Here is a 53,147-nt window from a genome sequence, read left to right as displayed (position 1 = left end):
GTTCATCCGTGAGCATTTGTCGGGGCATGGCAGGCTTGCAGTTTGTTGGCGTAGGAACCTTTATTCTGCGAGCTTGCCCCTATCCTGCCAATACCCCTGCCATGAAACGTCAACAGACCCTAGCCTTGGGGGTAGCGCACGCCTTCTTCTTTCTCGCTGTGCCTGAGCTCGCTGCCGATTGAGAAGGCGCGCGTATAGACGGCGATCTGCCCCAGCCCGTGGGGAGCCTCCTTCACCAGCTTGCCTGTCAGCTGCTCGCCTTTATCGCCAATGCGCCGGCGTACCGCCACAGGCTGCACGCTGGCCTCCGACAGCTGAACGCGCACGCGGTAGTCGCCGTCCGGCACGCCGCTGCCAAACCCTAAAGGCCCGGCCTGAAACTGCCCGCCTTGCACCTGAGCACGCTCCTGCCAGCGCGCCCCGCTGGCCGCCCGCTTGATCGCGATCAGCAGCTGGGCGTCGTCGGGCAGGTTGGTGCTCCCGGTCACTTCCAGCCGCCGGTCCGAACGCATGGCCACGTCGGCGCTCATCGTCACTTTCAGCGGCTCAGCGTCCTCGGGCGACGAGGCCGGCTGATCCGCCGTCTCGGCACCGGAGGCCGTCTCGGATGTGCTCCGGGGAGTGGCGTCTTCGCTGCCGCCGCAGCTTGCAAGCGCCAGTACGGCGGCGAGCATCAGCGAATATCCGGTAAGCGCACGCCGTCTGTGCATGGCTGCCTCCGTTTACGCGTCATCGCGCGAGTCGGTTTCATCCCGTTGGGTTTCCAGCGACTGCTGCCAGTCGCGAAACGCATTGTACCAGCGATGCGGCTGTGCCTGAGTCTCAATCGCTGCCTCCGGCAGCGGCGCCAGCGCCGTGGGCTGCCAGTCGCTTGCGGCAAGCACCGCTTCCAGGCGCGTGTAGTCCAGCACCCGCTCCTGGGCGCCAGGCGTTTCGTCGAGCGCGCGGAACACCGCGTCCATGCCCGCCTCCTGCTCGTCAAGCGGGTAGGCCTGCAGGTAAAGACGCTCGCCGTCGCGGCCGATCTTCACCGGCATATCGATGATGTTGACCCGCTCGTCGACGCCCACCCGGGAGAACAGCTGGCGGATGGTGTCCGGGCGCATGCGGATACAGCCGTGGCTTACGCGCATGCCGACGCCGTCAGGGCGGTTGGTGCCGTGAATCAGGTAGCCGGGCAGGTCCAGCAAAATCGCCCGCTCGCCCAGCGGGTTGTCCGGCCCCGCCGGCACCACCGACGGCAGCGAATCGCCCTTCTCCGCCGCTTCCTGGCGGATGGAATCGGGCGGGTACCAGGCCGGATTTTCGAGCTTCATGGTGGTTTTGGTAACGCCCAGCGGCGTGTCGTAGCCGTCTCGGCCAATCCCGATCGGGTAGGTCTCGACGGTCGGCGTCTCGCCTTTTGGCGTATCGGGGAAATAATACAGCCGCAGCTCGGCCAGGTTGATGACCAACCCCTGCCGACGTACCGGCGGCAGAATATAGCGCGCCGGAATGGTCACCTCGGTGCCGGGTTCCGGCGCCCACAGGCTGGTATCCGGATTGGCGTGGCGGATTTCTTCATAGCCCACCTGCTGCTCAGAAGCGATATCGAGCAGGGTATCGCCCTCCTCGACCGTGATGCGATAGACCTCGCCCACCATGTTGCCACTTTCCGGCAGATCATAGTGGCCCGCGGGCGACGCTTCCGCCAACGCCGCGACCGGCACGAAAAACAGCGCCGCGCCAAGCACCCGCACACAAAAGCGCCGCCTGGCGCCCGAGGAAAAAAGAAAAAGCATGGTTGGTATCATCTTGCCGTGAGGAATGGAACCTGACGGCCAAAAGGCTTCCGCCGTCAGGTCGAGTCCGGAAATGCCGGCTATCAGTATATCAGGGCAGCGGGCAGCCCGTCGGGAGAGTGGGCCATGTGCTATCGGCGTCAGGCATCCGGCGCGGTACGCTTGAGCGCGTGGCGCAGCGTCGCCCGGGAAAGCTCGCCCAGGTGGGTGTCTACCAGCTTGCCGTTGGCGTTATAAAACAGCGTGGTCGGCAGCGCGGCCGAACCGGCTTCCTGACCAATGGCGCCCTTGAGATCCAGCAGCACGTTATCCAGCGCCAGCGACTCGTGGTCGAGAAAGTCGTCAATGGTGGGCGCCGTTTCGCCCTGGTTGGCGAACACGAACAGCACGTCGGTGCGCTCCTGCTGGGCTTTTTCCAGCATCGGCATCTCTTTACGGCACGGCGGGCACCAGGTCGCCCAGAGATTGACCACCATCGGCTTGCCGCCGGCTTCCTGCTGCAGGCTGGCAAGGTCCACCGAGGCGTTATCCAGCGTTTGAAGCGCGGCCTGCGGCGGCCGGCTTGCCTGATTTTCGATCAGGCTGATGGCGCCGCCGGTCAGCCCCCAGGTCAGAAGCCCGGCAAACGCCGCCATGAACAGCGGCCGGCGCAGCACGCCGCGCCGCCAGCCCAGGTAAACGCCGTACGCCACCATGGCCAGCACGCCGGCTACGGGGTCAAACCCGCCGTCACGAATATCGATCCACGCCAGCGGATCGGGCCCGTAGCTTGCAAAGTAGCGCCCGACAAAAACAAGGCGCGCGGCGACCATGCCCACCAGCGCCAGGTTGATAATCGTATCGCTGATGGCAACGTCCCGCCGCCCGGCGGATATTTTGCCGGCAATCAGCGCCACCAGAAACGCGAGCACAATCAGCGCCTGCCCCACAGAGATGGCCAGCGGCCCCAACGTCAGAGATAACACCCGTTGCTCCTTTCGCTTGTAAAATTGCGGCTATCGTAATGACGCCCATGCTAACCACACCCCATTAAGCGCCGGTTAGCATAGCCATGCCCCTGGCGACTGCCCCACCCCACCAATAAAAACGCCCCGCACAAAAGCGGGGCGTGGCATAACCGGCGTATTGCGACGGTTCAGGACACCTTGGCATGCAGTGAGAAACCCAACGCTTTGGTTACCTTCATGATGGTGGCAAAGCTGGGGTTGCCGTCTGCCGAGAGCGCCTTGTAAAGCCCCTCCCGGGTCAGGCCGGTATCTCGAGCCAGCTGAGACATGCCTCTGGCACGAGCAATGTCCCCCAGCGCCGCCGCCACCAGAGCGGCATCGCTTTCTTCCATGCAGGCTTCAAGGTACAGCGCCATATCTTCTTCGCTGTTCAAGTGGTCTACCACATCCCATTGGCGCAGTGTGCTCATGGTGCCTCCTTCAACTCCCGTGCCAGCTGTTTGGCCGCCGCAATATCGCGTGACTGGCTCGACTTGTCCCCGCCCGCCAGCAGTATCACCAGCTCAAGGCCCCGCTGGGCAAAATACACCCGGTATCCCGGGCCGTAATGAATTCTCAACTCCGACACGCCTTCGCCCACCGGGGCGTAGTCGCCAAAGTTACCCAGCTCGGCGCGGCGTACTCGAGCCAGTATTTTGGCTCTGGCCCGCGCATCTTTCAGCCCGGAGAACCAGCCCGCATAGGTAGCGGTTTCGCGAATGAGCTTCATTGCGCTAAATGTAAACCATAGTTCACAATGGCGCAAGGCTGCCGCCAAATGCAGCTGAAGCGATGTACTCGAATGCTCAAAAGGCAGTGGCCAAAAAATTTGACCATTACACGACAAGGTGCGCCAATTTTGTCGGGCCTGCCGGTTATTGCGTAGAATACCCGCCATTCGTTTCTGAACGCCCATCCGCTATCGCTCGTGAAAATGCCCATGAACATGACCACCGCTCACCCGGCCAATGCCGCGCGCCGCTTTTCTGTGGCGCCGATGATGGACTGGACTACCCGGGACTACCGGGCGTTTGCGCGGACGCTGACCCGGCGTGCGCTTTTGTACACCGAAATGGTGACCACCGGAGCGATTCTGTACGGCTCGCCCCGGGAGCGTTTTCTGGGCTACGACGCGGTGGAACATCCGTTGGCGCTGCAGCTTGGCGGAAGCGACGCCGGTGAGCTTGCCGAATGCGCGGCGATTGCCGAGGCCTGGGGCTACGACGAGGTCAACCTGAACGTGGGCTGCCCCAGCGACCGGGTGCAGAACAACCTGATCGGCGCCTGCCTCATGGCGCACCCGGAAAAGGTCGCCGCGGCGGTAAAGGCCATGCAGGCGGTAACGACAATCCCCATCACGGTGAAGTGCCGCATCGGCATTGACGACCAGGACGAGGACGAGGATCTGGAGCGCTTCATCATCACCGTGGCGGATGCCGGCGGCGAGATATTCAAGGTGCATGCGCGCAAGGCCTGGCTTGCGGGGCTCTCCCCCAAACAGAATCGCGACGTGCCGCCGCTCAACTACGCCCGGGTGCACCGGCTCAAGATGCGCCATCCAACGCTGCACATCGGCCTCAACGGCGGGCTGAAAACCCTCGACGCCTGCGCCGGCGAGCTTGAGCGGGTGGATAGCGTGATGGTGGGCCGGGAAGCCTACCAGAACCCCTGGCTGCTCGCCGACGTGGACCGCCGCCTGTACGGCGAAGCCAATCCGGCGGCCGAGCGCATGGAGGCGGCGCTGGCGTTTCGCCCCTATATCGCCAAGCGCCTGGCCGAGGGTGCCAAGCTCAACCACGTTACGCGACACACCCTGGGGCTTTTTCAGGGCTGCCCGGGCGGGCGCCAGTTCCGCCGCCACCTGGCCGAAAACGCCCACCGCGACGGCGCCGGGCTAAACGTTTACGACGATGCGCTGGGCCGCGTTAAAGCGCCGGCGGCAGCGTGAGCAGCGACTGAAACGACTCGACCGCGGTTTCGGCCTCGTCGATGGCGTCGAAGCGGGCAATGTGAAACAGCGCTTCGCCCTCGTTGACCAGCGGCAGGCGGGTCATGCCGATGACGATGCCGTCGGCCACCGCCTTCACCTCACCTGGGTTATTGCCAAACGGGCCGGCTACCCACCCCAGCAGATCGCCCTTGGCCACCCGCGCGCCGAGGCGCACCCCGGGGCGCAGAATGCCGTCAATCGGGGCCCGGGCCCAGCTCGAACCGTTGGCCACCTCAGCCGACGCGGGCCGGCGGCGCTGCGCGGCGGTAAGCATGCCCAGCCGGCGCATCACCCGCAGGACGCCGCTGACGCCCGGGGCGATGGCCCATTCGTCAAAGCGTAGCGCCTCCCCTGCCTCGTAGGTCAGCACCGGCGTGGCGTGATCGACGACCTGCTCGCAAAACAGCGCCGCAATGCGCCCGCCAAGCGAGCCGCTTTCGCTCCCGGGAAAGCAGCGGTTGAGGTCGCGCCTGTCGGGTAGGTAGCGGATTTGCTGCAAAAAGCCAAAGACGTTAACCACCGGCACGGCAATCAGCGTGCCGCGCAGGGCGGCAATGGCCTTGACGTGCAGCAGCCGGCGAACAATCTCCACGCCGTTGATTTCATCGCCGTGAATACCGCCGCATACCAGCAGTACCGGGCCTTCCCGGCGCCCGTGCACTACCTCTACCGGAACATTCAGCGGCGTATGGGTATAAAGCCGCGCCACCGGCACGTCGATCTGTCGGCGCGTGCCCGGGGCCACGCTTTCCCGGCCCAGCTGAAAAGGCGCGCGCGCCGGCGAAGGTGTGCTTGTCATGGTTGGCGTTATCCATACACTTTTGAATGTAAAAATTCCGGCGGTGGGGTAAACTGGGGTGGCCGTACTCACTCTTCAGGTTGCTCGACCATGGCCCGAAAAACCAAAGCCGAAGCTGCTGCCACGCGGGAAACGCTGCTGGACGCGGCCGAAGATATGTTCATTGCGCACGGGGTTGCCCGCACGTCGCTTGACCAGATTGCCCGCCACGCCGGCATGACCCGGGGCGCCGTGTACTGGCACTTCAAGAACAAGGCGGACCTGTTTCAGGCCATGCTCCAGCGCGTGCGCCTGCCTTTTGAAGACCTGGTCAAAGAGCTCGACGATACCACCCTTGACCAGAAACCGCTGGAAGCGGTGCGGCTGGCTTGCATCAACGGTTTTGCGCACCTGGAGCAGCCGCGCTACCGGCGCGTGCATTCCATCCTGCTTCACCACTGCGAGACCTTTGGCGACATCGACCCGCTGGCCATGCAAAACGAAATGTCGTCAGAAACCTGCGGCGCGCTGCTGAAATATTTCAACATGGCCGGCAAGCTCGGCCAGCTGCGCCCCTGCCTGGCGCCGGACGTGGCCGCGCAGATCATGCAGGCCATGCTTGCCGGGCTATTTCACGACTGGCTGCGCAACCACGAAAGCTACTCTATTCGTCGCGAAGGGGCACAGCTGCTCGACACCCAGCTGGCCCTGATGCAGCGTACCCCTCCCCCGCTGACTTATAGATGATGCGGTGACGTCTTGCGCTGCAGGGTTAGGCGCCGGGCGTGGGCGCGAGCATCGCGGTAGGCATCTTCGGTGACGCTGCGGTAGGCATTTTCCTCGGCGATAAACTTGACCAACACCCGGTGCTCCCCGGCCTTGGGTATCCTTCCGCTTTGCCGCTTGCCGTGCAGGCGTACGTAACAGCTACGGTCGCTCAGCAGGACGGCATCGGCCCAACCGTCGGCATCCGCCTCATGGGTGACTTCCACCATCTCGCCGAGCAGCGTACGGCGCTGACCGTGGAACCAGCGGTGGGTTTTATGGCACAGGCGCGCTGCCAGCGGTGACGCCAGCGCAAACGCTGCCCACAGCACGGCCACGCCCAGCGGCACGCGAAACAGCCCCAAGGGCAGCCGGCTGAGCACGAAAAACTCAACGGCCAGGGTGAACAGCCCGGCTAAAACGATCAGCACGCTCAGCGCAAAAGTCGCCGGCACGCCGGCAAAGCCAAGCGACACCAGCGTGCTTGCGGTGTGTTCGTGCCTGAGGCTATCGCGCTCAAAAAGCTCGACCGGCACCAGCCGCACGGTGGCGAGCAGCCAATAAAGCACTACCAGCGGCACCAGCAGGCTGAACACGATCATCGGAAAGCTGATAAAAAGCGCGTTGACATTTTCCATATCTTGCCCCCTTCCATTCATCTCTTGCCGTTTCCAGTATAGCCCACAAGTCGCTTATATACTTTAAGGCTTGGCTTTGCCGGCATGCCGACATAAAAAAGCACCGACCCAGTGGCCGGTGCTCAGTCTTTCATATAAGCCTGTTATAGGGGCCTACGCGTCCGGCGCAGGCGCTTTTCAGGGCTTATGCCGAGGTACTATTGCTGTCTTCTTCAGCGCTTTGGTCGTCGCCAGCGCCGCGCTTGCGGTTGGCCCAGTCGGCCACGCCGGCAATCATGGCGTAGTAGCTGGGAACGAAGCAGCTCGAAATAATCGCTACCGTCGCCATGCCAACGGACACCGTGGTGCCGATGTGGTGGCTGCTGGTATCGCTCGCCCCGGTGGCAAGCGCTAGCGGCATCGTGCCCAGGATAAAGGCCAGGGACGTCATCACGATGGGCCTGAAGCGCAGCTCGGCGGCGATAATCGCAGCCTCGCGGATGCTCTTGCCGAGCTCCTTGCGCTGCAGCTCGGCAAACTCCACGATCAGGATGGCGTTTTTCGCCGCCAGCCCCACGACCACCAGCATGCCGATCTCGACGTACACGCTGCTGTCAAGCCCGCGCAGGGCCACCCCGCCGATGCCGCCAAACAGGGCGAAAGGCGTAGCGGTGAGCACCGCCAGCGGCAGCGACCAGCTTTCGTACTGGGCCGCCAGGATCAAAAACACCATCAGCAGGCCAAAGACGATGGCAAGCGTCGCCGCGCCCCCCTGAGTGGATTCCTGATAGGCGGTGCCAGTCCAACCCATGCCCCATTCATCGCCCAGGGTTTCCTGAACGATCTCTTCCATGGTGTCGATGGCCTGGGTGGAGCTGTAGCCTTCCGCCGGCTCGCCCTGGAACTGCGCGCCCAGGTACACCCCGAAGCGCGATACCACCGAGGGCTTGGTCTGGCGCTCGAGCGTGACGAATTCGGAAAGCGGAATACGCTCGCCGTTGCTGCCGCGCACATAGACGTTGCCGATATCGTCCGGCGTCTTGCGGAACTCGTCCTCGTTCTGCAGATAGACCTGGAAGTTGCGGTTCTGATAGCTGAAGTAGTTAACGAAGCCGTTACCGAAGGTGTTGGACAGCGTCGAATAAAGATCCGTCAGCGATACGCCATAGCCCAGCACCTTCTGCTGGTCGATCTCGGCCCGGTAGCCCGGCACGTTGACGTTGAAGGTGGAAAACACCTGGTTGAGTCCCGGGTGCTCGTTGGCCGCCTGCATGACCTTGAGCGAGGCCTCGTAGAGCTCCTGGGAAGAGGCACCGCCAAACGACTGCAGATAGCCGGTAAAGCCGCCGGTGGTGGACAGCCCGATGATCGGCGGCACGTTGAACGCCATCGCTTCACCGCCGTCGGTCTCGGCGCCCAGCTGCATGATCTTGCCTACCAGCTGTTCCGCCGTCAGGTCGCGCTCGGACCAGTCATCCATGTTGATGAACATGATGCCCCGTGCGGTATTCACCGCGCTTGACAGCATGTCGTAACCGGCTACCGCCGAGGAATACTCCACGCCGGGAATCTCCTCGATACGCTCGGAAAGCCGCGACATGTAGTCCCGGGTGCGCGTCAGCGACGCCGAGTCCGGAAGCGAAACGGTAGCCAGCACGATACCCTGGTCCGTCTCCGGCACCAGCGTGGCCGGCGTGGTCTCATAAAGCCACCAGGTCGCCCCGCCCACCAGGGCGGTAAGCAGCAGGGCCACCCCCCAGAAGCGCACCAGCACCTTCACCGCGGCCATATAGGCGGCGGTGATGCCGGCAAAAATACGGTCAAACAGGCGCAGCGGCGTATGCAGCGCGCGCATCACCTTCGTCTCTTCGGTGTCTTTCTTGTTCTTGATGAAAATCGCCGACAGCGCCGGGGTAAACGTCAGCGCCATCAGCGCCGAGAACGCCACCGAAATCGCCACGGTCAGGGCGAACTGCTGGTAAATCTGCCCGGTAAAGCCGCCGAGGAAGGCCACGGGCACAAACACCGCCGCCATGATCAGCGACGTTGCGATAATCGGCCCGCCGACTTCCTGCATCGCGCGCACGGTGGCCTGACGCACGGTCAGGTCCTCCTCGCCGAGCACCCTTTCAACGTTTTCCACCACCAGAATGGCGTCGTCCACCACGATGCCTATCGACAGCACCAGCGCAAACAGCGTCAGCAGGTTGATGGAAAAGCCAAACATGTAGAAACCGGCGAAGGTGGCCAGCACCGAGACCGGCACCACCGACATGGCGATCACGGTAAAGCGCCAGTTCTGCAGGAAGATGAACAGAATCACGCCGACGATCAGGAAGGCTTCGATGAAGGTGTGCAGCACGGTTTCTACCGAGGCGTCGATAAACAGCGTGGTGTCGTAGGGCACCACGTAGTCGAGCCCTTCGGGGAAGCGCTGCTCGAGCTCCTGCATGGTGTCCTTGACCGCCTTGGCGGTTTCAAGGGCGTTGGCACCGGGCTGCTGGTTGATGACGATCGGCGCCATGGTGCCGCCGTTCAGCCGCGCCTCGACGCCGTAGAACGACGCACCCAGCTCGACGCGGGCGACGTCCTCCAAGGTCAGTGAGGAGCCATCGGGGTTGGTGCGAAGCTCGATGTTGCGGAAATCATCGACGTTGTTCAGCCGCCCGCCGGCGGTGATGGTATAGGTAAACGCCCGGGGCTCGCTCTGGGGCGTGGCCGCCAGGCTGCCCGCCGGCACCTCGGTGTTCTGCGAGCGAATCGCCGTGGCCACTTCCGCCGGCGTCAGGTCATACTGGGACAGCTTGTTGGGGTCCATCCAGATGCGCATGGCGAACTCGCCGCCACCCAGCACTTCTGCCTCGCCGACCCCTGGCACCTGGCGCAGCTCGTCAAGGATGTTGAGCGTGGCGTAGTTCTGCAGGTAGACGCGGTCGTAGTCTTCCTGGGGCGAGGTCATCGCGATCATCATCAGAATCGAGCTTGACCTGAGCTCGACCTGTACGCCCTGATCCTGGACCGCCTCGGGCAGCTGGGACAGCGCCCCCTGCACTCGGTTGTTGACGTTGATGGTGTTGATGTCGCCGTCGGTGCCGATGTCAAAGGCGATCGACAGGCTCATCGAGCCGTTGTCGGCACTGGTCGAGGTCATGTAGAGCATGTCCTCGACGCCGTTGATCGACTCGGCAAGCGGCGCCGCTACGGTTTGCGCCACGGTCTCGGCGTCAGCCCCCGGGAACTGGGCGCTGACCGATACCGTGGGCGGCACGATGCTTGGGTACTGCTCGATGGGCAGCACGCGCATGCTCATGACCCCGATCACGGTCAGGATAATGGCAATGACCGTGGCAAAGATCGGCCGTTTGATGAAGAAGTTGGAGAAATTCATTACGACGCGTCCTCGTCATCCGACGCGGCCTGGGACTGTTCGGTATCCGCTGACGACTCGGCGTCTTCATCCGGCGCTTGCTGCTGCTCCTGCTGTGCCTCCTGGGCTTCCTGTTTCTCCTGCTGCTCTTCGGCCTGCTTTTCTTCCTTGGCCTCTTCCATCAGCGCGCCCGCATCGCCGTCAAAGGATTCCGGCTTGATCGGCGTGCCGGGCTTGAGTCCGGCCGGATCGCCCACGACCACGCGGTCGCCGGCTTCTACGCCGTCGCGCAGAATCTGCCAGGGGCCGGCCAGGTCGCCAAGATCCACGGTTTTCGCGCGGGCGGTGTCTTCCTCGTCAACGACAAAGACCTGGGGCCCCATCAGCCCCTGGGTCAGGGCAATTTCCGGCACCGCCAGCACGTCGTAACGCTTGAGGCCTTCCAGATGCACGCGCACGTACTGGCCGGGCAGCACCTGGCCGTCGGGGTTGGCAAAGTTGGCGTTGGCCTGAACGGTGCTGGTGGCTTCGTCGACCCGCGCGCCGAGAAAATCGAGATGGCCGCTAAGCCCGGTGTCGCTGCCCGGCAGCTCAAGCCGGGCGCCAATGTCTTTGATATCGGCGCCGGCTTTCAGCTGGTGGCGCAGCTCGTAGGCATCTTTCTGGGGCAGCTGAAAGCGCACTTCCAGCGGGTCTAGCGGAGTAATGGTAGCAAGCTTGGTGCCCGAATCGACCAGATTGCCGACGTTGACCATGCTCAGGCTGATCATTCCCGATACCGGCGCCGTCACGCCGGCGTAGTCGAGATCGATATTGGCGCTTTCCAGCGCCGCCGAGGCCTGGGCCACGCTTGCCTGGGCCACCCGCCGGTCGGCCAGCGCCTGGTCGTACTGCTGGCGGCTCACCGAGTTCTGGCTGAGCAGGCGCTCGAAGCGCTCGGCGTCGCGCTGGGCGCGCGACAGCTTGGCGCGGGCGCTTTCCAGATCGGCCTTGCGCTGGTTAACCGCGGTCTGGTAGCGGTCGGGCTCGATGCGGTAGAGCGTGTCGCCCTTCTCGACCATTTGGCCCGGCTCGAACAGCCTTTTTTCCAGCGTGCCGGTCACCCGCGCCACCAGCGTGACTTCGTCATCGCTGCGCAGCAGGGCCGGATAGGATTTCTCCAGCGCGACGTCCTGGCGCTCAAGCGTGGTGACCTCGACGGATCGGGGCTTGCCCTGCTGCTCTTCGCCGCCCTGCTGGCCCTGCTGGTCCGCGGACTCTTCACCGCCGCAGGCAGCCAGCAATACGCTGGCTCCCACGGCGGCGGCCGCGCGGCCAACTCTACTCAACGTCGTTTTCATGATGTCCTTGTATCCGTTAACGCCCTGACAGAATGTGCAAAGCCTACAACCATACACACATGAATGTAAACATGAACGCCACCCCGTCAGGTCTGCGGCAGCGAACCGGTATTTAGCGAACTGATGCTTCAGGAGTCGCGCGTCGGCCGCTCGCCGATGCGGGTCACGCTATCCGCGTTTTCTTCGGGGAGGGTGAAACTGACGCTGTCTGCGCTCAGCCAGCCGTTGACCTCTTCCAGCGCATCGACGTCCAGCACGCCGGCCTGCTGGCGAAGCGTGAGCAGGTTGATCACGTAGTCGTAGCGGGCGCTGGCGTAGTCGGCCATGGCGGTGTAGAGGTTCTGTTCGGCGTCGAGCACGTCGACGATGTTGCGCGTGCCTACCTCATAGCCGGCCCGGGTGGCGTCCAGCGCGCTCTGGTTGGAGACGATCGCCTGGCGGCGAGCATCCACCGTGGAGACGTTGTTGCTTACCTGGGTGTAGCGCGAGCGCACCTGCTGCACGGCTTCGCGGCGCTGGTCTTCAAAATCGTACTGGCTGGACTCCAGCAGGAAGGTGTTCTGGCGAATCGTCGAGGTGGTGGCACCGCCGGTATAGAGCGGCAGGCTGAACTGCACGCCGACCTGGCCTTCGGAGTTATAGCCGTCCACGCCGTCGGCGTCGTTGTCGTCGTAGTTGTAGCTGGCAAAGGCGCTGACCGTAGGCAGGCGGTTGGCCCGGGCAATATCGACGTTGCTTTGGCTGACCTCGACGCCGGCCTGGCTAGCCAGCACCTGGGGGTTATTTTCCACCGCCAGATCGACCCAGTGCTGACGGTCATCCGGGGTCGGCACCTGAATGGGCATGTCGTCGCCCAGCGCTTCCACGTCTGAGTAGCGCTTGCCGGTCAGGCGCTCGAGTGCCTCAAAGCTGACCTGAAGATCGCTTTGCCCGGCGATGCGCTCGGCCCGGGACTGGTCGAAGCGCGCCTGGGCTTCTTCCACCTCGGTGATTGCGATCAGGCCGACGTCGAACTGCTCCTTGGCCTGCTCGAGCTGACGGCCGATGGCGCGCTCCTGGGCGCGACGGGCCTCGAGGATCTCGTGGGCGCGGAGGATCTCGAAGTAGGCCGATGCCACGTTGATCAGCACCTCCTGCTCGGTAGCGGCCAGCTGGTAAAGCTGCTGATCAATCTGGCGCTCGGCTTTTGTCACCTCGCGGCTGTTGAGGGCATCGAACAGCGCCTGGGTGGCTTCAAGGGTGAGGCTTGTGCTGTTGACGCTGTCGTCCTGAGCGCCCGCCCCCGGCATGCCTGCGGCTCCCTGGCGGCTTTGGCGCTCGAACTGCTCGCTGTGGGCGACGTTGCCCTGGGCGTTTATCTGCGGCAGCAAATTGCCCTGCTCGGCGTCTCGGGCGGCCCTGGTGCTTTCCGTCACCGCTTCGGCGGAACCCAGCGCGGCGTTGTTGTCCAGCGCGTCCCGGGTGATGGTCAAAAGATCCGCCGACAGGGCCGGCGTCGCCCAGGCCGCCGCGATGAGCGAAGGCAGCAGCGCGCGACGCGCCGTGGTCAGGGCAGAAGTGAGGGGCTGTCGCAGCATGGCGTCTTCCTCGTTACATGATGGTCGGTTTCGGGTTGGCCGGGCGGGCCAAAATTTACATACATTATCGCATGTCAGTCGCGTAATCACACCGCTTTTACGCCCATTCAGCGTTTGCGCGCAGGCTAGGCATGCTCCAGCCGAGAAAGCGCCCGGCGAACGCCGCCCAGATAGCCGGTGCCGAACAGCAGCAGATGGTTGAGCAGCGGATAAAGCTGAAACAGCGCTTCCCGCCGCGGCCAGTCCGCCGGCGCGGCGCCGTCCCAGTAGGCATCCCAAAACGCCCCGCCCGGGGCACCGAACAGCGTCAGCATGGCCAGATCCACCTCCGGATAGTGGGCGTATACCGCCGGATCGATCAACGCCGGGCCGCGCGGAGTATAGAGCACGTTGCCGGCCCACAGGTCGCCGTGAACCAGCCGGGGCGCGGCCGGCGCCAGCCAGTCTTCCAGAGTGTCAGCCTGACGGCGGATGCGCCGCTGGGTCTCGGCGTCCAGCAGGTCGTGCCGGGCGCAGGCCTCGACCAGCGGCAGCAGCCGCCTTTCCCGCTGAAAGGCGCGGCCGTCGGCCATGGGCGCATTGGGCTGGGGCGTTTGCCCGCAGGCGTTGTCGCGGTGCCAGCCGTGCTCCTTGAGAGACGTCTGATGAAGCCGGCGAAGCCCCTCTCCCAACGCGGCCTCATCGCCCCCGGCGGCGGCTTTTAGCGCCTCGGTCAGCAGCCAGCCGTGGCCGCAGCCCATGACGTCGGGCACGACCAGCCCGCTGTTGGCCCGGGCAAGCGCGATGAGCCCTTCGGCCTCGCCCTCCAGCTGCTCGGGCGCGTCGCTCTTGGCGATAAGCTCGCCCTCGGCGGTTGCCAGCCGGTACACGGCGTTGTTCCCCCCTGCGCTGATCAGGCGGGGCGTATCGGTGGCTTTCACTCCCTGCTCTTCCAGCAGGGCGCGCAGTCCGGCCTCCATGGGCAGTCTCCTTTGTGTCAGGCCCGGCGGGCGTCGCTTTTTACCCCGCATCTTTGGCAAGATAGCTGCTATCCCCCAACCATGCCGGGAGGCAATATGTACAAGCTGGCTTTTTACGTGCCGCTCGACGCGGCAGAGAGCGTCAAGGAAGCGGTATTCGAGACCGGCGCCGGGCGCCAGGGCAACTATGAAGCGTGCTGCTTTCAAACCCGGGGGACCGGGCAGTTCCGCCCGCTGGCCGGCGCCGAGCCGCACATCGGCGAGGTCGACTCGCTGACCCGGGTCGACGAGCTTAAGGTAGAGCTTGCCTGCGACGACGACATCATTCACGCCGCCGTTGCCGCCCTCAGGCTCGCTCATCCCTACGAAGAGCCGGCCTTTGATGTCTGGCAGCTGGCCGAGATATGAGCGCCGCGAGAGATAGCCGCCCATGCTAGACACCCTGCGCCAGCGCCTGCAAGCGTACCGCCCGCCAACGCTTGACCACCTGGGCCTGCCCCAGGCCGCCGTGCTGCTGCCCGTTGTCGACCGCGCCGCGCCCACGCTGCTGTTTACCCGGCGGGCCCTGCACCTGACCACGCACCGCGGGCAGGTCGCGTTTCCCGGCGGCAAGCGCGACCCCGGCGACCGCGATCTCTACGCCACGGCGCTGCGCGAGTCCGAAGAGGAAATCGCGCTGGCGCCGAGCCAGGTCACCTCGCTTGGGCGGCTGTCGGATCTGGTGTCGCTGCACGGTCTCCAGGTCACCCCCTGGGTCGGCGTGATTCCCCCGGACCTGCCGCTAAAAGCCGAGCCGGGCGAGCTCGACGCCATTTTTGAAGTGCCGCTGGACTACTTTCTCGACGACCGGCGCACCCATACCGACGTCATCACCGCCGAGGGGCGCCGCTACTACGTGCCCAGCTACCGGGTCGGCGGCTACGTGATCTGGGGCCTGTCGGCGATGATGCTGGTGGAGCTGCTCGTCCGGGGCTACGACATGGATATCGACATGACCCGGCGCCCTCCGGGCGAGCTGCGCACCTATCCGCCCCGCCGGCGCCGGGCAGGCCCCCTGCCGAGCACAAAAAAGCCCTGACGGCCGTCAGGGCTTTATGCTTTTCTCTTCCCGCCGACGGGCGGCAAGTCATCCCGGCGCCTAGGCGTTTTTCAGCGTGGCGCTCATGGTGATCTTGGCGTTGAGCAGCTTGGAAATCGGGCAGCCTTCCTTCGCACCTTCGGCCGCCTTCTGGAACGCCGCGTCGTCGGCGCCCGGCACGGTTGCCGTCACGTCCAGGTGGACCGTCGGGATTTCAAAGCCGCCGTCGCCTTCCTGAATGGTGACCTTCGCCTGGGTATCAACGGCGTCCGGCGTGTAGCCGGCTTCGCCCAGCACCATCGACAGCGCCATGGAAAAGCAGCTGGCGTGCGCCGCCGCGACCAGCTCTTCGGGGTTGGTGCCTTTTTCATCCTCAAACCGCTGGCCGAAGTTGTACGGGCGCGCGTCGAGGACACCGCTCTCGCTTGAGACCGTACCCTTGCCGTCTTTCAGTCCGCCTTCCCAGTGTGCGCTTGCATGACGATCCATAGCGATACTCCTTAGCGTAACGTTATTTTAGCTTAGCTTTATTCGTAGCCAGATTGGCGGCCGCTTCCTGCCGCTGTGCGCAACGACAGGTCACGGCGTGGGAGTCCCATCGTGCAGCGAAGCCGGGGCTTTATCAAGACGGCAGACGCCTGTCACCCTCCGGCGGAGGCTCGCAGAGCCGCTCGCCCACGCGCAGCCATTCGCCGTCGCCTCGGGTAAGGGTAGCGTTCTGGCCGAAGTGTGCGCCCTTCAAGTGCGGCTGGGAATCGAGTTCGAGCAGCGTTTTCAGCGGCTCGCCCGGCGCGGGGATCTCTGCGGTGGTCTGGTCAACGGTGGTGACCTTGCAGCGCTGGCTGGGTTTGCGCAGCGTCCAGCCAAGCCTGCCGTCCCGGGTTTCCAAGTGCTGCCAGCCGTCTTCCGCCCAGGCATCCTCGGTCCGCACGACGATATTGGGACGAAAGCGGCTCATCGGCACCGGCAAGCGCCCGCGAGCCTCAAGCGCGTCGTTGAGCCGGTTGAGGGAGCCGGTGGCCGTGACCAAAAACGGGTAGCCGTCGGCGAAATGCGTATGCGCCGTTTCGCCGCCCAGAAAGTCCGGCTCGACCGCGCGGGGAAACTCCGGCGCAAAGCGCACTAAAGAAAGCCCCTGCCCCGCCTCGCCAAGCGCGGCCTGTAGCCAGCGCGACACCGCTTCGCTTTCCGGGTACGCCTTGCACTGATCCTGCCAGACGCTGACCACGCGCAGCTTGCGCCCCGGCGGCATCTCAAGCGGCACCGACAGCGGCTCGCAGCGAGGGTGCGAAAGCACCAGCGCCTCGTCCGTCAGCGCCACACCGACGGTCGCAAGCGCCGGCCGCTGGCGCTGGGTGACAAAGCGCTGCTGGGCGTCCACCAGCATCCAGCGCCGGTCCATGGCAAGCCCGCACGCGGTGACGCAGGCCTTACTCAAGGCCATGCCCTGCAGCGACTTCACCGGATAGCAATACAGCTGCTCAACGCGCATCGCCTCTCCTTTTTTGCGGCTTTGGCAGGCATATGTTATGCCTCTAATGCTGCCCGGCGCTACGCCGGTTTTTTGCCGAAACCGCAGTGCACGGGTTACGGCGCCAGCGTTTGAATCCTCGACCCCCGTTGCTATCACAGGAGATCACCATGAGCGATACGTCCTATACCCTGCCCCGTGTCTGGCAGTGGGAAGCCGGTAACGGCGGCAAGTTCGCCGGCACCAACCGCCCCACCGCCGGCGCCACCCACGACCGCAAGCTGTCCGTGGGCAAGCATCGCTTTCAGCTTTATTCCCTGGCCACGCCCAACGGCGTCAAGGCCACCATCATGTTCGAGGAGCTTTTGGCTCTTGGCCACGACGCCGAATACGACGCCTGGCTCATTGATATCGGCGAGGGTGACCAGTTCGGCAGCGGCTTTGTTGAGGCCAACCCCAACTCCAAGATCCCCGCGCTGGTTGACCACGGCCAGGACAGCCCCCAGCGGGTGTTTGAGTCCGGCGCCATCCTTTTATACCTCGCCGAGCAGTTTGACGCGCTGCTGCCCAAGGCTCCGGCGGCGCGCACCGAAACGCTGAGCTGGCTGTTCTGGCAGATGGGCAGCGCGCCCTTCGTCGGCGGCGGCTTCGGGCACTTCTTCGCCTACGCGCCGGAAGCGCTGAAGTACCCCATCGACCGCTATACCATGGAGACCAAGCGCCTGCTCGACGTGCTCAACCAGCGCCTGGCGGAAACCCGCTACCTCAACGGCGACGCCTACAGCATCGCCGACATCGCCAACTGGGCGTGGTTCGGCCAGCTGGCGCTGGGCCGGGTGTACGACGCCACCGAGTTCCTCCAGACCCACGAATACCAGCACGTCATGCGCTGGGCCCGGGACATCGCCGAACGCCCCGAGGTCAAGCGCGGCTGCATGGTCAACCGCTCCTTCGGCGAATCCCACGAGCAGCTTTTAGAGCGCCACGACGCCAGCGACTTCGAGCACCGGACCCAGGACAAGATCGGCTAGCCGCTCGGTCTAGAAGCGCTTGCCCAGCGTCAGCGCGGCGAACTTGTCGGGGTCATCCTGGCCGCGAAACTCCCGGCTGCGCTGCACGGCGGCGAAGCACATCTGCCAATCGTTCCACCCTAGGGCCAGGCCGGCCGAGACGTCGCCCACCCATTCGCGCCGGCTGACCGAGTGGCTGCTGGAGAAGGTGTTGCCGTCGAGCAGCAGGTTGTGCGCCACGTAGTAGCCCTCCGTGCCGGCAAACAGGTACCAGCGCCATCCGTCCTCGGCGCTGAAGCCCGCGCTGCTGGCCGGGTGCGGCGACAGATTGGGCACGCTTCTGGCCTCATCGCCAAAGCGCACGCTGTAGCCGACGCTGGCATAGGTGTTCAAGTTGCCAAGCGCAACGCCGGCAGCGGGCCCGTAGGCCAGCTGCTTGCCGGCAAGCGGTATTTCCTGCCACCACTGGCGCTGCACCGCCAGGTTGACGATGGCTTCGTCGCCCAGCTGATGCGACCACCCCTCGGGGCGGTTGTTGCCAAGCCGGCGGTGCACCTCCTGCTGGATGCTGTCGGCAAGCGACGACGGCCCGACCATGCCCACGTCCAAATGCAGATCCGTCGCCACGCGCCCCCGGGCCGTTGCCTCGGTGCCGAACAGCGAGACGCCGCCGTACACCAGCCCGGCGTAGGGGCGGTCATCCTCGATCAGCGTCGAGGTCTTGATATTGTCCGGCGTATAGATCTGGTGCACCAGCCGGTATTCGGCCCGCTCGGCGCGCCGAATTAGCCCGTCGGGCAGCGCCCGAGACAGGCGCTGGGTCCAGTGGCCGGCGTCGGGAGCAAAGCTGTATCCAAACGCCACGCCGCTGGTGTAGTGGCCGTCGTCGTCGCTGATCATGCCGTCGTTGGCAACCTTGAGGCTGAAGGCTCTGTTATCGCTTGCCACCGCCGGTGAAGCGACGGCGGCAAGGCTGGCCGCCATGACCAGAAAAAGCGCTCGGCGGTTCGACATCATGCCTTGCTCCTTGAAGAGAAATGAAAGCGCATCAGTAAAGCATGATTTGCCGTAAAATTCCCTAGCCGAGATAAAAGCCGGCTCAAAACCGGGCCGGGCGTTTTTCCACAAAAGCCGCCATGCCTTCGGCCTGCTCGTCACCGGCAAAGCACAGCGCGAAAAGGCTCGTCTCCAGCGCCAGCGCGCTGTCCAGCGGCTGCTCCATGCCGTCGTGTACCGCACGCTTGGCGGTGCCCACGGCTCTGGGCGCGTTGGCGCTTAAGTTTCCGGCGAGCGTCTCGGCATAGGTGTCAAGCGCCGCCTGGGGCATCACCTGGTTAACGAGCCCCATGCGCAGCGCCTCATCGGCGTCGACCTTGCGCCCGGTGGTGATCAGATCCAGCGCCATGGCCGGCCCCACCCGGCGCGGCAGGCGCTGGGTGCCGCCAAAGCCGGGGATAATGCCCAGCTGGACTTCCGGCTGGCCGAACACGGCGTTGTCGCTTGCCACCGCCCAGTCGCAGGCCAGCGCCAGCTCGCAGCCGCCGCCCAGACAAAAGCCGTTGACCAGCGCCACCACCGGTACCGGCAGGCGCTCAAGGCGCTTGAGGACCGCCTGCGCCCGGCTGGCAAAGGCGTGAGCCTGAGGGGCAGTCTGCTCGCGCATGCGGGTAATGTCGGCGCCGGCCACAAAGGCCTTCTCGCCGGCGCCGGTGATCAGCACGCCGCGCAGCTCAGCGTCGCTCTCCAGGGCGTCAAGGGCAGCACTCAGGGCCTCGATCACCTCCTCGTTCAAGGCGTTCAGGGCCTTGGGCCGATTGACGGTCAGCCGCACCACGCCCTCATGCCGGTGCCACTCAACGACGCTATCCGCCGCGCCTTTGTGATCGGTCGTCTCTGTCTTTGCGTTCATGTTTTCAGCATCTCCATCATCAATCCGTTGCCAAAAGGTTATCAAAAGTGTTGCCTGTCGTTATTTCCCGCCACGCCCGGCGAGGCGAGGCTTTTGCGTCGAAATGCCCCATCAGCGTATTCTTGACCCTATCCCTATTTTTATCCCTTTCGCTTTACGACTTTTGACGCAAGGAAAGTGCCATGCTTTCAGGACTGGATCATCTGGTCATCACGGTAACCGACATTACCCGCGCTGTGGATTTCTATTCCCGGGTGCTGGGGCTGGATGTGCGCTACCGCGACGCTCAGCGCGTGGACCTGATGCTTGGCGACACGGCCCTGCGCCTGCATCAGACCGATACCGACATCGCCCCCATTTCGGCCACGCCGACCCCGGGCAGCCTGGATTTGTGCCTACGCTGCCAGCTGCCGCTGGCCGAGTTCAAACAGCACCTGGACGCCCTGGGCATCGATATCGAGCTGGGGCCCGTCGACCGCCAGGGCGCCAACGGCCCCATTGAATCCGTTTACCTGCGCGATCCCGACGGCAACCTGCTGGAAATCGCCCGCCCGCTGCGCCAGCCGGAAAAAATTCCGCCGGAAGACGACGCCTACCGATGAACCCGGCGCCGCGCCGGGGTACCATGATTCCCGGGCGGCTGTCCGAACGGCGCCGGCGAAACAACAGAGGTAATGCATATGAACGAGGGTGCCACCCAGCAGGCTCCCGGAAAAGGCGAAGTGGTAAGCGAGACGCCCCGCTCGCCGGATACCACCATGGTCACCGTGGTTTACGCGCTCTACCTGGCGAGCTTCGTCGTCGGCTTCACGTCCGTCATCGGCGTGGTCATCGCCTATAGTTACGGCGGCAGCGGCCCGACCTGGCTCGACGAGCACTACCGCTACCAGATCCGCACCTTCTGGATCGGCCTGCTCTACGCAAGCGTCGCGACGCTTTTGACGCTGATCGTTATCGGCTTTCCGCTGCTGCTGGCGCTGGCGGTGTGGTTTATCGTGCGCTGCGTCAAAGGCTTCAAGGGCGTGCAGGAAAAGCGCGCGCCGCACCACGTCGATAGCTGGCTGCTGTAAGCGTATGACGGCTATGCCCCCTGCTCGCAGCCGCCGGGCCGGCGCCGTTGTCTGGCTGTGGCGTCGGCTTTCCGGCTGGCCACACGCCCGGCTGTGGCGCCTGGCGCGCCTGGCCGGTGCGCTGGTTTACCGGCTGAGCCAGCGCGAGCGCGAAGTGACCCGGCGCAACCTGGCGGCGGTCTACCCTGAGCTTGATGCCAAAAGCCGCCGCGCGCTGACCCGGCGCAGCCTGCATCATTCCACTGCCACCATGCTCGAGCTTGGCCACGCCTGGATGGCGCCCCCCGAGCGCGTAGCCGCCGGCATTGTCGCCGTGCACGGCCGCGACAAGCTCGACGGCGCCCGGCAGGACGGGCGCGGCGTGATCGTGCTCGCCCCGCACTTTGGCAACTGGGAAGTGCTCAACTTCTGGCTGTCCAGCCACTTTCCGTTCACCGCCATGTACGAGCCGCCCAAAATGGCCGCGCTCGACCCGGTGATTCGCCACGGCCGCGAGCGCCAGGGCGCCGCCCTGGTGCCCACCAACGCCCGGGGCGTGGCGGCGCTGCTCAAGGCGCTCAAGCGTCACGAAGCCATCGGCATCCTGCCCGACCAGGAGCCCGGCTGGGGCAGCGGCGTCTTTGCCCCGTTTTTCCACCGCGACGCCTATACCGCCACGCTGCTGTCCAAGCTGGTGGCTCGCACCCGAGCCCGGGTGGTGACCGGGGTCGCCCTGCGCGTGCCCGGCAAGGGCTTTGAGATCCACTTTCTCGACGCCGACGAGCAGGTCTACAGCGCCGACGAGGTGGCCTCGGCCACCGGCGTCAACGCCAGCGTCGAAGCCGCCATTGCCCTGGATCCGGCCCAGTACCAGTGGGAATACAAGCGCTACCGCAAGGTCGTGCAAGAACAGCAGGGACGGCCCGACTACCGCGACTTTCGGCTTTACTGACCCTGGCTCCATCCGCCCGCCACGAGATCGCACCATGACCCAACGCCACCCCTCCCGCGAGGAGGCGCGCACGCCGCAAATTGTCTACGCCCTGTTTCTGGGCGGCATCGTCACCGCCAATCTCACGCTGCTGATCGGCGTGATCGTGGCCTACGTTTATCGCAAGGACGCCGCGCCCTGGCTGCGGCCCCATTACCGCTACCTGATCCGCACCTTCTGGATCGGCGCGCTGTATTTCTGCGTCGTCTTCGCCTTGAGCGTTTTCGCCCTGGGTGCCATCCTGTGGCCGCTTCTGGCGGTGTGGCTGGCCGTGCGCTGCGTCACCGGGTTTATCAAGGTGCGCCGCGGCCTCCCGCCAGCCCGGCCGGGCAGCTGGCTCTGGTAAGGTAGCGCTGCCCCGCCACCGCCTTGCCGGCCCGCTGTCCGATACCGCTTTCATCAACCAGTGAGATCCCCCATGCCAGCCTCGATCAATTTGCTACAAGCCGCGCGCCAGGCGCTTCCGCTGCTGGATGTGACCCGCCTTGACACGGCGGACAGCGACGCCGACATCGAGTCGCTGTGCCAGCAGGCCAAAACGCCGTTTGGCCACCCGGCCGCGGTGTGCGTCTACCCGCAGTTCGTGGTGGCCGCGCGGCGCGCCCTGACCGCCCACACGCTGAGCGGCGAGGTCAAGATTGCCGCGGTCGCCAACTTCCCCGAGGGCAGCGGCGACATCATGGCCGCCGCCCGGGAAACCCGGGAAGCCGTGGCCTCGGGCGCCGATGAGGTCGACGTGGTGCTGCCCTGGCGCGCCCTGCTCGACGGCGACGAAGACACCTGCCTTGAGTTTGTGGAGATGTGCCAGGCGGCCTGCGGCGGCCAGGCGCTGCTGAAAATCATCCTCGAAACCGGCGAGCTTAAGGATCCCGCCAAGATTCTGCGGGCAAGCGAAATCGCCATCGAAGGCGGCGCCGACTTCCTCAAGACCTCCACCGGCAAGGTCGCCGCCGGCGCCACGCCCGAGGCCGCGTCCGTCATGCTCAACGCTATCAGGGAAAGCGGCGGCAAGGTCGGCTTCAAGGCCGCCGGCGGTATTGATACCGCCGACGACGCCGCCACCTACCTGTCGCTGGTGGCAGACATCATGGGGCCTGCCTGGATCACGCCGAAGAACGTGCGCTTTGGCTCTACTGCCCTGCTGCCCCACCTGGTCGCTACCCTTGCCGGCTCTCCCGATACGGCCTGATGGCGCCTGCACCGGCGCTACTTTCCCCGGGGCGCGATTCCTCGTATTCTTGATTCCCGCCCGGCGCCTTGCCGGGCAGCCTTAGCCCACCCGCACAACCCACGTGGCCGCCGGGCGCCGGCGCGTCACTCATCAGGAGATCACCATGGCCGGCCTGCTGCCCAATATCGATCCGGAAGGACTGCTGGAATACTCCGTGGTCTACACCGACCGCGCGCTGAATCACATGTCCCAGCGCTTCCAGGACGTCATGCGCGATATTTCCGCCACGCTGAAAGACGTCTACCGCGCCGACGCCACGGCGATCATCCCCGGCAGCGGCACCTTCGGCATGGAGGCCGTGGCCCGCCAGTTCGCCACCGACCAGAAAGTGATGGTGATCCGCAACGGCTGGTTCAGCTACCGCTGGACACAAATTATCGAGCAGGGCCGGCTGACCGATCAGCAAATCGTGCTCAAGGCCCGCCGCCAAAATCCGGGCGACGAACGTTCGCCGTTCATCCCCGTCCCCGCTGAAGAAGCCGCCGAGCGCATTCGCGCGGAAAAGCCCGCCGTGGTGTTTGCCCCCCAGGTGGAAACCGCCGCCGGCATGCAGCTGCCCGACGACTATCTGCGCACTCTGGCACACGCCACCCGCGAGGTTGGGGGGCTTTTTGTGCTCGACGCCATCGCCGCCGGCACGCTGTGGGTCGACATGCAGGAGCTCGGCATCGACGTCGTGGTAACCGCGCCGCAGAAAGGCTGGAGCGGCTCGCCCTGCTGCGCCATGGTGATGCTCTCCGAGCGCGCGGAAAAGCGCCTCGCGCAAACCCAAAGCAGCAGCTTTGCCTGCGATCTTGCCCGCTGGCACGGCATCATGCAGGCCTACGAAAAGGGCGGCCATGCCTACCACGCCACCCTGCCCACGGACGCGCTTTACACCCTGCGCGACATCATGTTTGAGACCCGCGACTACGGCTTTGCCCAGGTCAAGCAGGAGCAGCAGGTGGTCGGCGAAGCCGTGCGCGCCATGCTCAAGCGCCACGGCTTTATCAGCGTCGCCGCCCAGGGCTTCGAGGCGCCGGGCGTGGTGGTGTGCTATACCGACGATCCCGGGCTACCGGCCAAACTCGCCGAACAGGGCGTGCAGGTCGCCGGCGGCGTAGCGCTCCAGTGCGACGAGGGCGACAACTTCCAGACCTTCCGCATCGGCCTTTTCGGCCTCGACAAGCTGCACCATCCCGAGCGCAGCGTGGACAACCTCGAGCGCGCCCTCGACGCGCTGAAGGAGTAGCCCAGCCTGCGGGCAACGCCTCCCCTCAGGCCTCGTTGCTGTCGGCCACCTTGTCCACGGCAACGATACCCGAGCGGCTGATGACCACCTTCCAGCGGGCGAGGTGCGCCCCGGCGTGGTTTTCGGTCTCGCGCACCACCAGGTTGAACAGATGGCGGCGTTCAACGCTTTCGCGCACCGCCTGGCCGTCTTTCAGCCGATAAACGTGGTGGGTGCTGCGGCTCATCAGCCGGGTCAGCTGGGACACGTCCAGGCTCAGAGTTTCCCGGGTGTGCCGGTAGCCGCTGAGAAACCGCGTGGGCGACATCCGCGAGCTCGAACGATAGTGCAGCACCACCTCTTCCCGCTGGGCCATCTTGCGCCGGCGCATCTCGCGTATTGAGGGGTCGAGCGACGCGTAGCGCTTGTAGTCAAACCACTCCAGCTGGCGGCCGACCAGCACGTTGCGCGTCGCATCGCGATATTCCCGGCGCCACTTGGGCCGCCCCTTGCGCAGCCAGTGCCACAGGGTGTTGCGCAAGTCGTCCTTGAACACCTCGCGAATGGCGTACAGCACCGCCATGGCCAGGATAAAAAGCGCCGTGATGTCCCCCAGCTGGTCGCGCACGCGCAGTACGGCGAAGGACACAAAGGCCATGACCACTGCCGTGGCCAGCGCCTTGACCGCTTTCTGCTCGCCGCCGCCGAGCTCCCGGTTGCGCTGCTTGAGGGTAATCGGGTATTCGATCAGCCGGCGCAGCAGGCGCATCTTGTTCGACATCCGCGTGGGGTCGTTCATCACCCGCTCGGCGTTATACTGCTGCTCCCGGCGATAGCCGCTTTCCGCTTCGCACACCGCGATCAGCTCGCGCTTGAGCGGGGTCAGCTCGCTCGAACGCGGCATATACGCCACCACCGCCAGCAGCTGCTGCTCGGTAAACCACGACAGATAGTTGTCGATGTTGGCAAAGTATTTGTAGAGCCGGTCGTCCCTTGGGCGGTTGCGCCGCATCCGCTTGAGGATACCGTCGCTCAGCGACACCATTTCGCGCACCGACTGATCAAAGGCGGCGTCCTTTTCGCGGTTCAGCGCCTCGTCCGTATTCGGCGGGCGCTGGCGAAGCTCCCGGGCGCTGTCCAGCAGAGAGCGCGTGGTGCGCTCCAGAGCCTCCACGTACTGGTAGGCGTAAAGGCTCAGGCTCAGACGATAGGATTCGCTGCCCAGCTGGTTGCGGCTGGCCAGCCGGCTGTGCACCAGCGGCAGGCGATAGGCCTCGCTGTGGTAGGTCCGCGACACCTGAATGGCGCTATGATAAAAGGCGTCTTCGGCAATCAGCTCGGTGCTTAGCCCAAGCTCACCGGGCACAAATAAATAGACGTCCAGCGTGTGCGACGTTTCTTCTTCCAGCCGCCGGGAAAGGCGCAGCTGAAAACTGTTTTTTCGCTCTACGTGGACCACCTGGGCATCGCTCCTTGCCGTTTCGCTGTCTGTTTGGCTGAGTGTTGCGGCCCCGGCTAGTCGCCGTCACCGTCGCCTTCATCGCCGCTTCCCGCGCGGGTTTCGCCGCTGGGCTCGCCCTGCCCCTGGGGCTTGGGTTGGGTCCGGTGTAGCGCCTGCTCCCGGGCTTCTTCCCGGCGCGTGGGCGTAGGCGCGGGCTTGGGCGGCGTGGGCCGGTGGGTTTCCTTGGGCTCCTCGTCGTTGACGCCGGCGGGCTCTTCGCCTCGGGCGGTGCCATCGTCCAGGGTCGTCACGCCGTCGTCGCCTTCGCCGTCTTCCCAGCGGCGCTCGGAGCTTGCCTCCATGCTCAGGCTCAGGCGCGGCACGCCAAGATCCACTTCCTGGGCTTCCATGCGCTGCTTGAGCAAAAGGTTGAACGCCCGGGCCACGTCCCACTGCATTTCCGGCGCGGTACGAAAGCGCATCCGCAGAATCGGGCAGCCTTCTTCAAAGGCGTGAATGCCCTGCATTTCCAGCGGCGCCCAGATGTAGTGGCGCATCATGGGGTTGTTGCGCAGCTCCTGGGCGGTTTCCTGCATCAGCGTGATGGCGTCGTCGATGCGCATGGAGAACGGAATGCGGATCTTCATCAGCGCAATGCCGAACTGGCGCGACATGTTGTGGATCGAGTCAAAGCGGCTGAAGGTGATGATATGAACGATGCCGTCCAGGTCGCGCAGGCGCACGGTGCGCAGCGTGAGCCCCTCGACGGTGCCCATGTGGCCGTTGATCTCGACGAAGTCGCCCACCGCCAGCGAGTCCTCGATGAGAATAAAGATCCCGGTGATCAAATCCTGCACCAGGGTCTGGGCGCCAAAGCCGATGGCCAGACCGATCACCCCGGCACCGGCCAAGAGCGGCGTGACGTTGACCCCGAGGTTGGCAAGCCCGGCGATGCCGGCAATGATCAGGATGGTGACGAAAATCACGTTGCGGATCATCGGCGTGATGGTCTGAGCCCGGGCCTGGTTGACCCGCCGCCCCTGGGTCTTGGCTGACGACACCAGCGCCCGCTGGATCGCGGTATCGGCAAAGATCCACACCAGCCAGGCAAGCAGCATCGTCGCCCCCAGGCTGAGCAGCGCCTTGCCGATGCGCGCCCCGGCCACCCCTTCCTGGCCGAGGCCGAACAGCGAGCCGCCCCATACCTGCATGAAGAGCTCGGCAAACACCATCCAGGAGCAGATGTGCGCCAGCACAAAGCCGACCCGGGCCAGGCGGCGGCGATACTCGCGGTAGCGCGGCGGCCGCCGGCGCCTCTTGCGCCGCTCGCCGTGGCGGCGCAGAAGCCCGGTCACGACCAGCGTCAGCACCAGCAGGCTCGCCGAAATGATCGAGCGCGCCAGCGCCGAGCCCACGTCGCCCACGCTGATGAAAATCGCCAGCAGCGAGCCGCCCACCAGCAGCAGCGCGGGGACGTGCCACATGCCGCCCAGCGCCCGACTGAGCTCGACGGCCGTGCCCGCATCCCGGCGCTGCTGATACGGCCGGTTGCAGATCAGGTGGCGGATGGGGCGCTTGAACTTGATGATAAAGCGAGCCGCGACCAGCGCTGCCAGCATATTGGCCAGCACCGACACCAGACCGGAGAAGTCTTCGCCGAGCATTTCCACCAGGCGGCTGGAAATCAGCGCGTCACCCAGCGCAATCAGCGCCCCGATCATGAACAGGGTGCGCAGGGCGCGCTGCTGCAGCAGGCGCACGGCGGTAAAGCGGTGGCCGCTGCTGAAAAAGGCGATCACGGTTTCAAACACCACCGACAGCGCCCGACCGCACACGCAGACGTAGGCCACCACCAGCACCGCCGCGCGCCCGGGGCTTGAGGGCATGATCTGCCCCAGGCCGAACACCACGGCAAAGGCCAGCACCCAGGGCAGCATGCGGCGGAAGAAGTGAATCGCCATAAGCCGGCCGCGCGGGTCCCGGGGCAGGTCATGGGGCCAGCCCCGGCGGGTCGCAAGCAGGCGCCCGAGGGCGATCATGATCACCAACAGTCCTACCCAAACGATGCCCAGCACCGCGCCGTCGGCCACGGCGCGGATCATGCCGGCGCGCCCGGGGCGGTTGACCAGCTCGCGCAGCTCAGCGCCTCCTTCGCGCAGCTGCTCGGCCCACTGCTCGGCCGGCGTTCCGCCCTCCTGGGCCTGCTCGTTGATGTCGGTCAGGGTATCGGCAAGCGCCCCCAGCAGCCCCTGGCGGCCGCCGCTTTTTTCCACGGAGGCGTCGGCCGCCGCCTTGAGGTCGCGCAGCGACTTGAGCAGCTGCTCGCGCTGCTGGCCGTCTTCCAGCGTGGCGATAATGTCATCGAGCGACTGCTGCAGCGACGCGCTGTCGGTCGTTTCCTGACCGGCTTCCTGCTTGAGTCCGGGCAGCGACACCCCCTGGGCATGCGCCGGCGTGACAAGCGTCAGCATCGCGATGAAAAACGCCAATATCAGGGCGCTGAGCGTAATAGTGTGCTGTCGCACTTGCCTCTCCTGAACGTGATCCTGAACGTGATCGTGAAAACGGCTGATAGCCGGGCGCGTCGCCGGCTCAGGGCCGGCGGGCGGCCGGATTTGGCCTGCCTTTGTTCCGATGTGTCGCGCAAGCCGATATGCGCCCCGCCCGATATGATAATCTGAGCGCACTTTTGGTTCACCTCACAGGACGGCCGATGACGCTGCAAGCTCCCCCCGCCCCCCGCAACGCCCAGGGCCGCATTCGCCGCGTCGGCGTGGAAATCGAGTTTGCCGGCCTGCCGCCAAGGGATACCGCGCTGGTCGTGCGCGAGCTGTTCGGCGGTGAGCTTAACGCGGTCAGCCCCCACCGGCTACAGGTAGAAAACACCCGCTGGGGCGAGTTCGTCATCGAGCTGGATACCCAGTATGCCCACCCCGACCGACGAGTGCTCGACGACCGCATCGCGCTTGACGGCGAATGGGCGCACCACCAGCACCAGCTGCGCACGGAGTTCCACCAGAAGACTCGCGAGCTCATCGGCGACATGGTCACCGGGCTTGTGCCCACCGAGATCATCTGCCCGCCGATCCCCTGGAACGAGCTCGACCTCCTCGATCGCCTGTTTGACGCCCTGCGCGAACACGGCGCCAAGGGCACCGACGCCAGCCTGCTGTACGGCTTTGGCCTGCACCTCAACCCCGAAATTGCCTCGCCGGCCGATGACGATATCCGCGCCATGCTCCAGGCCTATCTGCTGCTGGCGCCCTGGCTGCGCGACGACATCAAGGTCGACATCACCCGCGAAGTGCTGCCCCACGCCAACCCCTTTCCCAAGGACTACGCGCTCAAAGTGCTCGCCGCCGACTATCGGCCTAAGCTGGCCGAGCTGATCGACGACTACCTCCACGACAACCCCACGCGCAACCGCGAGCTGGACATGCTGCCGCTGTTTGCCCACCTTTGCCCCGAGCATTCCCACGCGCTGCTGCACAGCCGGCTGACCAAGCCCCGGCCGACGTTTCACTATCGGCTGCCCAACGCCCAGCTGTCCCAGCCCGGCTGGGGGGCCGTTACCGAGTGGAACCGCTGGGTCGAGGTGGAAAAGCTCGCCGCCGACCGCCAGGCGCTGGCCGAGCGCAGCGCGGCCTATATTGCCGACCACAGCCGGCCGTTTTATCGCCGCTGGGCCGATAAGCTGCGCCGCTTGTTCCATTCGCGCTAGGCGCTTGCCCCGCCGCCCATTTACCCCTTTGCCACCATCAGGAACGCCCAAGCCGTATGTCACGCCCCCTTATCGGCATCACCACTTCCGACCGAAAAAGCCGCCTGGCCTGGTGGTTCGACTGGTTCGCCGTCTGGCGCCACGGCGGCCAGCCGCTGCGCCTGTCCCCGAGTCGCGCCCGCCCGGCGCATCTTGACGGGCTGATCATCGGCGGCGGCGATGACATCCAGGCCAACCTCTACGACGCCGAGCTCCAGCTCGACGTGCGCGTGGACCCCGAGCGCGACAGGCTGGAACTTGCGCTGCTCGAACACTTCATCCCTTTGGCTACGCCGGTGCTGGGCATCTGCCGGGGCGCCCAGCTGATCAACGTCCACCTGGGCGGCACCCTGGACCCGGACATCTACACCACCCACGAGGGGCTCAAGCGCCGGCGCACCGTGCTTCCGCGCAAGACCGTGGACATCACCGAACACAGCCGGCTGCACGCGCTCTTGGGCGTGCGCTGGTGCCGGGTCAACAGCCTTCACCACCAGGCGGTGAACCGTACCGGCGAGGGCGTGGAGATCGTCGCCCGGGACCGCGACGGCCTGGTGCAGGGGATCGAATCCCGCCGCCACGACTTTCTACTCGGCGTGCAGTGGCACCCGGAATGGCTGATCTTCAACCGCCCCCAGCAGCGCCTGATCCGCGCGCTGGTCAAGGCCGCCCGGGCGCATCGCGACGGCTAGCCAGGCGGTCGGCCAGCCGGGTGGGTTCGGGCAGCTTGGTGCGATACAAAAAGCGCAGCGTCCACTCAAGGGCCGTGGCCTGGCTGACCCGGTGCCCGGGCGACACGTACAGCGGTTTGACCCGGGTGCGCGAGCGCAAAACCGTGCCGATCACCTCGCCCTTGTGCTCGAGCGGCACCCGCTCGCCCCGGGTTTCGCCCACTTCGGCGTGGCGGCCGCACAGCCGCGACTTGGCGATGCCGATGGCCGGCAGATCGAGCCACAGCCCCAGCAGCGAGGCGACGCCCAGCCGGCGCGGATGGGCAATGCCCTGGCCGTCGACCATGACCAGCTCGGGCCGGGTCTCAAGGCGTGCAAAAGCGCCCAGCGCCGCCGGGGTTTCGCGAAACGATAAGAGCCCGGGGATGTACGCCATGCGCGTGGGCTCACGGTAAACCACCTGCTCGACCACCTCGAACGGCGCGCCCTCTTCCCGCCACCGGAGCACCACCACCGCGGCCCTTGTCGTGGCGCCGTCGTCTTCAAAGCCGATATCCACCCCGGCGACGTGGCGCACCGGAGCGATGCGGTCTTCAAGCACCACGCGCCGGGCCAGCCGCGACTGCAGCGCCATGGCATCCGCCGGGGCAAGGTTCCATTCATGCAGGGTTTCCGGGGGCAGCACGGACATAGCCTCTCCTGAGACGGCGTTGCGGATACGTTGGCGAAAAAGCCGGTGGAAAAAGCGGGTGGAAAACGTGAGTGAAAAGCGGTACCAAGCGCCCGGGCGCTCACTCAGACGCCCATCCAAACCACAGCACCCCCGCACCGGGATAAGCGGCACGGGGGTGCTGGCGGGCCGTCGCTAAGCGCTAGCCGACGGCGTTGGTACCGCGGCCTGGATCAGGCGCGGCGACGCACCGGCGCCTCGCCGTCGCGGCGGCGCGGGGCGCGCTCCGGTCCGCGGTCTTCGCTGATCTCAAGCGGACGGCCGGAGACCTTGGCCCGGGCCATTTTCGCCAGGATCGAGGCCGGCAGTCCCTTGGGCAGTTCGACCACGGAGAAGGCGTTGCGGATATCGATGCGGCCGATACGCGCGCCTTCAATGCCGCCTTCGTTGGCCAGCGCGCCGACCAGCTGGCCGGGCTTGACGCCGTCCTTGTGGCCCACGGAAACGCGGTAGCGGATCATGCCTTCGCTGGGGCCGCGGTCCCGGCGCGGGCCGCTGCTGTTACGGCTTTCGCGCGGGGCGCGCTCCTTGCGCGGCGCCTGGAGGCGGCCAATGGGCGCTTCGTCGGCCCGGGCCATTTGCGCAAAGGCGCAGGCCAGCTCGACGGGATCGTGGCCTTCTGCCACCAGCCGCTCGACCAGCGCGCGCTGCTCGTCGGCGCCCTGGGTCAGGGACGCGACCACGCGCTGATGGAAAACGCTGTCCCGGTGGGCGCGAATCGCGGCTTCGTCGGGCAGCGGCATGTCGGCCATTTTCTGCCCGGTGGCCTGCTCCATCCAGCCGACCTTGCGGCCTTCGCGGAAGCCGGCGAAGGTGATCGCGATGCCGCTGCGCCCGGCACGACCGGTACGGCCGATGCGGTGGGTATAGGCTTCGCTGTCCTGGGGCAGGTCGTAGTTGACCACGTGGGTGATGCGCGGCACGTCAAGCCCCCGCGCGGCCACGTCGGTGGCGATGAGCACGTCGACCTTGCCGCGCTTGAGGCGCGTAATGGTGCGCTCGCGCAGGCTCTGGTCGAGATCCCCGGAAAGGCCGGCGGCATTCACGCCCCGGGCGGTGAGCTGCTCCACAAGCGTGGTGCAGGCCGCACGGGTACGCACGAAGACGATGGCGGCGTCCACCGGTTCGACTTCCAGAATCCGCGACAGGGCCTCTAGCTTGGCACCGCCGTCCACGCGGACCACGCGCTGCTCGATGTTGTCCGCCGTCGAGGCGCTCGACCCCATGGTCACCTTCACCGGATCGACCAGGTAGCGGTTGACGATGCGCTCGATTTCGGTGGGCAGCGTCGCCGAGAAAAACACCCGCTGGGCGTCCTTCGGCGTGTCGGCGACCACGCGCTTGACGTCGTCGATAAAGCCCATGCGCAGCATTTCGTCGGCTTCGTCGAGAACCAGCGCCGACAGGCCGCCAAGCTTCAGGCTACCGCGGTCCAGGTGGTCAATCACCCGGCCCGGCGTGCCCACTACTACCTGGGCACCGCGGCGCAGCGCGGAGAGCTGCTCGCGGTATTCCTGGCCGCCGCACAGGGTCGCCACTTCCAGCCCCTTGATGTCCTGGCCATACTTGCTAAAGGAGACCGCTACCTGCTGGGCAAGCTCGCGGGTCGGCGCCAGCACCAGCACCTGGGGTTCGCGCCGCTCAAGGTCGAGACGAGACAGCAGCGGCAGCGCAAAGGCGGCGGTCTTGCCCGTGCCGGTCTGAGCCTGGCCGAGCATGTCGCGGCCTTCTAGCAGCGCGGGAATCGTTTTCGCCTGGATGGGCGAAGGCTCTGTATAGCCCTGACTTTCCACGGCAGACAAAACGGCAGGCAACAGAGCAAGATCGCCGAAACTCGGCGAAGCGACAGAAGTCGAGGTCATTAATCACACCTTGGTAGGCCGGAAAGCTCCGGCAAAAAACATCAAAAGCGTCTCTGACTCCAGACCTGAACGGCCTCCGACAACGCCGGTCAGCCGCCCTGACACTGCCGCCACGTCGGGCATAAGCAGTCAACAGGAGCCGGTTTCAAAAAGTTGGTTTCAACGAGCCGATTGCCACGAGCCGATCACCCTAATGTGATCCAAAAATAAAATGACTCAATAGCAATGTGACTCAACAACGGCTGAAAACAGAGAGTCTGAGACGCCGGTCGCACCTGGCATACGAACGGGTAGCGCTAGGCAGTCCGTCCGCTGTGGCGACCTTGCTGCGCTAATTTCACCCGTGCGGTGAAATTGACAAAGCGCGCCATCTTCTCATCAGAAAACATCCGCCGAACGAATGTTTTGCACGCGCACGGCAAAAAAACAGGCCGGCGCCACGTTGTGATGGAGGGGTCAACACATGCGAGGAGCGCACATGCTACCACTTCCTTTCGCGCCGCGCCAGCATTTCACCGGCGCCTTCTCGTTCCGTCCGGCGCTTTCATCGTTTTTACCCATTCCAGGGTTTGCAGTCGCGCCCTGTTCGACTAGCTTGTAAAAGGTGATCGGGCGCCTTCACTTATTGTTCCCGGCCCCGACACTCATCCGGCAGGTGCTGGCAGCTCATTCGAGCCCACCCACCCCGGAATAAAAGCAGACAAGGAGTTGAGCCATGCGCAAGAATACCTTGATGACAGCACTCGGCGTTTCCGTACTGAGCTTCACACTGGGCGCACAGGCTCAAAGCGGTCAGCCGCAAGAGCAAACCGGCCCCCAGGGCATGTATTCCGCCGACAACATCCTCGATGCTGACGTTTACGTCGTGAACGGTTCGGGCGATCCCATTGGCGAAGTCGAAGACATCCTCTTTGACGAGGAGATGAAGGTATCCGCCCTGGTGGTGGAAAGCGGCGAGGTGCTTGGCCTTGGCGGCCGCGAACTGGTCGTCGGCAGCAACTACTTCACGCTGGAAACCTACACCGAGCAGGATGACGACGACATCAACGATACCGAGCACCGCGTGATGGTCGACGCCACCTCCGAAGAGATGGAGCAGTTCCCGGCCTATAACAACGACTGGTGGAAGCAGGCGAAGTCCAACGCCAGAGACGCCTGGCAAACCACGGAAGAAGGCGCCAAGAGCGCTTGGCAAACTACCCAGGAAGGCGCCCAGAACGCCTGGCAGAAAACCAAGGACGCCGCCTCTGACATGGGTAACGACGGCGTGGACAACCGCAACGACGACATGGGCAACCGTAACAACTGAGCCTGAGCACGCCGACAACATCGTCAACGGGCACCCTTCGGGGTGCCCGTTTTGCATGCGCCCCAGCCAGTGCCGAAATTCGCCGGATTCGCCCGGCGGTGCCCGCCCCGCTGTCAAACTTTTCCCCGCGGCTGTCCAACTACGGTTTCAGCCTTGTATTAAATACCGAGTTTGTGTATGGATGTACAGTCTATGCACTTCCTCGCGCATGAGTTAAGGTTTCGTGGCTTACTCCTTACAGATGTTTTTTTCGACACGATTTGGCGGCCTTTTCACTCATGTTGCGAATCCTTCATTCGCTGCCCCGCACGCATAAATTTTTACTGTTACCCGTGGCCACCATGGTCACCGTGCTGGGCGGACAAAAGTTACTCACGACCTATCAACATCATAGCCAGCCAGACGCGCCGGTAAAGAACGTGCTCGTCCCGCTTGCCGATGACGCCGCGCCCAGCCTGCCGGCGCTGGCCAAAACCGGTGCCCAGCGCGCCAGAACCCCGGTGGCCACCGCTATCGATGAAGCCTCCCGCCTGCTCGACGCCACTCGCGACAACATCCCCCTGAAGGATCTCAGGGCGTCGGAGGTGATTAACCTGGACGTGATCCGAAGCGCGACGGCCGAGCCTTTGGACGACGTTCTAGAGCTCCCCGCCCAGCGCCTCGCCGCCAGCGACAAGACGCCGCTGGATGAAGGCGCGCAGCACATGGCCACCGTCATCGGCACTCTGGCCAGCGGCATGCTCGCCGCCAACAGCGCCGACGCCGGCATTGGCGCGAAAGACAGCGCCGACGCTACCGAGAATCAGGCGCCGATAGCAGACGCCACCTCGTACGAAGACTACGGCATCGACAGCTTTGACGAAGTGTCCTTTCTGCCGCTGGAGCTCGCCGCGGAAAAGACCTATGTGCCCCAGTGGCAAACCCACACCGTCAGCTCCGGCGAGACCTTTGCCGTCATGGCCCAGAACGAGCTGGGCCTGGGCTACAGCGAAGTCCTCGATCTGCTGGACGAGCTTCCCGATTCGAATATCTTTAGCCGCTGGCGTGTCGGCCAGAGCTTTGACTACCAGCTGGACGAAAACGGCAAGCTGCTGACGCTGAAGATAATGAAAAACGTCCGCGACGGCGTGCTCATCGACCGCCGCGACGGCGACCTTGACGTCAGGTCCATCGAGCGCAAGGGCGAGCCCGTGCAGCGCCTTTACGCCGGCACCGTCAGCGGCAGCTTCGCCCGCTCGGCCGAGGCTACCGGTCTCGACAGCCGTTCGGTCACCAAGCTGACCCGCCTGCTGAAAAAGAAATATGACTTCCGCCGCGACAGCCGCCGCGGCGACGAATTCCAGGTGCTCGTCGAATCCGACATGATCGACGGCGAGTCGCTGGGCTCCCGGGTCCTGGCGGTGAAGTACCAGGGCCAGCGCATGAATCTGACCCTGGTCCGCAATCCCGACAACAACAACTTCTATACGCCGGGGGGCGACAGCCTCGACCCGGCTTTTGCCCGCTACCCCTTCGAGGGCAGCTACCGGCTGAGCTCTAACTTCAACCCGTATCGTAAACACCCGGTCACCGGCCGCACCAGCCCGCACAACGGCACCGACTTCGCCATGCCCATCGGCACCCCGGTCACCGCCCCTGCCGCCGGGCGCGTGGAGCGCGTGGTCAAGCACTATGCGGCCGGCCGCTATGTCGTCATCCGCCACGACAATGGCTATCGCACCCGCTACCTGCACCTCTCCCAGGCGCTGGTCAACAAGGGCGACCGGGTGGAAATGGGCGATCGCATCGCGCTTTCCGGCAACACCGGACGCAGCACCGGCCCGCACCTGCACTACGAAGTCCACGTGAATAACGCGCCGGTCAACGCCATGAAAGTCGATCTGCCGGAAAATACCCGCCTGCACGGCGATACGCTGGTGGCGTTCCAGAAGCAGGCCGAGCCCATGGTCGCCGCGCTGGAAAGCGGCGATACAGGCACCGTCAGCGTGGCCTCCTACCGCCGCCACGAGGAAGACGACGACAGCGACAGCTAACCTTCCCGCCGGGCACCTTCTCTCCAGACAAAAGCGCCGCCTCTTGCCGAGGCGGCGCTTTTTTATGCCTGCCTACCGGCCGTCCGCGCTAAAGCGCCCGCAGCAGCGCATCGTCGCGGCGGTAGATATCCGGGCGAAACGTCACCTCGCCGGCCTCATCGGGCCAGGCCGTCAGATACACCAGCGCCACCGGGATCCGCTCGGGCAGGGTGACGTTCAGATCGCTCTGGCTGCGCTGCAAAAGCGTACCCAGCCGGTGGCGGCTTCCGGTGTCTTCCAGCAGCATGCGCACCAGCTCGCGCACGCCTTCCACCCGCACGCAGCCCGAGCTCAGCGCCCGCCGGTCGCGGTTGAAAAGCCCCCGGGACGGCGTGTCGTGCAGGTAAATCAGCTGACTGTTGGGAAAGCGCACCACCATGCGCCCCAGCGGATTGCTCGGCCCCGCGGACTGGCGCAGCATAACGTTGCCCGGCGCCTGCCAGTCGATGCTCGCCGGGTCGAGCCGCGCCCCGTCGGGGCCCACTACCTGCATGTTGCGCCGGTTGAGGTAGCCCGAAGCCCCGCGCCGCAGCCGGGGCAGCACGTCCTCCCGCCAGATGGTCGGCGGCACCGTCCAGGTCGGGTTCACGGTCAAGTGGGTGATCGCCGAGTGGAGCACCGGCGTTTCGCGCCCGGACCGGCCAACGATCACTCGCGACGACCAGCGCGCGCCGCCCGGGCGGGTGTAGTGCATGCGGTAGCCGGCGATATCCACCCATACTCCGGGCTCGCGCGCGATCACGGGCTGCATCCAGCGGGCGCGCTCGAGGTTGACCCGCAGCGCATCCACCCGGGAGCGCACCGAGGCGTTGAGCGCCCGGCGGGTCTTGCCGCCCACCACGCCGTCTTCATCGAGCAGGTGGCGGCGCTGAAAGCGCTTGACCGCCGTTTCCAGCTCGGCGTCGAAGCGCCGCAGGTCCGGCGCCTCGGCGTCTATCCGGGCGTAGGCGGCCGGATCGCCGGGCAGCACCTCGGGCATGCCCCAGTAGGCCAGCCGGCGGCGCAGCGCGGTGACCGCATCGCCCTCGTTGCCGCGGCGCAGAGCCTCGTCGCTGGGCACCAGCGGCGCGTTCGTCTGCCCCCCCAGCGCCCGATACGTTTTGAGCGCCTCGCGCAGCGCCCCGTAGGCCGGCAGTTCCGGCCGCGCCAGCGAAAGCGCCTGCTCTATGTCGGCGTCGTTAACGGCGTCGACCACCCGGGCCATCGAATAGCGCCTTTCCGCCCGGGCGGTCTCCCACCCCGGCACCTGCTTTTCGGGGTCGAGGCGGCCGCGCTGAAGGTGATCAAGGGCCAGCAGCAGCGCCCGGGTCGCGCGAACGTCGAACGCCGCCCGGGCCTCGGCGTCGTCTCGGCTTTGCGCAAACGCCGCTTCCAGCGGCCGGGCCCCGCCATCCGCCTCGAGATAGTCCTGGGGATAGTCCTTGAGAGAGCCCTTGAGATAGTCCGCGGGAACGAGGCCGTCGCTACGTAGCGTTTTTAGCGCCCTGACCAGGGCTTCCACCTGCTTCGCGCTGTGCCACGTCGGCTGCTGCTGCGCGGCTTGATAAAACGCCGCGACCGGAAGCTCGTCCGCCCGGCTTTCTGCCCTGGCGGTCTCTTCCGCCAGGGCTCCGGCAGACGGCGCCTGAGCCACCGCAGGGCCGGACGCCAGCGCGGCGCTGAGCGCCAGGGCCGCGAGACCCATCGTTTTCCCCGGCGTTCCGCCGCTTTTTCTTCGCCGCGTCTTATCCATGAATGTCCCCTTGGGTTAGAATAGCGCTCCTGGACTTGCCATGAGATCGCCACGTCGCTGCGCTCCTCGCGACGACAATAGCGGGAAGGGCGCGCATACCCTCCACGTCGTAGCGAGCAAAGCGAAGCTATCTCGGGCTTTCCTTACCGTGCCCGCCATGAGGCAGAGCCTGGCTGCCCGGCCGGTCATTTTTTATTCATCTTCAAGGATGATGACATGGCGTTTCGCTTCAAAGCCTCGGCGCTGCTGCTGAGCCTGTCCCTTGGCGCTTTCACGTTACCACTGCCGGCCGCTGATTTCTCCGCACAGGTGGCCACTACCCCCGCCGCCGGCACCTCGCCGCTGCTCCACCGGCTCAAGCAGCTCGCCCCAAACGCCACGCCCCAGGCGCTGCGTATGGCGGCCGAGTCGCTTAGCTGCGCCGACCCCGGCGCCGAGCGCCTGGCGCTCATCGACTTTTCCCGGCCGTCTTCCCAGCCGCGCCTGTGGGTGTTTGATCTTGAGCACCACCGGCTTTTGTTCAAGGAGCTGGTGTCCCACGGCCAGGGCTCGGGCAACGCGCTGGCCACGTCGTTTTCCAACACGCCGGACAGCCACCAGTCCAGCCTGGGACTGTTTCGCACCCTGAACAGCTACTACGGGCGCAACGGCTACTCGCTGCGCCTGGAGGGCCTTGAGCCTAACGTCAACGATCTGGCGTTTGAGCGCGCCATCGTCATTCACGGCGCCGACTACGTCAGCAACGCCTTCATCGACAAGACCGGCCGGCTGGGGCGCAGCCACGGCTGCCCGGCGGTGCGCTCCGAGGTCACCTACCCGCTGATCGACAGCCTGAAAAACGAACAGTACGTGTTTGCCTACTACCCCGATGACGAGTGGCTGGCAAGCACGGCGCGGCTCAGCTGCAGCGACGGCACGGCCCGTCAGCTGGCCCGGCGCTAGCGTACTGATTCCTTGTCTGCCTCCCACGCCTCGCGCCATAGCCCTACTGTCGCCGCTCCGGTGAGCGGCTTTTTCGGCGTTTTTCGCTACAGCAGCCGGGCGCTTCTGCTGGTATGGCAAACCTCCCGGCTGATGATGGTGGGGCTTGCGCTTGCCACCCTGGTCGCCGGGGTGCTGCCGGCGGTGGCCGCCTGGGTGGGCCAGCTGATCGTCGACGGCGTGGTCGCCGCCATGGAAGTTCAGGAGGCCGACGCCGCCCCGCCGCTTATCCAAAGCCTTGGGCCGGTGCTGTGGCTGGTAGCGCTGGAAGGCGCGATCATCGGCCTGATTGCGCTTGCCCAGCGCGGCCTGGACGCGCAGAAGTCGCTGCTGCGCGCGCGCCTTGGCCACCGCGTCAACGTCATGATCCTGGAGAAGGCCGGCACGCTCTCGCTTGCCCAGTTCGAGGACTCCGAGCTTTACGACAAGCTCACCCGGGCCCGCCGGGAGGCCTCCACCCGGCCGCTGGGGCTGGTCAACAAGACGTTTTCGCTTTTGCAAAACGCCATTTCGCTGGGCAGCTTCGGCGTGCTGCTGGTGCAGTTTTCGCCCTGGGCGCTGCTGATTCTGGTGGCGGGGGCGCTTCCGGTGTTTCTCTCCGAGGCGAAGTTTTCCGGCGAGGCGTTTCGCCTCTTTCGCTGGCGCTCGCCCCAGTCGCGGATGCAGATGTACCTGGAAACCGTGCTCGCCCGGGAAGACAGCATCAAGGAGGTCAAGCTGTTCGGCCTGGAAAACCTGTTCCTCGAGCGCTACCGGGCCATCTTCAACCGCCTTTTTGCCGAAGAGCGAAAGCTGACCCTGCGCCGCGAGACCTGGGGCTTTGCCCTGGGCATTCTGGGTACGCTGACGTTTTACGCCGCCTACGGCTGGGTCGTCGCCGAAACCGTCATGGGCGCGCTGACGCTTGGCCAGATGACCATGTACCTGATGGTGTTCAAGCAGGGCCAGAGCGCGCTGTCGGCAAGCCTCACGGCGATCAGCGGCATGTACGAGGACAACCTCTACCTCTCCAACCTCTACGAGTACCTGGAGCACCCGGTGGAGGCCGAAGCCGGTACCGAGACGCGGGGCGAGACACCCGGCGACGGCCTGCGCTTCGAGGGCGTGAGCTTCGCCTACCCCGGCGGCAAGGAAGTGCTCCACGGCATTTCGCTGCACCTGGTGCCCGGCCAGAGCCTGGCGCTGGTAGGGGAAAACGGCTCGGGCAAGACCACGCTGATCAAGCTGCTGACCCGGCTTTACTCCCCTACCCGAGGGCGCATCCTGCTCGACGGCACCGACCTTCGCGACTGGGACGCCGTGGCTCTGCGCGAGCGCATCGGGGTGATTTTCCAGGATTTCGTGCGCTACCAGCTGCCCGTGGGCGAAAACCTCGGCGTCGGCGACACCCACGCCTTCAGCGATGAAGCCCGCTGGCAGGACGCCGCCCAGCACGGCATGGCCGACGACTTTATCCGCCAGATGCCCGCGGGCTACCACACCCAGCTGGGCCGCTGGTTCAAAAACGGCCAGGAGCTCTCCGGCGGGCAGTGGCAAAAAATCGCCCTCTCCCGGGCCTACATGCGCGAAAACGCCGACATCCTGGTGCTCGACGAACCCACCGCGGCCATGGACCCGGCCGCCGAGGCCGAGGTGTTCGCCCGCTTTCGCGAGCACAGCAAGGACAAGATGACGATCCTGATCTCGCACCGCTTTTCCACGGTGAGAAGCGCCGAGCAGATTCTGGTGGTGGACAGCGGGCGCATCATCGAGCGCGGCACCCACGCCGAGCTGCTGGCGCAAAACGGGCGCTACGCAGCGCTGTTCCGCCTGCAGGCCAGGGGCTATCAGTAGCGGGGCCATAAGCCGGCACCCGCCCGGGTTTATTTTTTGTCAGCTTTGTTTTATCACTGGGGCCCGTCACCCCTTTTTTGCAGGGAGCCATCATGATCGATCTGCGCAGCGATACCGTCACCCGGCCCACCCAGGCCATGTATGAAGCCATGTGCGCCGCCCCGGTGGGCGACGATGTATGGGGCGACGACCCCACGGTCAACGCCTTCGAGCGGGCCGTGGCCGACACCGCCGGCAAGGAAGACGCGCTGCTGTTTCCCAGCGGTACCCAGAGCAACCTGGTAGCGCTGATGGCCCACTGCGAGCGCGGCGACGAATACATCGTCGGCCAGCAGGCCCACACCTACGGCTTTGAAGGCGGCGGCGCGGCAGTGCTCGGCAGCATCCAGCCCCAGCCGGTGGAAAACGCCGACGACGGCACCCTGCCCCTGGAAAAGATCCGCGCGGCGATCAAGGTCGACGACTTCCACTTTGCCCGCACCCGGCTGCTGGCGCTGGAAAACACCATCGGCGGCAAGGTAATGCCCCACGACTACACCCTGGCGGCCACGGCGCTGGCCCGGGAGCACGGCCTTGCCACCCACCTGGACGGCGCGCGGCTGTTCAACGCCGCAGTGGCCACGGACACCCCGCTGGCCGCGCTGTGCGAGCCGTTCGACAGCGTCTCGCTGTGCTTCTCCAAGGGCCTGGGCGCCCCGGTGGGCTCGGTGCTCGTGGGCTCGACCGAGCTGATCGCCCGGGCGCGGCGCTGGCGCAAGGTCACCGGCGGCGGCATGCGCCAGTCGGGCATTATCGCCGCGGCCTGCTGGCACGCCCTGGAGCACCACCTGTCAGGCCTTGCCGACGACCACCGCCGGGCAGAAACCCTGGCCCGGGGCATGGCCGAGCTCCCCGGCGTTACCGTAACCTCGCGCGCGACCAGCATGGTATTTGCCGACTTCCCCCAGGAGCACGTTGCGCCGCTGGCCGACTGGCTTGGCGAGAACGGCATTATGATCGATCTCCTGGGAAGCGCCCGGCTGGTGACCCACCGGGACGTCAGCGACGCCGATATCGACAGAGTGATTGCCGTAATGCAGGCCTACTTCAACCGTCACGGGTAAAACGCCGGCCGTCGCCGCCGCGGTGCCCGGCGACGGCCAAAGCATGCTACGCTTTGTCTCTCATCCGGGAGAAATGCCGATGGCTAACCGCTTTTTCTTCATCACAGGGCCCGCCCGGGCGCTGATCGCCGGGCTGCTTATTGCGTTCATCAGCGGCTGCGCCCTGGCCGCTACCACGCCGGACGCGCAAAAAGGCAAGGCGTCCTATTACAGCGACCGCTTCCAGGGCGCGCTCACCGCCAGCGGCACGCCGTTCGATCAGCAGGCGCTGACCGCCGCGCACCCGACCCTGCCGCTGGGCACCAAGGTGCTGGTCACCCGGCCCGACACCGGCAAAACCGTCAAGGTCGTGGTCAACGACCGCGGCCCCTACGTGCGCGGGCGCATTATTGATCTCTCCAAGCGCGCCGCGCGCAAACTGAACATCATTCAGCGCGGCGTCGCCCAGGTCACCGTCAGAGTGATCGACTAGCGGCCGTGATACTCGCGGTGCAGCGCTTCCATGGTAGCGGCAAGCTCCGGCACCGGGCCGTCGACGGTAATGCCGGGGACGATCTGCTCGATGGGCAGCGTCGCTACCGGCGGCGGCGGCACGTCCATGGCAGAAAGCCACCCGCCCAGCTGCCTTGACGAGCTGACGTAGACAATGCGCCCGAGCCCCACCCAGCCGTGGGCGGCGGCGCACATGGGGCAGTGCTCGCCGGAGGTATACACGGTGGCCGCAGCGCGCTCCGCAGGCGTCAGGTTCTCTACCGCCCAGTAGGCCAGCGCGATCTCCGGGTGGCGGGTATTGTCGCCGCCGGCAATGCGGTTGCGGTCTTCGTGCAGCACCTTGCCGTCGGCGCTGACCAGCAGGCTGCCAAACGGCTCGTCGCCCGCCGCCAGCGCTTCTTTGGCAAGCTCGACGCTTCTCTCCAGATACGTCCGCTCGTGATCCGCGATCATCGCCGTCTCTCCTTCTTGAATGGGTACCGGCTGAGTGGATGCCGGTGTGGTGGTTTCGACGCTATCAGCTTTCCGCCCCGCAGGTCGCCCCAGGCGGCGTCTCGGCAAGCTTGTCACCCTCGCTGCGGGCAATGATCGAGGTACCGACCAGATCCCCGGTCACGTTCAGCGCGGTGCAGCCCATGCCCACCAGGGCGTCGATGGCGGTGAGCAGCGCCACGGTCTCGATGGGTAGGCCCACCTGGGCAAACACCGTAGCGATCATGATGATGCCCGCGCCGGGCACGCCGGCGGTGCCCACCGACACCAGGGTGCCGATCAGCACGATCTGCACCATGCTCATAAAGTCCAGCGGCGCGCCGATGACGTTGGCGGCAAACACCGCCGAAATGGCAATGCGGATAGCCGCGCCGTCCATGTTCAGGGTCGCCCCCAGCGGCAGGCTGAAGCCGTAGATGGTTTTGGGAACGCCCAGCCGATCGGCGGCGTTGATGGTCAACGGCAGCGTGCCGGAGCTACTTTGAGTGGCGAAGGACGTCGCCATGGGCGTGCGCGCCTCGCGGAAAAACGCCCTCAGCCGCACGCCGAAAAGCCGCATGGCGCCGCAGTAAAGCAGCAGCTGGACACCCAGCGCCAGATACAGCACCAGCACCATGTCCCCCAGCGACAGCAGCGTGCCCATGCCCTGGCGGCTCACGGTATCGGCGACGATGGCAAACACCCCGATGGGCACGTAGTGCAGCACCCCGCCCATGACCTTTAGCGTTATCTCGTTGAGCGCCTCGAACACCTCGTACAGTCGCTCGCCCAGCGCCGCCTGGCGCTCGGTACCGGACTCGCGCAGCTTCAATAGCGCAATGCCAAACACCAGCGCGGTAAAGATGATGCCCAGCATGTTGAGCTCGGTGAACGCCTCGAGGATATTACCCGGTACGATGTTAAGCAGCACGCTGACCAGCCCCGGGTTATCCGGCACCGAGAAGCTCGCGCTGTCGTCCAGGGTCATGCCGCTTCCCGGGTTGAAAAGCGACGCCACGGCAAGCCCGACGATAATCGCCAGCGCCGAGCTTGCCAGATAATACAAAAACACCTTGCGCCCGATGCGGCCGACGCTGCCCTCCCGGGACTGGTTGACCCCCACCATCAGGGTAAACAGTACAATGGGCACGATAAGAAAGGTCAGCAGCTTGAGCAGCAGTTCGCCCAGCGGGGCAAGCCACCCAACCGTCTCCTGGCTACCCAAAAGCCCCACGGCGACGCCCGCCACCAGCGCAATCGTGACCCGCGCGATCAGCGAGGTATCGGCGTATTTTTTCCAGATCCAGTGCATAACAACCACCGTGGTGAGCAAGTGAAGGCCTAAATGAGGGCGCCACATTATATTACAACCGTTTTATAGCCAAGCGGGTTAATAACATGCGCCATATATTCTATAAGAGAATATAACAATGCGGCGCAGGAATGGCTTTGCCCGGCAATACCGGATCGGGTATTCCCTACTGCCCCTTGTTCGGTTTTTCGCAGACTAGCGTGAAAACAACGCCATTTTGACACTGAGATAGCTGGCCTGGTGCGAGCACCCAGAGGGTGGGCATAAACGGGCTTTAGCCCGCGAAGACACTGCCTCAACACAGCATTGTGCTCCTCTCCCACTACCGGTCATGCAAAAGGCTATGACTCAGAGTCGGCATAGCTAATACCCGATAACTCAACGCTCCCGGTAAACCCGCCTAATAGCGTTGCTGTTTAATAGCCCCAGTCTTCATGGGCCAGCGGGGTTTGGTTGAGCTCAGCCTTGCGCAAGCGCCAGTCCGGCAAGCATTGATCCATCAGCGCACGAAAGCGATCGGTGTGGTGACGCTCCAGCAGATGCACCATCTCATGCACGATGATGTATTCCAGGCAGCGGGGCGATTTCTTCACAAGTTCCAGATTCAGCCAGATGCGTCTCGCCTGGATAGTGCAGCTGCCCCACCTGGTCTTCATCTTCTTGACACGACAATCCGCAATGTCGACGCCAACCACGCCCTCCCAGTGTGTCAGCAGTTCCGGAACTCGCGCTTTAAGCTGGCGTCGATACCAGCGGTCGAGCGCCTGCTGCCGGCCTGCCCTGTCCGTACCCGGCGGGACTCGCAGCTCAAGGGTGCTGTTGTTGATCACGCGCACGCGCGGGTTGCCTGACTGTTCCACCACATCCAGCCGATAGCGCTTACCCTCGAAGTAATGGCTCTCGCCGGTTACCATCTCCCTGCGCGATTGACGCGATTGACGCGCAAATCCCTGCTGTTTACTTCGAATCCAGCTCAGGCGCGCGACAATAGCCAGGCGCACGGCCTCGTCGTCCAGATGCAGCGGTGCGGCTACCCGCACCCTGCCGTGCGGCGGGTAGACACCCACGTGCAGATTCTTGATCGCCTTGCGTCGGATCTCCACGGGGATGCCGCTCACTTCAATACGGCGGTGCTCAGTAATCATGCTGGTTTTTCACCAGTTCGAAGACGGCTTCCGTATCAGCGCCGCCGGTCTCTCTTATCTCTGTGTCCAGCACGGAGGCGATGGCATTGCGCACCTCGCGCTCCTTGAACTTGTTGCCCCGAAAATCCGCCTTCTTTACGGACCGAACCTTTTCATCGAGCCGGATAGCCAGCTCAGTGTTCTGACCCAGATTGTCATAAAGCGACTGCCGGGCCGGCGTATCGATCCCGTCGGGATAGTCGCTTTTCTCTTCCTCCCGGGCTACCTGCCGCGTCAGCTCGACAACCTTGCGCAGGTATTCCTTGTACTCCAGGGCCTCCTGGCGGCGCTGCTCGATCAGGGCGTCGAGCAGCTCAGACATTGTCTCGTAGTATTTAGGGTTGACCGCCATCTCGTCGATAATCAGCCGTCGGACGTTATTCTCGATGGTTTCGGCCATTGCCTCGCGGTCGCCGGATATCGACGACGGCAGGCTGTCGACTGCCTCTTCGCCGCGCTCGACGACCAGCTCGACCAGCGTCATGTCGTCGAAGGCCGAGAGTTTCTCGCTGTCTTCCGCGCGGATGTAGGTATCGAGCAGGTGACGCATGGCCGGCTCGTACATTTTCATGTCGATGTAGTCGCCGCTGGCCAGCTTCACCTCTTCGCGGACTTTTTCGTAGTGCTCCACCTCCGCCTTGATGGCGGCGGCTTCGGCGTCGCTATAGCCGGCCTCGCGCATCTCGTTGGCCAGGTCGGCATAGGCGCGCAGAAAGGCGCCGACGTGCTTGTACAGGGCCAGACGCCTGGGCTCGTTATCCTTCTGTACCTCGGGTGCGTCGCTCGGGCCGACAAAATAGCGTCGGTAGGCGGCGCTGTCCCCGGGCGGCTCGACCCCCTCGCACAGCGCCTTAACCGCTTCCCGGGTTTCTTCCAGCCGTTCCCGCGCCTTCTCCAGGCGGTCTTCAAGCAGTCCTTCCACGTCCTCGGCGTCGAAGGCATCGAAGGCGCCGCCGGTGTAGTCCTGGATGGACTGCTCCAGGGACTTGAACAGGTCCTTGTAGTCGATGATGTAGCCGACTTCCTTGTCGTCGGTATGCAGACGGTTGACTCGACAGATGGCCTGAAACAGGCCGTGGTCGCGCATGTTCTTGTCGATATAGAGGTAGGTCGCCGGCGGCGCGTCAAAGCCGGTCAACAGCTTGTCCACCACGATCAGCAGCTTCATCTGCCCCGGCTCGTCGATGAAGCGCTTCTTCACCTCCTTCTCGAAGGTTTCCGCCTTGTTGACGGCGGTATCTTCCGGCTCCTGGAAGTGATCGGCCAGCATGCGGCGGTAGATATCGTACTGGTGCAGCTTTTCGGTTTCGCCTTCGCCGGTGGCCTCGCCCTTGATCTCGACAGCGGACGGCACGTAGGACGTGATAATGGCGCACTGGCCCTTGAGCTCGGTCCTCTCAAACATCTCGAACAGCCGGCAGGCCGAATAGATACTGCCGGCCACCAGCATGGCGTTGCCGTGGCCGCTCATCAGCCGGTCTCGCGTGGCCATGTCCCAGAGAATATCGGCGACGATTTTTTCCAGCCGATCCCGGGAGCTGAGCACTTTTTGCAGCGTCCCCCAGCGCTTTTTCAGCTGGGCGCGGGCGTAGTCGTTCAGGCCCTGGGTCTTCAGCTCGAACCACTGGTCGATCCGTTTCTGGGACGTCACGCGCTGGTCGATATCCCTTGCTTCGTAGCGCAGGTCGAGCACTACGCCGTCGCTTACCGCCTCGTCGTACCTGTAGGTATGGATGTAAGGACCAAAGACTTCGATGCTCTTGCGCTTGTCCTTTTTCAGCAGCGGCGTCCCGGTAAAGCCGATCAGCATGGCCTCCGGCAGCAGCGCCTTCATGGCCTCGTGCAGGCTGCCGGACTGAGTGCGGTGGCATTCGTCCACGAACACAAACAGATTGCCCTTGGCCGCAAAACCCTTGGGCAGGTGGCTGCGTATATCCCGAATGAAGGCGTCGACATCCCCTTCGTCGGAAGCGCCGAACTTGTGGATCAGCGAGGCAATCAGCCACTCGTCGCTGCGGTTGAGTACATCGATCAGGTCGGCGCCGCTCCTGGTGCGGTGGATCTGCTCGTCCACGCCCTTGAAAACCTTCTCGATCTGCTCGTCCAGCTCGGTGCGGTCGGTAATCACCAGCACCCGGGCATCGTTCACGTGTTCACGAATCCACTTGGCCAGCCACACCATGGTCAGCGACTTGCCGCTGCCCTGGGTGTGCCAGAGAACGCCACCTTCCCGGCGCTGCACGTGATCCTGCGCCGCGCGCACGCCGAAAAACTGGTTGTGCCGGCAGGTTTTCTTGGTGCCGGCGTCGAACACCATGAAGTCGTGGACGACCTCCAACAGCCGCTCCTTGCGGCAGAGCTGGTACAGACCACGCTCCAACGGGTCTTCGAGCTCGGACGGCTCGCGCCACGCCATCCAGTACTTCTCGGACGTCTCGATCACCCCGTAGCGCAGGCCCTCGGTGGGATTGCCGGCCATGACCAGCTGGGCGGTGGCAAAAAACGGCCGGATAAACTCGGGCTTTTGGTTATCCAGCGTCTGGCGGATGCCCTCGGCCACCGCCACGGTGGAGCGCTTGAGCTCCAGCACGCCCAGGGCGATGCCGTTGACATACAGCACCACATCCGGGCGCTTGGTATTGGCCCCGGCCACCGTGACCTCCTCGGCCACGGCGAATTCGTTGTTCTCGGGGTTATCCCAGTCGATCAGCCAGACAGTGACGGTCTGCTCGTCCACCGACGGCTTGACGCGCACGCCGTAGCGCAGCTTCTCGTACACCGCCCGGTTGGCGTCGTACAGCGTTTTGCTGCCGGAAAGCGCCGCCGCCTGATCCAGCTCGCGCAGGGCGCGGCTAATCACGCGCTCGTCATGGCCCTGCCGCGTCAGCCAATCGCGCAGCAGCGTTTCTTCGACGTTGCGATTACCCTCGCGATCTTTCCAGTCGCCCAGGTAGCGGTAACCCAGCTCCTGCTGAAAAAACCGGATGACTTGCCGTTGAGTCAGGCGTTCGCGCTGGCCGACGGTGTTCATCAATTCGCTCCCGATTTTTTGTTTGCTACGCCGCCCGGCGCAAGCAGGTGCATCACCAGCCGCACCATCAGATCCTTGGCCTTGGGGTCGCTTTCGGCAATCAACAGCGTCAATGCCGTCAGAGCGTTTTCGTCCAGCGTCAGCGGCATGCCCTCCTGACGCAGATAGAGCAGAAACAGAAACGCCCCCGAGCGTTTGTTGCCGTCGGCAAAAGGGTGGTTCTTGATCACGAAATACAACAAATGGGCAGCGCGTTCTTCGCGGCTCTTGTACAGCGGCTCGCCGAACATGGTTTGCTCAATGCTGCCGAGGATGGCGGCCAATCCGTCACCACGGTCGCGAGAAAACAGTTCGCTGGCCTCACCGCGGCTTTTCAATTCCATCGCCAAAGCATCTAGCGCCCGGCGCGCTTCGCCCAAATCCAGCACGCCCCGCGCCGGCACACCATCGGCGGGCAGTTCGAGCTGGCCTTCGTCGTAGTCGAGCAGCAAGCGCCAGGTACGGGCATAGCCGAGTACCAGACCGATCACATCGCGCCCGATGTCGCTCACCAGTTGCTGACGCACCAAGGTGTTTCCGAGCACATCGACCGCCTGCTCCAGCTCCTGCAACCCGCGTTGCGCCAGCCGGTGTTCGTTCAGGCTATAGCCCTGTGTGAGGTGGTCGCGCAACACACGGGTGGACCATTGGCGAAAGCGCGTGGCGCGCAGGGAGCTGACCCGGTAGCCCACGGAGATGATGGCATCGAGGTTATAGTGCTTGAGCTGACGCCGAACCCGGCGGTTACCCTCTTGGCGAACTACTAAGAAATCCTTAGTAGTTGCCGACTCATCCAGCTCCTGGTCGCGAAAAACATTCCTCAGATGCATCAGGATGTTTTCCGCCGTCGTCCCGAACAACTCGCCCATTTGCCGCTGGGTCAGCCAGACGGTCTCCCCCTCCAGCCGCACCTCCACGCGCTGCTCATCAGCGTCAAAGATGACGAGATCACTCATGGATCACCTCGCCTGTGCCGATTGTTGAGCAAAGCAGTCGCGTTGGCCGACGGTGCTCATGCGCTGGCCTCCCTTACGTTTTCTACCTCCGGCTCAACCAGTCGGACTCGCCCGGTAAGAAGCTGCTGCATCATGCCCTGTTTGAGCTGACGGGCCTTGTAGCGGCGGTGTTCCAGGGCTTCGACTTCACTGTCCATATCAGAGAGGACGGTGGCGATGGCCTGCTGCTCTTGATGGCTCTGGGGCAGCGCCACTTCGAAAGCAAGAAGGGATTTTTTGCCGATCTCCAAAAATGTGCTGCCGCCGCACAGTTGGATCAGTTGTGCCTTCTTTGTGGTCATCAAGTAATAAAGAAACTCCGCATCACAACTCGAAGGAATTAAATTCTTGAATCCCTGGTTGGTTGTCATCGGCACTGTATTGATCGCGCACTCGCCGATCGTTGCGCGCGTTGTCATAATTATGGACCCCGAAGGCATGCTTTCGGCAGAGCTCGCTCGAAGGCCGGCATGGGATATCGTGCGTTCTGTTCCCGAAAGATATTTGCGACCCCCCAGTTCGGTAATGTCCGTTGGCGTACACCATGGAACATCACCATTCCAGAATGCCGGCATAGCTGTGCTTGGCGTACCACCGCTCCGAATATCCGCAATCTCCCCCAACCGCTCCGTCCCCCACTCGTCGGTGAAGCCCGGCAGGCGGGTCTGGCCGGTGAGGAGTTGTTGCATGGCGGCCTGTTTGATGGCGCGCTTTTTGGCGATCAGGCGGTCTAGGGATGCGATCAGCGCGTCCGCGTCAGACAGCGCGGTGGCGATGGCGCATTGTTCTTCCTCAGAGGGAGCTGGGACTTTAATAGAGCGGACCAACGCACCACTTAAGTTTGGCTGACCGCCCTGAGTAAGTTTCTCAACATACTCATTTTTTTTGAACGAGAGCATGTTCAACAAAAACTTAGCACTAGCATTTTTGGTAACAATTGCCAGCACCGCTTGGTTGATCGCAGCCTGGACATGAGTTATTGCGGAAACACCGGCTGTTGCACCATATAGGGCTACAACCAAGGTCCCCGGCTCCACGAGTTTAGCTGATGACTTTTCTAAGCCCAGCCTGGTAATTCGCCCTTCAGGTTCACTTATTGTTCGATGATTCAGGTCGCTTGACGTTATCCAGGGGATGTCCCCACCGTAATATTCTGGCCGATTGGTAGAAGGCGTCCCCCCACTGTATGTCTTAGCGAGTTCCCCAATTGACACTACGTCCCAATCCTCTGGAATAACCCCCACCTCGGTCCGCTTGTACCCAAGCGGCACACCCTCTGCAGTCGCGATGCATACTCCTGCCGAATAGGTGGGCGATGCATCCCGCACCGTTTCCTCTTTCAATATCGAACCCTGCTCAGCCATCGACTCGCACTCCCATCTGTTCCAGGTGGCCGGTGACCTTTTCGGCCAGTTGCTCCACTTCCTGCTCGATGCTCGGCAGCGGTTCCGCGTAGCGTTCTTCCAGCTCGCGCACGCGGCCGGCGAGCTGGTTGGTGATACGCTCGACTTCGGATTCGATGACGGCGCGGATGTCGGCCAGCCATTTGTCGTCCACGGCGAGCTGTTTGACCTCGTCCTCGGTGAGTGCCTCGTAGCGGTTCAGCACGGCCTGATCAAGTTTGGTCTGGGCGTCCTTGACGGCTTTTTTGGCGCTGGCTTCGGCGTCCATCCGCTTTTTGCACTGCTTGAGCGCGGCGGTTTCCTCGTCGCTTTCCGGCTCACCCTTGAGGGCCTTGAGGCGTTTGGGGATGTCGGTTTTGCTGACTTTGCCCTTGTCGTTTTTGACCTCGCTCAGCGGGTCTTCCTCGCCGTCCTGCTCTTCGATGAACTCCTCCAATTCGCGAGCGGCGGTTTCCAGCTCGGCCTGGCGCTCTTCAAGTATGGCCTGATCGTCGGCGAAGTAGCGGGCAATAACCAGCTCGGGCGGGATCAGGTCGAGCTTGTACTTTTGCGCCTTTTTGCCGCTGCCGAGGGTGAGGTCGGGCTCTTCCTTGATCTTGCGTTCCTTGTTCTGAATCACGCCGCGGGGCCGAGCCGCTTCCCGCCAGCCCTCAACGGCAATCAGGTGGACGTCGTCCTGCATTACATCGGCCCAGTAGTCCATCAGGCGCTGGTAAACCGCGTAGCGGTCCAGCAGGGGCACTACGTAGAAGCGGTCGAGCAAGTCCTCGGAGAGCTCATGGATCACTTGGCGAGGCTGAATACTCGGTGAAAGGTCCATCAGACGTGACCAGTTAGCGCACTCCCAACTATCGACGACTCGACCGACGCGTGCCGAGAAGGACTGGAAAGCAGGATGCTCCAGCACGGTGGGCTTGACCTGCCGGGTTTCGACGTTGGCCTCCAGGTAGCCGGGCTGGCCGCTATCGCGGAACAGCGCGTCGCGCAGGCCGGGCAGCTCGGCCCAATAGGCTTCGAGTGCGTCCACATCGCGCTGGGGGATGCCGCCGTTCAGGTGCGCATAGAGATCGTGCTGGTCCTCAGCTTCGGCGCTGTCGATGTAGCGCGGGATGTTGAGGTTGTAGTCGTTGGCCTCACTGGCGATTTCATACAGTGGCACGCGCCGAGCGTAGCCGGGCAGCCCGCGCTGGTGGTTGAACACGTCCACGATCTGGTGAATATCCCGCGAGCGCAGGCGGTTCTTGTTGCCGTCCTTGATGAACTCGCGGCTGGCGTCGATCATGAAGATATGGTCGCGCTGTGCCGCGTCTTTTTTGTCGATCACCAGGATGCAGGCCGGGATGCCGGTACCGTAGAACAGGTTGGCCGGCAGGCCGATAATGCCCTTGATCAGCCCGCGTTGAATAAGCTGGCGGCGGATGTCGGCTTCGGCGTGGCCGCGAAACAGCACGCCGTGGGGCAGGATTATGGCGCCGCGGCCGGTGGACTTGAGCGACTTGATCAGGTGCAGCAGAAAAGCGTAGTCGCCGTTTTTCGCCGGCGGGATGCCGTATTCGAAGCGGCCGAATTCGTCGTTTACCGGGTCCAGGCCATTGGTCCAGGACTTGGTAGAAAACGGCGGATTAGCGACCGCGTAGTCGAAGGTCTTGAGGCTGCCGTCGGGATTCTTGAAATACGGACGCGAGAGGGTGTTGTCCCGCCACAGCTCGGCGGTGGGATAGTCGTGCAGGATCATGTTCATCTTCGCCAGCGCCCAGGTGGCGTTGTCATTTTCCTGGCCGTAGATGCTCATGCCCTGAGGGGCTTCGTAGGCGGCGCGCAGTAGCAGAGAGCCCGAGCCGCTGGTCGGGTCGTACAGGGTTTCGTCCTGGCGCGTGTCCGTGCCGATGCCCACTACCTGGGCAATCACCCGCGAGACTTCGCCCGGAGTATAGAACTGCCCCTTGCTCTTGCCCGATTCGGTGGCGAAGTGGCGCATCAGGTATTCGTAGGCGTCGCCCAGCAAGTCATCGCCATCGGCGCGGTTGGCGCCCAGATCGAGCTGATCGAAGATGGCCACCAGCTTGGAGAGCCGATCCTGCATGTCCTTGCCGGAGCCGAGCTTGGTCTCGTCGTTGAAGTCGGCCTGGTCGATCACGCCTTTCAGGTCATTTTCTTCCGCCAGCCGGCCGATAATCTTGTTGATTCCATCGCCAATCTCTTTATCGCCTTTGAGTGCGACCATATCGGCGAAACTGCCGCCTTCCGGCACCTCGATCAGCGAATCCTTCTTGTCGCTGACGTACTTCATGAACAGCAGCGTCAGCACGTAGTCCTTGTACTGCGAGGCATCCATACCGCCGCGCAGTTCGTCGCAGGATTGCCATAACGAGCTGTAAAGCTGGGATTTCTTGAGTGCCATGTATGACCGCTATATATCGTTGGAATGTAACCAAAAGGCGTCGCTATTGCGCAACTACCTTAACCAAAAGACGCTGCTTCTCCCACAAAAAACGGCTCTTCGTCGTTGGGTGTGGAATTCGCCCCCTGAGCTGGGCCAGAATATGACCTCCACGACGACAGGAGGTATGACATGGACGGCACCCAGATTCTGACCCTCGGCCTGGGCTTGGAAGCG

At 64.4% G+C, this 53,147-nt stretch carries 46 protein-coding genes; 19 read left to right on the top strand and 27 right to left on the bottom strand.

Annotated features, from left to right (window positions below):
- Window positions 1-119 precede the first annotated feature (119 nt).
- From RS027_RS09130 to RS027_RS09110, 5 genes are all read right to left on the bottom strand, one after another.
- A complete protein-coding gene (locus RS027_RS09130; RefSeq protein WP_311956342.1) occupies window positions 120-710 on the bottom strand; it encodes a hypothetical protein in 591 nt (196 codons plus the stop codon).
- Window positions 711-722: 12 nt separating this feature from the next.
- Window positions 723-1,781, bottom strand: a complete 1,059-nt coding sequence (locus tag RS027_RS09125) for a L,D-transpeptidase family protein (protein WP_311956341.1) — start codon at window positions 1,779-1,781, stop codon at window positions 723-725.
- A gap of 140 nt (window positions 1,782-1,921) precedes the next feature.
- Window positions 1,922-2,746 (bottom strand): redoxin family protein, encoded by an 825-nt coding sequence (locus tag RS027_RS09120; protein WP_311956340.1) that lies wholly within the window; start codon window positions 2,744-2,746, stop codon window positions 1,922-1,924.
- A 170-nt stretch (window positions 2,747-2,916) separates the two neighbouring features.
- The gene (locus RS027_RS09115; RefSeq protein ID WP_311956339.1) at window positions 2,917-3,198 is read right to left on the bottom strand and encodes an addiction module antidote protein; all 282 of its coding nucleotides are present in this window, start codon (window positions 3,196-3,198) and stop codon (window positions 2,917-2,919) included.
- On the bottom strand, window positions 3,195-3,497 hold the full coding sequence (locus tag RS027_RS09110; RefSeq protein ID WP_311956337.1) for a type II toxin-antitoxin system RelE/ParE family toxin: 303 nt from the start codon (window positions 3,495-3,497) through the stop codon (window positions 3,195-3,197). Before RS027_RS09110 ends, RS027_RS09115 begins: the two co-directional genes overlap by 4 nt.
- A 216-nt stretch (window positions 3,498-3,713) precedes the next feature.
- On the opposite strand from RS027_RS09110, the gene dusA reads away from it, so the two are divergent.
- Window positions 3,714-4,715 (top strand): tRNA dihydrouridine(20/20a) synthase DusA, encoded by a 1,002-nt coding sequence (gene dusA, locus RS027_RS09105; RefSeq protein WP_311956343.1) that lies wholly within the window; start codon window positions 3,714-3,716, stop codon window positions 4,713-4,715.
- Here the strand turns inward: dusA and RS027_RS09100 are convergent.
- Window positions 4,693-5,556, bottom strand: a complete 864-nt coding sequence (locus RS027_RS09100) for a succinylglutamate desuccinylase/aspartoacylase family protein (RefSeq protein ID WP_311956335.1) — start codon at window positions 5,554-5,556, stop codon at window positions 4,693-4,695. The two genes, dusA and RS027_RS09100, sit on opposite strands and share 23 nt — an antisense overlap.
- A gap of 90 nt (window positions 5,557-5,646) precedes the next feature.
- Between RS027_RS09100 and RS027_RS09095 the strand changes: the two genes are divergently transcribed.
- Entirely contained in the window at window positions 5,647-6,282 is a 636-nt protein-coding gene (locus tag RS027_RS09095; protein ID WP_311956333.1) for a TetR family transcriptional regulator, read from the top strand.
- Here the strand turns inward: RS027_RS09095 and RS027_RS09090 are convergent.
- The 5 genes from RS027_RS09090 to RS027_RS09070 form a co-directional block, all read right to left on the bottom strand.
- Window positions 6,273-6,938, bottom strand: a complete 666-nt coding sequence (locus tag RS027_RS09090) for a hypothetical protein (RefSeq protein ID WP_311956332.1) — start codon at window positions 6,936-6,938, stop codon at window positions 6,273-6,275. The two genes, RS027_RS09095 and RS027_RS09090, sit on opposite strands and share 10 nt — an antisense overlap.
- A 184-nt stretch (window positions 6,939-7,122) precedes the next feature.
- The gene (locus RS027_RS09085; RefSeq protein WP_311956329.1) at window positions 7,123-10,305 is read right to left on the bottom strand and encodes an efflux RND transporter permease subunit; all 3,183 of its coding nucleotides are present in this window, start codon (window positions 10,303-10,305) and stop codon (window positions 7,123-7,125) included.
- A complete protein-coding gene (locus tag RS027_RS09080; protein WP_311956326.1) occupies window positions 10,305-11,624 on the bottom strand; it encodes an efflux RND transporter periplasmic adaptor subunit in 1,320 nt (439 codons plus the stop codon). Before RS027_RS09080 ends, RS027_RS09085 begins: the two co-directional genes overlap by 1 nt.
- Before the next feature lie 128 nt (window positions 11,625-11,752).
- Window positions 11,753-13,201, bottom strand: coding sequence for a TolC family outer membrane protein (locus RS027_RS09075; RefSeq protein ID WP_311956324.1), 1,449 nt, complete (start codon window positions 13,199-13,201; stop codon window positions 11,753-11,755).
- Window positions 13,202-13,326: 125 nt separating this feature from the next.
- Window positions 13,327-14,160, bottom strand: a complete 834-nt coding sequence (locus tag RS027_RS09070) for a fructosamine kinase family protein (protein ID WP_311956322.1) — start codon at window positions 14,158-14,160, stop codon at window positions 13,327-13,329.
- Between the two features lie 96 nt (window positions 14,161-14,256).
- Here RS027_RS09070 and RS027_RS09065 point away from each other — a divergent pair, with 96 nt between their 5' ends.
- Window positions 14,257-14,568, top strand: coding sequence for a YqfO family protein (locus RS027_RS09065; RefSeq protein WP_311956320.1), 312 nt, complete (start codon window positions 14,257-14,259; stop codon window positions 14,566-14,568).
- A 22-nt stretch (window positions 14,569-14,590) separates the two neighbouring features.
- A complete protein-coding gene (locus tag RS027_RS09060; RefSeq protein ID WP_311956318.1) occupies window positions 14,591-15,238 on the top strand; it encodes a CoA pyrophosphatase in 648 nt (215 codons plus the stop codon).
- A 60-nt stretch (window positions 15,239-15,298) separates the two neighbouring features.
- Here RS027_RS09060 and RS027_RS09055 read toward each other — a convergent pair whose 3' ends face one another.
- The gene (locus RS027_RS09055; RefSeq protein WP_311956316.1) at window positions 15,299-15,727 is read right to left on the bottom strand and encodes an OsmC family protein; all 429 of its coding nucleotides are present in this window, start codon (window positions 15,725-15,727) and stop codon (window positions 15,299-15,301) included.
- A 133-nt stretch (window positions 15,728-15,860) separates the two neighbouring features.
- Window positions 15,861-16,730 carry an MOSC domain-containing protein gene (locus tag RS027_RS09050; protein WP_311956314.1) on the bottom strand — a complete coding sequence of 290 codons (870 nt, stop codon included), beginning with the start codon at window positions 16,728-16,730 and terminating at the stop codon, window positions 15,861-15,863.
- A 149-nt stretch (window positions 16,731-16,879) separates the two neighbouring features.
- Here RS027_RS09050 and yghU point away from each other — a divergent pair, with 149 nt between their 5' ends.
- Window positions 16,880-17,740 (top strand): glutathione-dependent disulfide-bond oxidoreductase, encoded by an 861-nt coding sequence (gene yghU, locus RS027_RS09045; RefSeq protein ID WP_311956312.1) that lies wholly within the window; start codon window positions 16,880-16,882, stop codon window positions 17,738-17,740.
- Window positions 17,741-17,749: 9 nt separating this feature from the next.
- On the opposite strand, the gene RS027_RS09040 is transcribed toward yghU, so the two are convergent.
- Together RS027_RS09040 and RS027_RS09035 are read right to left on the bottom strand one after the other, a co-directional pair.
- The gene (locus tag RS027_RS09040) at window positions 17,750-18,736 is read right to left on the bottom strand and encodes a lipid A deacylase LpxR family protein (RefSeq protein ID WP_311956310.1); all 987 of its coding nucleotides are present in this window, start codon (window positions 18,734-18,736) and stop codon (window positions 17,750-17,752) included.
- Window positions 18,737-18,818: 82 nt separating this feature from the next.
- The gene (locus RS027_RS09035) at window positions 18,819-19,628 is read right to left on the bottom strand and encodes an enoyl-CoA hydratase/isomerase family protein (RefSeq protein ID WP_311956308.1); all 810 of its coding nucleotides are present in this window, start codon (window positions 19,626-19,628) and stop codon (window positions 18,819-18,821) included.
- Between the two features lie 182 nt (window positions 19,629-19,810).
- Between RS027_RS09035 and RS027_RS09030 the strand changes: the two genes are divergently transcribed.
- The 6 genes from RS027_RS09030 (at window position 19,811) to RS027_RS09005 (ending at window position 24,130) form a co-directional block, all read left to right on the top strand.
- Complete coding sequence (locus tag RS027_RS09030) at window positions 19,811-20,230, top strand: VOC family protein (RefSeq protein WP_311956305.1); 420 nt, start codon at window positions 19,811-19,813, stop codon at window positions 20,228-20,230.
- A gap of 78 nt (window positions 20,231-20,308) precedes the next feature.
- Complete coding sequence (locus RS027_RS09025) at window positions 20,309-20,698, top strand: DUF4870 family protein (protein WP_311956300.1); 390 nt, start codon at window positions 20,309-20,311, stop codon at window positions 20,696-20,698.
- Between the two features lie 4 nt (window positions 20,699-20,702).
- Window positions 20,703-21,629, top strand: a complete 927-nt coding sequence (locus RS027_RS09020) for a lysophospholipid acyltransferase family protein (protein WP_376717591.1) — start codon at window positions 20,703-20,705, stop codon at window positions 21,627-21,629.
- A 34-nt stretch (window positions 21,630-21,663) separates the two neighbouring features.
- Complete coding sequence (locus tag RS027_RS09015) at window positions 21,664-22,014, top strand: DUF4870 family protein (RefSeq protein WP_311956292.1); 351 nt, start codon at window positions 21,664-21,666, stop codon at window positions 22,012-22,014.
- A gap of 72 nt (window positions 22,015-22,086) precedes the next feature.
- Window positions 22,087-22,857, top strand: coding sequence for a deoxyribose-phosphate aldolase (deoC, locus tag RS027_RS09010; protein WP_311956290.1), 771 nt, complete (start codon window positions 22,087-22,089; stop codon window positions 22,855-22,857).
- A 145-nt stretch (window positions 22,858-23,002) separates the two neighbouring features.
- Entirely contained in the window at window positions 23,003-24,130 is a 1,128-nt protein-coding gene (locus RS027_RS09005; protein ID WP_311956289.1) for an aminotransferase class V-fold PLP-dependent enzyme, read from the top strand.
- A gap of 25 nt (window positions 24,131-24,155) precedes the next feature.
- Here the strand turns inward: RS027_RS09005 and RS027_RS09000 are convergent, their stop codons facing one another.
- Window positions 24,156-25,568, bottom strand: a complete 1,413-nt coding sequence (locus RS027_RS09000) for a hypothetical protein (RefSeq protein WP_311956287.1) — start codon at window positions 25,566-25,568, stop codon at window positions 24,156-24,158.
- A 56-nt stretch (window positions 25,569-25,624) separates the two neighbouring features.
- Window positions 25,625-28,075 (bottom strand): mechanosensitive ion channel family protein, encoded by a 2,451-nt coding sequence (locus tag RS027_RS08995; protein ID WP_311956286.1) that lies wholly within the window; start codon window positions 28,073-28,075, stop codon window positions 25,625-25,627.
- Window positions 28,076-28,263: 188 nt separating this feature from the next.
- Here RS027_RS08995 and RS027_RS08990 point away from each other — a divergent pair, with 188 nt between their 5' ends.
- Both RS027_RS08990 and RS027_RS08985 read left to right on the top strand, forming a co-directional pair.
- Window positions 28,264-29,271: an amidoligase family protein gene (locus RS027_RS08990; RefSeq protein WP_311956283.1), complete on the top strand. Its 1,008-nt coding sequence runs from the start codon at window positions 28,264-28,266 to the stop codon at window positions 29,269-29,271.
- Between the two features lie 56 nt (window positions 29,272-29,327).
- On the top strand, window positions 29,328-30,002 hold the full coding sequence (locus RS027_RS08985; protein WP_311956281.1) for a gamma-glutamyl-gamma-aminobutyrate hydrolase family protein: 675 nt from the start codon (window positions 29,328-29,330) through the stop codon (window positions 30,000-30,002).
- Here RS027_RS08985 and nfi read toward each other — a convergent pair.
- Together nfi and RS027_RS08975 are read right to left on the bottom strand one after the other, a co-directional pair.
- Window positions 29,971-30,672 (bottom strand): deoxyribonuclease V, encoded by a 702-nt coding sequence (gene nfi / locus RS027_RS08980; protein WP_311956276.1) that lies wholly within the window; start codon window positions 30,670-30,672, stop codon window positions 29,971-29,973. The two genes, RS027_RS08985 and nfi, sit on opposite strands and share 32 nt — an antisense overlap.
- A gap of 212 nt (window positions 30,673-30,884) precedes the next feature.
- Window positions 30,885-32,573, bottom strand: a complete 1,689-nt coding sequence (locus RS027_RS08975) for a DEAD/DEAH box helicase (protein ID WP_311956275.1) — start codon at window positions 32,571-32,573, stop codon at window positions 30,885-30,887.
- Between the two features lie 715 nt (window positions 32,574-33,288).
- Between RS027_RS08975 and RS027_RS08970 the strand changes: the two genes are divergently transcribed.
- Entirely contained in the window at window positions 33,289-33,882 is a 594-nt protein-coding gene (locus RS027_RS08970; protein ID WP_311956273.1) for a PRC-barrel domain-containing protein, read from the top strand.
- Between the two features lie 278 nt (window positions 33,883-34,160).
- Window positions 34,161-35,915 carry a peptidoglycan DD-metalloendopeptidase family protein gene (locus RS027_RS08965; RefSeq protein ID WP_311956272.1) on the top strand — a complete coding sequence of 585 codons (1,755 nt, stop codon included), beginning with the start codon at window positions 34,161-34,163 and terminating at the stop codon, window positions 35,913-35,915.
- 88 nt (window positions 35,916-36,003) lie between these two features.
- Here the strand turns inward: RS027_RS08965 and RS027_RS08960 are convergent, their stop codons facing one another.
- Window positions 36,004-37,638 carry a L,D-transpeptidase family protein gene (locus RS027_RS08960; protein ID WP_311956270.1) on the bottom strand — a complete coding sequence of 545 codons (1,635 nt, stop codon included), beginning with the start codon at window positions 37,636-37,638 and terminating at the stop codon, window positions 36,004-36,006.
- 264 nt (window positions 37,639-37,902) lie between these two features.
- On the opposite strand from RS027_RS08960, the gene RS027_RS08955 reads away from it, so the two are divergent.
- From RS027_RS08955 to RS027_RS08940, 4 genes are all read left to right on the top strand, one after another.
- Window positions 37,903-38,628, top strand: a complete 726-nt coding sequence (locus RS027_RS08955; RefSeq protein ID WP_311956267.1) for a murein L,D-transpeptidase catalytic domain family protein — start codon at window positions 37,903-37,905, stop codon at window positions 38,626-38,628.
- Between the two features lie 12 nt (window positions 38,629-38,640).
- Window positions 38,641-40,500, top strand: coding sequence for an ABC transporter ATP-binding protein (locus RS027_RS08950; protein WP_311956265.1), 1,860 nt, complete (start codon window positions 38,641-38,643; stop codon window positions 40,498-40,500).
- Between the two features lie 92 nt (window positions 40,501-40,592).
- Window positions 40,593-41,603, top strand: a complete 1,011-nt coding sequence (ltaE, locus tag RS027_RS08945; protein ID WP_311956263.1) for a low-specificity L-threonine aldolase — start codon at window positions 40,593-40,595, stop codon at window positions 41,601-41,603.
- 79 nt (window positions 41,604-41,682) lie between these two features.
- Window positions 41,683-42,075 carry a septal ring lytic transglycosylase RlpA family protein gene (locus tag RS027_RS08940; protein WP_311956261.1) on the top strand — a complete coding sequence of 131 codons (393 nt, stop codon included), beginning with the start codon at window positions 41,683-41,685 and terminating at the stop codon, window positions 42,073-42,075.
- On the opposite strand, the gene RS027_RS08935 is transcribed toward RS027_RS08940, so the two are convergent.
- The 7 genes from RS027_RS08935 to RS027_RS08905 form a co-directional block, all read right to left on the bottom strand.
- A complete protein-coding gene (locus RS027_RS08935) occupies window positions 42,072-42,548 on the bottom strand; it encodes a nucleoside deaminase (protein ID WP_311956259.1) in 477 nt (158 codons plus the stop codon). The two genes, RS027_RS08940 and RS027_RS08935, sit on opposite strands and share 4 nt — an antisense overlap.
- A gap of 64 nt (window positions 42,549-42,612) precedes the next feature.
- Window positions 42,613-43,878 (bottom strand): dicarboxylate/amino acid:cation symporter, encoded by a 1,266-nt coding sequence (locus tag RS027_RS08930; protein ID WP_311956258.1) that lies wholly within the window; start codon window positions 43,876-43,878, stop codon window positions 42,613-42,615.
- Window positions 43,879-44,294: 416 nt separating this feature from the next.
- Window positions 44,295-45,023 (bottom strand): M48 family metallopeptidase, encoded by a 729-nt coding sequence (locus RS027_RS08925; protein ID WP_311956257.1) that lies wholly within the window; start codon window positions 45,021-45,023, stop codon window positions 44,295-44,297.
- A complete protein-coding gene (locus RS027_RS08920) occupies window positions 45,013-48,093 on the bottom strand; it encodes a type I restriction endonuclease subunit R (RefSeq protein ID WP_311956251.1) in 3,081 nt (1,026 codons plus the stop codon). Before RS027_RS08920 ends, RS027_RS08925 begins: the two co-directional genes overlap by 11 nt.
- Window positions 48,093-49,088: a virulence RhuM family protein/type II toxin-antitoxin system death-on-curing family toxin gene (locus tag RS027_RS08915; RefSeq protein WP_311948615.1), complete on the bottom strand. Its 996-nt coding sequence runs from the start codon at window positions 49,086-49,088 to the stop codon at window positions 48,093-48,095. Before RS027_RS08915 ends, RS027_RS08920 begins: the two co-directional genes overlap by 1 nt.
- A 56-nt stretch (window positions 49,089-49,144) precedes the next feature.
- Window positions 49,145-50,491 (bottom strand): restriction endonuclease subunit S, encoded by a 1,347-nt coding sequence (locus RS027_RS08910; protein ID WP_311956250.1) that lies wholly within the window; start codon window positions 50,489-50,491, stop codon window positions 49,145-49,147.
- Window positions 50,484-52,931 (bottom strand): type I restriction-modification system subunit M, encoded by a 2,448-nt coding sequence (locus tag RS027_RS08905; protein ID WP_311956248.1) that lies wholly within the window; start codon window positions 52,929-52,931, stop codon window positions 50,484-50,486. Before RS027_RS08905 ends, RS027_RS08910 begins: the two co-directional genes overlap by 8 nt.
- Window positions 52,932-53,147: the final 216 nt, after the last annotated feature.

Origin of the sequence: Halomonas garicola, assembly GCF_031935715.1 — a bacterium.
In the GTDB taxonomy this organism is placed as follows: domain Bacteria; phylum Pseudomonadota; class Gammaproteobacteria; order Pseudomonadales; family Halomonadaceae; genus Vreelandella; species Vreelandella garicola.
Note: the sequence above shows the minus strand (reverse complement) of the source record. Positions and strands in the feature narration are given on the sequence as shown.

Coding starts and splice junctions, on each gene's coding strand:
- RS027_RS09050 (WP_311956314.1), bottom strand. CDS start 16,730: ATGCGCGTTGAGCAGCTGTATTGCTATCCGGTGAAGTCGCTGCAGGGC.
- RS027_RS09040 (WP_311956310.1), bottom strand. CDS start 18,736: ATGATGTCGAACCGCCGAGCGCTTTTTCTGGTCATGGCGGCCAGCCTT.
- RS027_RS08910 (WP_311956250.1), bottom strand. CDS start 50,491: ATGGCTGAGCAGGGTTCGATATTGAAAGAGGAAACGGTGCGGGATGCA.
- RS027_RS09130 (WP_311956342.1), bottom strand. CDS start 710: ATGCACAGACGGCGTGCGCTTACCGGATATTCGCTGATGCTCGCCGCC.
- RS027_RS09100 (WP_311956335.1), bottom strand. CDS start 5,556: ATGACAAGCACACCTTCGCCGGCGCGCGCGCCTTTTCAGCTGGGCCGG.
- RS027_RS09070 (WP_311956322.1), bottom strand. CDS start 14,160: ATGGAGGCCGGACTGCGCGCCCTGCTGGAAGAGCAGGGAGTGAAAGCC.
- RS027_RS09065 (WP_311956320.1), top strand. CDS start 14,257: ATGTACAAGCTGGCTTTTTACGTGCCGCTCGACGCGGCAGAGAGCGTC.
- RS027_RS09090 (WP_311956332.1), bottom strand. CDS start 6,938: ATGGAAAATGTCAACGCGCTTTTTATCAGCTTTCCGATGATCGTGTTC.
- RS027_RS09115 (WP_311956339.1), bottom strand. CDS start 3,198: ATGAGCACACTGCGCCAATGGGATGTGGTAGACCACTTGAACAGCGAA.
- RS027_RS09110 (WP_311956337.1), bottom strand. CDS start 3,497: ATGAAGCTCATTCGCGAAACCGCTACCTATGCGGGCTGGTTCTCCGGG.
- RS027_RS08915 (WP_311948615.1), bottom strand. CDS start 49,088: ATGAGTGATCTCGTCATCTTTGACGCTGATGAGCAGCGCGTGGAGGTG.
- RS027_RS08940 (WP_311956261.1), top strand. CDS start 41,683: ATGGCTAACCGCTTTTTCTTCATCACAGGGCCCGCCCGGGCGCTGATC.
- RS027_RS09005 (WP_311956289.1), top strand. CDS start 23,003: ATGGCCGGCCTGCTGCCCAATATCGATCCGGAAGGACTGCTGGAATAC.
- RS027_RS09080 (WP_311956326.1), bottom strand. CDS start 11,624: ATGAAAACGACGTTGAGTAGAGTTGGCCGCGCGGCCGCCGCCGTGGGA.
- RS027_RS08965 (WP_311956272.1), top strand. CDS start 34,161: ATGTTGCGAATCCTTCATTCGCTGCCCCGCACGCATAAATTTTTACTG.
- ltaE (WP_311956263.1), top strand. CDS start 40,593: ATGATCGATCTGCGCAGCGATACCGTCACCCGGCCCACCCAGGCCATG.
- RS027_RS08925 (WP_311956257.1), bottom strand. CDS start 45,023: ATGATTACTGAGCACCGCCGTATTGAAGTGAGCGGCATCCCCGTGGAG.
- RS027_RS09020 (WP_376717591.1), top strand. CDS start 20,703: ATGACGGCTATGCCCCCTGCTCGCAGCCGCCGGGCCGGCGCCGTTGTC.
- RS027_RS08905 (WP_311956248.1), bottom strand. CDS start 52,931: ATGGCACTCAAGAAATCCCAGCTTTACAGCTCGTTATGGCAATCCTGC.
- deoC (WP_311956290.1), top strand. CDS start 22,087: ATGCCAGCCTCGATCAATTTGCTACAAGCCGCGCGCCAGGCGCTTCCG.
- RS027_RS08955 (WP_311956267.1), top strand. CDS start 37,903: ATGGCGTTTCGCTTCAAAGCCTCGGCGCTGCTGCTGAGCCTGTCCCTT.
- RS027_RS08935 (WP_311956259.1), bottom strand. CDS start 42,548: ATGATCGCGGATCACGAGCGGACGTATCTGGAGAGAAGCGTCGAGCTT.
- RS027_RS09055 (WP_311956316.1), bottom strand. CDS start 15,727: ATGGATCGTCATGCAAGCGCACACTGGGAAGGCGGACTGAAAGACGGC.
- RS027_RS09125 (WP_311956341.1), bottom strand. CDS start 1,781: ATGCTTTTTCTTTTTTCCTCGGGCGCCAGGCGGCGCTTTTGTGTGCGG.
- RS027_RS09085 (WP_311956329.1), bottom strand. CDS start 10,305: ATGAATTTCTCCAACTTCTTCATCAAACGGCCGATCTTTGCCACGGTC.
- RS027_RS08970 (WP_311956273.1), top strand. CDS start 33,289: ATGCGCAAGAATACCTTGATGACAGCACTCGGCGTTTCCGTACTGAGC.
- nfi (WP_311956276.1), bottom strand. CDS start 30,672: ATGTCCGTGCTGCCCCCGGAAACCCTGCATGAATGGAACCTTGCCCCG.
- RS027_RS09060 (WP_311956318.1), top strand. CDS start 14,591: ATGCTAGACACCCTGCGCCAGCGCCTGCAAGCGTACCGCCCGCCAACG.
- RS027_RS08920 (WP_311956251.1), bottom strand. CDS start 48,093: ATGAACACCGTCGGCCAGCGCGAACGCCTGACTCAACGGCAAGTCATC.
- RS027_RS09015 (WP_311956292.1), top strand. CDS start 21,664: ATGACCCAACGCCACCCCTCCCGCGAGGAGGCGCGCACGCCGCAAATT.
- RS027_RS08990 (WP_311956283.1), top strand. CDS start 28,264: ATGACGCTGCAAGCTCCCCCCGCCCCCCGCAACGCCCAGGGCCGCATT.
- dusA (WP_311956343.1), top strand. CDS start 3,714: ATGACCACCGCTCACCCGGCCAATGCCGCGCGCCGCTTTTCTGTGGCG.
- RS027_RS09035 (WP_311956308.1), bottom strand. CDS start 19,628: ATGAACGCAAAGACAGAGACGACCGATCACAAAGGCGCGGCGGATAGC.
- RS027_RS08985 (WP_311956281.1), top strand. CDS start 29,328: ATGTCACGCCCCCTTATCGGCATCACCACTTCCGACCGAAAAAGCCGC.
- RS027_RS08930 (WP_311956258.1), bottom strand. CDS start 43,878: ATGCACTGGATCTGGAAAAAATACGCCGATACCTCGCTGATCGCGCGG.
- yghU (WP_311956312.1), top strand. CDS start 16,880: ATGAGCGATACGTCCTATACCCTGCCCCGTGTCTGGCAGTGGGAAGCC.
- RS027_RS09075 (WP_311956324.1), bottom strand. CDS start 13,201: ATGCTGCGACAGCCCCTCACTTCTGCCCTGACCACGGCGCGTCGCGCG.
- RS027_RS09030 (WP_311956305.1), top strand. CDS start 19,811: ATGCTTTCAGGACTGGATCATCTGGTCATCACGGTAACCGACATTACC.
- RS027_RS09025 (WP_311956300.1), top strand. CDS start 20,309: ATGAACGAGGGTGCCACCCAGCAGGCTCCCGGAAAAGGCGAAGTGGTA.
- RS027_RS08960 (WP_311956270.1), bottom strand. CDS start 37,638: ATGGGTCTCGCGGCCCTGGCGCTCAGCGCCGCGCTGGCGTCCGGCCCT.
- RS027_RS09095 (WP_311956333.1), top strand. CDS start 5,647: ATGGCCCGAAAAACCAAAGCCGAAGCTGCTGCCACGCGGGAAACGCTG.
- RS027_RS08975 (WP_311956275.1), bottom strand. CDS start 32,573: ATGACCTCGACTTCTGTCGCTTCGCCGAGTTTCGGCGATCTTGCTCTG.